Genomic DNA, 57,671 nt, shown 5'->3' with positions numbered 1-57,671 from the left:
GGCATAGTTAAAATTAATTTTGTATGGATTATGGTGGCGCTGGCACTGATCTTTCTTTATGGCGTTGCGCTTTTTAATGGTGGGAAATGGATCCCATTGAATGATTATTTTACTGATTTACAATGGAATTGGGGCGGTAAAATTGCAGCAATCCTACTTTGGGTGCTGGCATTATTCGCATTATGTTTAAGTCAGAAACAATTTAAAATTGCCGAGGCAGGTTTTACGTTTAAGCAACATCGCGGCGCCGTTATTCCCTCCCTTGTTGTGATTATGTTTTTTATCGTGCTGCAATTACTCTTGTCTTACACTCTGGGTAATGGCCCAGATTATGATGCTGAAGAACTTTGGTACCAGGCGACAATGCCAGGGCTTGATGAAGAACCTATGTTTCGAGGCGTACTGCTCTATATCGTCTCGTTAGCCATAGTATCGAGTCGAATAAACCTGTTGGGTGCGCAAATAAATGTCGCTGGATTGCTATTAGTGCTGTTATTCGGTCTTATTCATGGTCTTATGTATAACGCTGGCGAATTTCATTTCTCTCTGATGTCGATGTCATTAACTGGCTTTTATGGCTTGATTTTACTGTGGTTAAGGGAAAGAACGGGGAGCTTAGTTTTCCCCATCTTAGCGCATAATCTGGTGAATTTTGCTGGCCAATTTGTATAAAAGCTCAAGCATTATAAAAAAGGAAGCACACCCATGAACACCCTACTTATTTGCTTATTTATCGCTATGTTATTGCCATATCTTGCGAAAGGTCCAGTGGCTTGGGCTATGGCAAAGGCGGGTGGTTACGATAATAATCATCCCCGTGCTCAGCAAGCACAGCTAACCGGTTTTGGCGCTCGCGCTTTAGCGGGACATCAAAATGCCTTTGAATCATTGCTGGTGTTTGGCCTAGCCGTATTAGTGGTTATCGCCACGGGCAAAGTGAATCCCACTACTGAGTGGCTCGCCATCGTCCATGTCGGCGCCCGCTTTGTGTATCACATCCTCTATCTTGCCAACAAAGGCACCTTAAGATCCCTCACATGGTTTGTTGCCATCTTCAGTGCTTTCGGGATTTTCTTTCAGGCTTTTTAAGCTTGGATATTAAAGGATCTGCGCCAGTTTTTTGATACTTTCCCGCAGCTCATCAGGCGTATGAGCGGCATAGCCCAGTAAGATTGCTTGCCTTGGATAGGGCGCTTGGCAATATCGAGACAAAGGCTGTGCACCTAAACTGAGTTGGCGGCATTTATTGATCACTTTTTCTTCGGTCAAATCGCCCTTTAGCCAACAGACCAGATGAATACCTGAGTCTGAGGTTTGAACGGACAATTTGTCAGGCAGATACTGCTCAATTGCCGCGATTAGCGCCGTTTGGCGCGCTAAGCAGGCTTTTCGCACTCGGCGAACATGCCGCGCATAATGTCCTTCGGCGATAAACAGCGCTAATGTTGCTTGCTCTAGGTGAGCCGTGTGCGTATCGGCGTAGTGCTTTGCTAGCTGGAAAGCCTGTACCAGTTTAGAGGGCACTACTAAAAAGCCGAGTCGCAATTCGGGCAGTAGCATCTTGGAAAAGGTGCCTGCATAAATCACCCTTTGGTATTTATCGAGCCCTTGTAATGCCTGTATTGGGCGGGCGCTGTAACGAAACTCACCGTTATAGTCATCCTCTAAAATCCATTTACTCTGCTCAGCGGCCCAATCGAGTAAGGCCAATCGTCGTGGCAGACTTAGCATGCCACCGAGGGGAAATTGGTGTGAGGGCGCGGTAAAAGCCAGTTTCACTGCAGGATACCGCTGTATCGCATCGGCAATATTTGTACCCTCAACATCAACACTCACAGGACGAACTCGCATATTTTGTGAGAGAAATGCGCCTAAAGCGCCATCATATCCAGGTTCATCAAGCCAGACTTCATCTCCCTGTTGGAGGAGGACTTGCGCCGTGAGGTTAATGGCCTGCTGAGTTCCATTGACTATGATGATCTGCTCAGGTGTGCAATTGAGGCCGCGGGTCGAACGCGCATAGTCACTTATCGCCTCACGCAACGGCAAATACCCCGCGCTATGGTTTGATTTACCTAAGGTTTTACGCGATTGCCGCCAAACTCGGCCTAACAGCCGTCCCCAAAGTTGGTGTGGGAAAAGATCGACACATCCGACGCCAATATTAAGCATGCTATGGCTGTGGTCCGTATTTCCCTTCGCTTTCAGTCGCGCCATTTCTATTAACTGTGGATTAATGTCTACATTGGAATCAAAGGCTTGAGCACTTTCTCGGGAGCTGTTGGGAATATCGATCAGTTCATCGGGGATGGTATCTGACACATAAGTGCCCGATCCCGGTTTAGTCAGCAGATAGCCTTCATCAATCAGGCGCTCAAACCCTTGCAGTACTGAGTTACGTGAAATCTGCATGGTTTCCGACAAGGCTCTGCTGGATGGGAGCTTCATTCTAGGATGTAAACGTCCATCAAGAATGGCCTCTCTAAACGCATGATAAAGCTGATCTTTGAGGATGCCATCTTTGAGTTGCAAGTGAGGGAAATTGGATTGAGGTTTTTTCATTTGCTAACTGGTACTGTAGAAAATACAAAAAGTGTACCTTATGCGGTACCACAATTGAATCTAGAATCTTGCTTCAGTAAAACTGAGACCATTTACTTAATTTCAAGGAGTGCACTAATGTCCAGCCAATCACTAACAGTAACCATTGATATGGTTCAAGAAACGGACTATTCACTCTGGTTACCACACTGGCGTGATTACCAGACTTTTTACAAAGTGGCGTTATCAGAAGCGACCACCCAAGCCACGTGGCGCCGATTCTTTGATGATCAAGAACCCATGCATTGTGCCGTCGCAAGAGAGGGCCAAAACTTACTCGGTTTTGTGCACTATGTTTTTCATCGTTCTACTTGGGCCGAAACGGATTATTGTTATCTTGAAGACTTGTTTGTTGCCCCAACGGCAAGGGGGCAACATGTTGGAAAACAATTGATTGAGTTTGTAAAGCAAGCGGCCATTGAACACAAGTGTGCGCGCTTGTACTGGCATACACAGGAAACCAATTTAACCGCGCAAAAACTCTATAACTGGATTGGTGAAAAGCCGGGAGTGATCGAGTACAGAATGCCGCTGTAACTTTCATAAACGCATTAACTGGTTAGCTTATTAATGCATTTATTATCAGTGGTTTGATAGTCTAAAATCCTTTCAATCCTAATGCTAAAGGGCTTTTAGCATTAGGATTTTTTCACTATTGGGTTTGGCTGTTAGTGTTGATTGTGGTTAATCGCGGCGATAACCATATCAGTCTATGCACGGGTTTTACTGTGCCGGCTATATACCGCCTATATAAAGCTATACCCGATCTTTTTATTGTGGGTTCTTACAGAAATTTAGGGCCGTCTTTTCCTTGTTTACTTTTCAGTAAATGAATAACTACCATCTGTGTTATAGCGGAGGCTAAAGCCCTTTTTTTCACCATCGTGGTAATACTTCAGGGATTGCAACCGACCATTGTTATCGATTTCATATGTCCAGCCACGTTGCTCATTGTCGCTGTAGTTGGACAGTGAATAACCGCCATCCTTCTTATAGCGGATGCTGATTTGACTGTCTTGTCCCTGTTCATTATTTTGTAACTTTTGTACCTGACCTTCTCCATCGAATTCAAATTCTCTGATGAGATTGCCATGATGGTAGTCAGAAAATTTATATAATTTTCCTTTACTATCATAATAATATTGCTCTCCGTGCTTTAGCGATGGCGTATTTCTATAGGAGGAATTCACTATATCCTTACAGTCATTGCTATAGGGGTTTTCTCGCATAATGCACTCGTCCTGAGAGGGTTTGACTGGCAGGGTTTCGTCATACTCATAATGACTTAACTCCATAAGCCTATGATTGTGGTTAGGATCAAAAATAGCCTGCATGCCATGGTACTCACCTTTGCGATAGTGCCTAATGCCGCTAACGACATCCTGTGCTGAGTACCAAATACTCTGACCATCGAGCAGGCCCTGTTTATAATACTTATTGGCAAAGAGCACATTTTCATCGCTGATTAGTTTTTCTTCACCTTCGCGTAACCCATTGAGATAAGTCACTTCGATCCGTGACTTCTTGTCAGTTTTAAATACCCAAGGGCCAGTGCGCTTGCCATCAAGGTAAGCCCCTTGACCCACATAGTTGCGGTATTCGCCAAGCGAGACTTTATCTCCCCAAGGGCCATGTTTAATGCCGTTTTGATAGTGGCCTTTATTGCCATTGCTCTCAAGCCATTCACCGTCTTTGACGCCGTTGCGATAAATGCCTTTTTCAGACAATCGCTTCTCACCTGTGTCTGCGCCATATTCGGGCTCATAGATTTCATAGGGGCCATCGAGCACTCCTTGATTGTAATGGGCAAAACCGTAGTTATCTGCCTCATCGAACATGGACTGTGCAATCCATTTACCTTGCTTTTTACCGTCAAGATATTCACCTTCCCAATAGCTTGCTTGGCCGTCAGCCTCCATCCATTTACCGACTTTTTTGCCTTGTTTGTACTGACCATTCAACATGATATTGGCATTACGGTTATCGTAGGCGATATAGGGGCCATCGAGCACACCTTGGGCATAATGACTTTCAAGTGCAAGTCCAGCCCAAGGACCACCGAGATTCATGTAATCATAAGCTGGGCCCGTTTTTGGGATCTCACCCTCACCGCTGTTTAGCCAGTCTACATCATCGGCTTCAAAGGCAACGCTCACCAACACAAAACTGCCCTGTTGTTCGCGATAATCATTGCGATAAAAGTGAGTTACTAAACTGTATTGATGCTCGCGGCCTTGGGCATCTTTATCTTTGCGGGTGAGGGGATAACGTAACTTATATTCGTCTGCGGTTTTCACATCGGCAGGTAAACCTTTAGCATTGCGATAGCCGATTAAGGTTGGTTTGAGCTTGGTTGAGCCATCGATAATCGCTTTAATGGCAGGATCTTCAATCGCCTCAACATCATAGGTTATGCGGTATTGTTGCGGCGGAATTTGGTTTAACACTTTGCGGGTGTCGCTGACAGTAAAAGACGATAACGTCGGGGCGACTTCATCCAGCACCACTTGTAGGCGAGGCAGCTTAGTGAGCTTTGAATCCTCAAAACCATAACCCCGTAAATGCTGACCATCAGCATCTTTAAGCATGACCACGACTTCTTTGTCGCCACCTTTATCAAAGTCATAGTAAAAAACGGCCACAATTTCAGCCGCACCATAATCATCAAGATGTACGCCGGGCGCATCGCCGTCGGACATTTCACTCCACACTTGATTGTCTTTTTGGTGGAAATTAAGCCATTGGCCATTCGGTAAATCGACAGTGGGATGGACGGCTTTGCCCGCAGCGTTTGCCGCAGGAATAACCGTTAAAGAGGATAACAACACCAAGCCTGCTGCAGTGAATAAACTGCGAATCGAAAGTTCCATTTAACTACACCTTTTTATACCGATAACTTGCGCTTCATGCGCACAGTAAACGGGCCGAATTTTATGCGAAGACAAGCACTTCAGGAAGTAGCTGATACAAAAAAGGCCGCAATAGCGGCCTGTTAAGATCCAACATTTAACAATCAGCGATGCGATATAGCATTTATTTCGCGGGTGTCTTTTAGGGTAATCATTTAGATTTCTTTGACAACGGGTTAAAAAAAATGAGCTAAAAATATTACAATAACAGCTGCTTAAATTTAATGGAGCACTGAAGCAGTGCTTCAATTTTGCTTTGTTTCGCTTGTTCTGAATCTACATTCCCAGTGGTGTAAAACGTTATTTCTGGATCGAGTATCGGGCTACACGTTTGGTGCTCGATTTTCAACAATGAGTGCGTTCGATTAGCAATGGCTAATCCAGAATCAATGACAGTAACCTGGTGGGGAAGGGCATTTTTGATTTCTGCATGGATAAGTGGAAAGTGAGTACAAGCCAGCACTAATACATCGGTATTAAATGCATCGGGTTTGCTAAAAATACGCTGAATTTCCTGAGTTACAATGTCGGGATCAAACCCATTGCCGAGAAGTTTTTGCTCTGAGGCGAGAACCAGCACTTCAGAGTCTTCTACTAAAACCTTACATTCTGTGGCGAAATTCGTGATCAGCATCTTCACATAAGCTGAGTTCACTGTGGTGTGAGTGCCAAGTACCATCACTACCTTTGATTTTGATAACGAAGCGGCAGGTTTTATCGCAGGGACAACGCCGACAATAGGTATATTGAGTTCAGTACGAAGTAAGTCTAGCGCAATGGTACTCGCTGTATTGCAGGCGATAACGATGATATCGGGTTGAGTCAGTGAGCTTGCTTTGGATATAACGTCTAAAATTCGCTTTTTTAGTATATCGTGCGGCTTTTTTCCGTACGGGAAAAAGCCAGCGTCAGAGACGTAACTCAGCCGTATGTTGGGGATTCTCTTTTTTATTTCGGCCGCGACAGTTAGTCCACCTGAACCTGAATCAAAAACTAATATTGAGCTATCCATTGCACCTACCTTCACATAATCAACACATTTAATTTTGCCATAGACACAGGAGTGTTAGTCGAATTGGCATACGGCTTCAAGAGGCGCATTTTGCTCTTTCAGCTTATTTTGATCAATGAGGATATGTTTGGTTAAGACTTTTTCGTAAACAAAAAATCTTTTGGTGAGTTAATGCAATCTACCGCAGCGTGAGATCATGAATACTCAGTTTTATCCGCAGTTTAGTTGGGATGCCAACTTAATCCATCGTGCGTTTGTAAATATTGGTGGAGCTTTAATTCCGCATATCCATTAAGCACTATCATTCCAGTGACACGCCGACTTTGGTTTTAAAATAGTCGTCCATGTATGCTCGAGCATGGAATCGGCTGTATAGGACATACTAATGTCGCGATCACATGGATATGAATAAGCGACCATGCCACGGACGGTCACTTCCATGATAGTGCTTAATTTGGGTTAATCCCTGTGTATGTCTGATAGTTGATTTGATGTATTTCTAAAATAAAAATCAAAGTCGTGGAGCTTCACCCCACACCCGACCAAGGAGGACTGCTCGTCCTATCCTCCTTGGATGCTCCATGACGCCCCTAACGGAGTTGAAAGCCCCTTGTGCTCATTGTCAAATTTGCTATCGCTTCCGAAGGATGCGTCCCTGCACCTGCGAAAGCTAGTCGGTCATCCATGACCGAACTCACGCAATTTGCCTATTCGCCCTGCGGCAACTCCGAGGGGATGGTGTATTCCTTAGGCTCTGGTGTTATTGGTACATTATTAAGGCATAAAAGCTCTATAAGTTCAGTTTCTTAATTTAGAACGTTGTAAAGTGTTATTTAGCTAGAATTACCACCTTTGTTCAAACAGTGAATAGCTTTTAATATGTTTCGTTTGATATTCAAGTTCAGGAAATAAAGTTGCTTCGTATATTCCGCAATATTTAAGTTCATTTAATATATCTTCCTTGAACTTAGCTGGGATAATGAAGGAATGTGAAAATTTATCAAATTCATCGTTAACTTTAACATATTGTTGGTTATACAATATTTTACCTGTATGGCAGGTAAAGCAACCTTGTTGTGTGACTAATCGTTTGTTAAGGCGTTTTGGTGTGTACATGAATCCAGCATGTTTTATTAAACGGCCTGTTCCACTGCCTTCGGTGTTAAAAATTAAATTAACTCCTTTATTCGATAATGGACCGTGATACTTTCTCTCTAATGCTAAAAAATCATCAAAACGTAATTTATTAAATAAAATCTGGTCATTTAGAAAATTAAGATGATCTTCGCGGATGGAAGATGCGGCCTGTTTAAATATATTTTCAAAGTCATCTGCATCATTATATTAATTTAGTAAGGAATATTTTACCAAAATCAAAGTTGTAATAATCGAAATCAAATATATCGTCTACAAAATCGGGTAAAAAAAAAGAGTTTACCATCAAGGTTATTTTCTGTTGAGCACGCAAAATAAAGAGCAACTAATACATTTTCCGTCCAATCGAGAAGTCTTGTCGGTAAGCCATAGTGTTGGGCATAAGTAAGAAGCTCTAAAACATCGGTATGACGTTCTCTTGCTTCTGGATGCATCCTTACAAACTCATCGATGAGCATGTTCTCATCATAGTATTTTCCGTCTATTGGCCTAAATAAACTAGGTACAAGATTGTGGCGGGCGTTAGATTGTCCCCTAAACCACCATTTCTTAGAGTTATTTGAAGTTTCTGTCTTTGCTAATTTAATGGCATCAGCCACACACGATATTACTTGCTGGTTTTCTGTATCCGAGTTCGGCAATTTGCAACTCCATTTGTAGTGGTATATTAAACTTGGCTATTTAATAAGAAAGACTATGAATTTACTCATAGAACTCGACAACCTAGCTTTGCAAAAAGACGGTTCTGGTGCAACTCCTTCTGATTATTAAGATGAGCTGTAATCACCTTGCACTACAGGAATACGCTATTCTCTGCGAAGTTGTTGAAATATATTGATAAAAATTACGTGGCGACATCATGGATGATGGCGTAGGCTTGGGGGCACATTCTGAGTCGTTAGGTGATTTTTATTGGAGTATGAGACTGGTTACTAAGGTGTTTACGGAGATATGAGTCATTTAGCTACAGACTACTCAAGTGTTGACGAAATTAAGCACTTGCATGTAAGTGACCGTTGGCGGCACGGATGCCGTCGTCGAGCCCTCAAGGATGAGTTTATGGCGTGTCACTGGAATGAAAGTGATTAATTCTATGCATATAAAATAAAGAACTAATCACTCTCTTAAAGAGGGGATTGCTGTTAATTCCCTCTTGGTCGATTCTTGATTAACAAATCAGGGTGAAGCTCCACGACGTTGGTCAGCTAGGCTTAATAGTTATAAGTCTATTACCTAGGCAGCCAATACCAAAGCTAACCTAATACAGTTTGGATAATGAAGGCTTAGATTTGAAAATTAAACACCCCGAGAATCAAATATTTTCGGGGTGTTTTTTAGCCATTACTTCTGCGTTGCGCGGTAGTGGTCGAAATTCTCGATATAATCTTCCAGATTGGCGTCGAGCATCTCTTTATAGCGCTCCATATAATAGTCCATCATTTCCTGCTTTTTGGCCTGCATTTGCTCTTTGCTTTCAAAGCTGGTGGAACCAAACCAAGCGTTATAGCGGGCGACGGCCCACATAAAAGAAGCGCTGACCTCACCAGTTTGGATTTCGGTGCTCTGGTTTTGCTTGTTCGCGAGTTTTATCAACTCAGAGGCACGGTCGTAAAAGGCTTTTTCGTTATCAGACATCAGCAATTCCTATTGTTGGGCAAAGTGGCTAAAGAAAGGGCGTGTGGTGTGTTTTCACCCTTTTGGTTATTGCTACTTACCCTAAGATATTTTGCGACAGAGGGACAGTCGCAGATCTCACAGAATGCGTTGATATCACACTAACATAATGTGCCTAAACTCAATTTGGGATAGGCGTAACACTTTTCAGTTAGTTGCAAAACTCCAGATGGCTTGAATAAGCCCATTATTAACCTTAAACACCACTATCACTTCAATCGGTTCATCCTTACTGAAATGAATTAGCTCGAAATGGATTGCTGTGTCGGGAGGGAAAGAGTTCTTGCCGTTGCGCTACTATCATTGTGCAACTCTCATCGCACTCACTATCATCGCCATGACAGCTTGCTTGCCCTCTAATATTTTCTCAGTTAAGTACACTATTCCAATAGCTTAAGTTGTGTTTGTCCCCATTGGGTGGCATAGGGCATGGCTTCTTGCGGACTCAGGACAAACTCTTGTTCGCAGCCATCGCCGCGGGGCGTTTCCCAGAATTTGATACCCTTTGGCTCAAGGGTGAGCTGGTAATATCCCGAGCCGTCTGATGTGGGGCATTCTGCGTCCGGTGCTTTGCCAGCAAACAATTTGTCCCTTAATGCTGGTGATAAAGGATGACTCATACCCTCGAGCATGCTTTGTGGTTGCGTATCGGCGAGAAACCATTGCCACGGGTGGAAAGGTTTGCCGTCGGTAAGGGAGAAACTCACAAATTCTTGGCTGATACCATTGGCGCCATAACCTGCCGCCCAGCGATATAGGCGCACACTGAGCCAATGCTGATTAATAAAAATCGGTTCGGCAAAGGTTTCGTCAGTCACAAAACTGCCCATTTGTGCCAGCATTCTGCGGCGAGTGTCAAAGGTTTGTGCTAGTTGGGCTTCATCGGTGAGCTTATGTTCAAGCCATTGATTAATTGCCAAGATACCCGTTTGTGGGCCTTTAAATTCGATACCTACATCTGTGCCAAAAGTCAGCGGGCGATACTCAATATTTTCGTAGCTTTGCCATTTACCTCGGCTGAGTTTTGGCGTGGTTTCTAGCGGTAGATTGTAAGCATCGGCACCACAATCCTCGACCTTATCTGGGCTGATTTCTCGCTCAAGTTGCACTGGTAACGATTTACTCGCGGTATCTTTAAACCAATGGCCGCTCAGTTTTTGTGGCGTGACACTATCAAACTGCCAATTTCCGGTATTGCCTTCTTCTTTCCACAGTTCATCTTGCTGCTCGAGTCTTATCGGCGTTAAGTAGCGTTGATAGTAATAACTGCCTGTTCCATATTGATTAAAACAAACTCTGACCTTGCTTTTACCTAACTGTCCCTGCCAGATCCCCGTTAATTCATTGGCCGCAAAGGTCGACAAAGAGATCGTGGCGCTCAGCAATAGGCTTGAAGATAAAACGGAGAATAACATCCTTGTGGGCATACTGATTTTCTCTTAAAAGGTGATAAGTAAGGGCCGTATTCTAAAGGCAAAGACACTAGCCGATTGTGAATTAAAAATCAAAATCTGATAAAAAGTCGCCCGTAGGCGACTTGATTTTAAAGACTTAAGGCTTACTCAACTTGCCAATCAATGGCTTCTCCAGCACGAATAGGCACTACGTTAGTATCGCCAAGCGGGTAAGTTGCAGGGACATCCCATGACTTTTTGACCAGCGTGATGGTATCGCTATTGCGTGGAAGATTATAAAAATCTGGGCCGTTAAAGCTGGCGAACGCTTCGAGTTTATCCAGCGCATTGACCGACTCAAACGCTTCGGCATACAGCTCAATGGCGGCGTGAGCCGTGTAAGAGCCCGCGCAGCCACAGGCCGCTTCTTTCTTATCCTTGGCGTGTGGCGCCGAATCTGTACCGAGGAAGAATTTTTTGCTGCCGCTTGCCGCTGCACCTAATAACGCCTGCTGGTGGGTGTTGCGTTTTAAAATGGGTAGGCAGTAAAAATGCGGACGAATACCGCCTGCCAGCATGTGATTACGGTTATACAGCAAATGGTGGGCTGTGATAGTCGCGGCCACATTATCAGAGGCTTGAGTGACAAAATCGACTGCATCTTTGGTGGTGATATGCTCAAGCACGATTTTAAGCGCTGGGAAATCGGCGACAATTTTACTTAAGGTATTTTCGATGAAGACGCGCTCGCGGTCGAAAATATCAATGGCTGAATCTGTGACTTCACCGTGGACTAAAAACAGCATGCCGACTTCTTGCATGGCTTGGAGTACGGGATAGATGTTTTTCACATCGGTCACGCCGGAATCTGAGTTAGTCGTTGCGCCCGCTGGGTAGAGTTTAGCGGCAACAATTTTACCCGAGGCTTTGGCCCTGCGGATTTCATCAGGGCTGGTTTTGTCGGTTAAATACAACACCATCAAAGGTTCGAACTGTGAGCCCGCTGGCACCTGCGCTTTAATGCGATCGTAATAGGCCAGTGCGGTTTCGGTATCGATAGCGGGGGGCACTAAGTTTGGCATGACGATGGCGCGGCCCATATAGCGGCTGATGTCGCGCACTGTATCTTTAAGTTGGGCGCCGTCTCTTAAATGAATATGCCAGTCGTCTGGGCGAGTGATTGTTATTGTAGTCATAGGGTTTTCTTTTGATCGTTTTTGCTGCGAGGGTGGCGGGATCTTATGTGGCAAGGATTTTACTGTAAAGGGAAACTCGGCTGTTTTGGTTAATAAATCTAGATTCTAGACCCTAGATTCTAGGAACCGCTTTCCTCAATCGGACACTTTTCATTTCACTGCTGCGGACACTTTTAAATAAAAGCGCCAGTGTCCGCGGACACTTTTAGCGGTGAGTTTTAATTAACAATATGAAAATAAATGCTTTTACTTGTTTGGCATAGGCTTTGCTATCTCTAGGGTAGAGATTTCCAATAGTGTCCGTTGATGCGTTCCGGCACTGATGATTCCAACAGGGAAGCGAGTAAAGCCATGATTAAAGATACTAGCGGCCAAGATACAGTACTTGTGCCATCCACCACTAAACGTCTTAAATTACCTCTGTTAATTAGCGGCTGCGCCTTATTAGTTAGCGCCTTAGTGTGGGCAAGTTTAGGCTCTGATAGTGTTAGCAAATCCTTAAGCCGTAGCGATATCACCACGGCAACACTTTATGTGGGAACCTTAACTCGCGATGTGGCGACCACAGGTAAAATTGTGGCGGCCAATGCGCCGATTTTGTATAGCACCGAAGAAGGTACAGTGACCCTACTGAGTAATCCTGGCGATACAGTCAATAAGGGCGATGTGGTTGCCAAACTCGATAGTCCAAGACTCACTAATCAGCTAGAGCAAGCCAAATCCGTATTAGCGGGCATGGAAAGTGCGTTAGAGCGCGCTAAGTTGGATGCGAGACGCGATCAATTACAAGCTTATCAAACCTTAGATATGGCTACGGTCGATCTTGAGGCGGCCGAGCGAGAAAGTCGTCGAGGTGAGCTGCTGATTCAAAGCCAACTTATTGGCCAGATTGATTATGAAAAGGGCAAAGATGATTTACACAAAGCCAAGCTGAAGTTTAAACATGCCGAGCAAGAAGTCGCGTTAACGAAAGATACCTTAACTTTTGAGGTAAAAAATAAAGCCCTCGAAGTTGAACGTCAAACCCTCGCGGTGCGTGAACTAGAACGCCAAGTCGAAGCCTTGAATATTGTCGCGCCCGTTAATGGGATTATCGGCAACTGGATCACCGAGCAGAAAACCCGTCTTAGTGCCAACCAACCGATTTTAACCGTCGTGGATTTAAGCGCCTATGAAGCTGAGTTAGCCGTGCCAGAAAGCTATGCCGACGATTTAGGTTTAGGTATGGAAGTCGAGTTGAGTTTTGGCAGTATTAAGTTAATGGGCAAGTTATCGTCGATTTCCCCTGAAGTGCGTAACCGTGAAGTGACCGCAAGGGTGCAATTTGATCAAAATGACAGCCTGAAACTGCGTCAGAATCAACGTATCTCGGCCCGAGTGTTATTAGAGCACAGACCCAATGTACTGATGGTAAAACGCGGCGCCTTTATGACCAGCGGTGGCGGGGAGGAAACTTATCAAGTCGAAGGCGATTTAGCGACCCGCCGTGCGATAAAACTGGGTAGTACGAGCCTGAGCCAAGTGGAAGTTCTGGATGGCGGTAAAGCGGGAGATGAGTGGGTGATCTCAAGCCTCGATCCCTTTAATCGTGCTGAGCAGGTAAGAATGAACTGAATCATGCGAAACAAGGCATCCCTAATCAGTTGAGTCCTTTAGGTGAGCAATAAAAGTACAGCGTCATGCATTAAATAGGAGCCAGATATGCGACATAACCCCTTAAATATTAGCGTGTTGATGTCATCTAAAGTGTTTGGAGTTTTGGCATTAGCATTGTTAGTGATTGCCGTTGAGCTAAGTATCGGTGAGGCCAATAGTTGGTTTTTTCTTGGGCTTAATCTGTTGGAATGGATTGATCCCTTGGAGGATGTACATCAGGTGGGTGAGGTGTCGGTTGCATCTACGGATTTGATGATCCAAGCCTTTGTATGGTTTTTAGATTGTGTTGTTCAGCCCTTTTTCGGCTGACTCTGTGATGCCATAGCTTAATTGAAAAATAAATATACATCGCGTTTTATCGAGTTGTTTACGCGCAGAGAACACTGATTATTAAAGGAAACTAATATGTTATCAATGAAGAATGTGAGCAAGGTTTTTAAAACGGATCTCGTTGAAACCCACGCCCTGCGCGATTTTAACCTCGAGGTGAACGAAGGCGAATTTGTCGCGGTAACGGGTCCTTCAGGCTCAGGTAAAACCACCTTTTTAAATATCGCAGGTTTACTCGAAGGCTTTACCCATGGTGATTATTTTCTCGATGGGATTAACGTGTCTAACTTGAGCGATAACAAGAGCGCTACTGTCCGTAATGAGAAAATTGGCTTTATTTTCCAAGGTTTTAATTTAATTCCCGATCTTAACTTAGCTGAGAATATTGAAGTGCCGCTGCGCTACCGTGGCTTTAATGCCAAGGAGCGTCAACGCCGCGTACAAGAGGCATTAGAGCAAGTGGGCCTAGCTTCACGCCTCAAGCATTTACCTACGCAGTTGTCGGGCGGACAGCAACAAAGGGTGGCGATAGCTCGGGCATTGGCGGGTAAGCCACGCTTCCTGCTCGCCGACGAACCCACAGGAAACCTCGACAGCCTAATGGCCCGTCAAGTGATGGAATTACTTGAAAATATCAACCAAGCGGGCACGACCATCATTATGGTGACGCACGATCCTGAACTCGCTCGTCGCGCCCAACGCAATATTCAAATTGTCGATGGCCAAGTGTGTGATTTTACGATGTATCAGCCCCGTGGCAGCGCACAAATTGCGACGACAGATCCACTAGACAAACTTGTCGCTAACGCAGACTAAGGATACGCATTATGTTTTTTTATTATGTTGATTTAGCGTGGCGCAGCATTAAGAAAACCCCAGTGTTGTCAATGTTGATGGTGTTGGCGATTTCCATTGGTATCGGTATCACTATCACTACCTTAAACGTGTATAAGATGATGTCGTTTAACCCTGCGGGTGAACGTTCTGACGAGTTAAATGCGGTACAGCTTTGGAGCCAAGGTCCCGATTCTTGGGATGAGTTAAACTCATTAGTGACTTACCAAGACGCGATGAATCTGCGCAACAATACCTTACCTAAACGCCAAGCTGCGATGTTTCGCACTGGGATGGCAGTGCAAACGGACGATGTTAATTTTGCGCCTATTTTAGAAAGCATTCGGGTGACGGACAGTGACTTTTTTAAGCTGTTTGACGTGCCATTTTTATACGGTAATGCGTGGGATAAATCGGTGGACACTGAGCCTGCTTATCAAGTGGTGATTAACGATAAACTCAATCAAAAGTTGTTTGCGGGTCAAAACAGTGTTGGCAAAGTGGTTTATCTTAATCGTAAACCTTATCAAGTGGTTGGAGTAATTAAAGCCTGGGATCCTAAGCCTAAATATTATGATCCCACTAACGGCGCCTTTAACGACACGGAACAAATTTTTGTGCCGTTTTCGCTGACGCCTATCGAAGAGTTTGATATATGGGGTAACACTTCGGGTTGGAAGTTTGAGCCGATGAATAGCTACAGCGATCGCCTTCACTCTGAAAAAGTGTGGTTGCTTTATTGGGTTGAGTTGCCCAATAAAGACGCAGTAGCCAGTTACCGTTCTTGGCTCAGCAATTATGTGGCGGAGCAAAAAGCCCTAGGCCGTTTTACGGATAATAAATCTGCCGCTGATTCAGTCAAAGTATCCGATGTGGCAACTTGGCTTGAATACAATCATGTGGTGCCAGAAGACAATAAAATCTTGGTCGGTTTGAGTGTTCTGTTTTTAAGTGTTTGTTTAGTCAATATATTAGGTTTGATGCTGACCAAGTTTCTCAAGCGCGCGCCCGAAGTGGGTGTACGCCGCGCCATTGGCGCTAGCCGAGGTCAAATCTTCGCTCAATATATGGTTGAAGTGGGCATGATTGGTTTATTCGGTGGTTTGCTGGGACTGGCTTGGGCCTATGCTTCGCTTTATGGGTTATCGGCCCAGTTTGAGGTCGCGAAGGGGTTAACCCAGTTATCGGCCCAGTTTGAGGTCGCGAAGGGGTTAACCCAGTTATCGGCAAGTATGTGGATTATCACCCCAAGTATTGCGGTGGGCACAGCGTTATTGGCTGGTTTGTATCCTGCGTGGGTGGTGTGTCGCACTAAGCCTAGCGTTTATCTTAAAAGCCAGTAGGGGACTTATTATGTTGCATATTAAACCTATTCTCAGCAGTTTATTGCGCAGTAAAAGCGGTCCAATCTTACTGCTTATTCAAATTATTTTGTCAGTGGCGATTGTGGCGAACGCGAGCTTTATTATTCAAGAGCGTTTAGCCCTGATGCAGCGTGATTCGGGGATTAAAGAGTCAGAAGTTTTGACCTTTAGCTTGTTCAACTTCGATCCATTGATTGATAAAACCGCACAAAACAAAATCGATCAACAAATTTTACGGGGTTTACCCAATGTGATTGATGCGACCTCAACTAACATGCTGCCCTTGAGTGGCGGTGGTTGGTCAAGTAGCTTAAAGCTCGGGCCAGATCCTGATAGTGTTAAATCAACACCGCAATTTGCGATGTATTTAGGGACGGATCACACCATTAATACCTTAGGGATTAAACTGATTGAGGGACGTAATTTTTATCCCCATGAACTTAAGGATAACCTCGATAGCCCCAGTCGATTAGCGATAATGACCAGCACGTTAGCAAAAGCGATTTGGCCAGATGAATCGGCGCTGGGTAAAGTGTTATACGAAGGTAAAGATGCGCAGATCACAGTGATTGGCGTCGTTGAGAAATTACAAGGCGCATGGATTGACAGTAATAGCCTTGAAAACAGCATTATTCAAAATGTGGATTATGGCAGCAGTTCTTATATGGTGCGGGCAAAACCTGAGCATCACGCAGAGCTTAAAGACGCGATAAAAAAAGCACTGCTGGCGGAGAATCCTAATCGAGTACTCGATGGATTCAAGTCCATTGAGGCCTTAAAAGAGGGCTCATACCGCGACCATCAATTGATGATCACAGTCTTGACTATGATGGTGGTGTTATTGCTACTTATCACTTCTCTCGGGTTAACGGGTATGGTGATGTTTAATATCCAGCGCCGCACTAAGCAAATAGGCACACGCCGAGCACTGGGCGCGAAGAAGCGGGATATTATCAATTACTTCCTTGTTGAGAATTATTTGATTTGCTTAGCAGGAGGCGTGTTGGGTGGTTTGTTAGCGATACAGTTAGGGCAACAGTTAATGAAAATCTATAGCCTACCTATGTTGACGTTAAGTTATCCAATATTTACTGTGGCAGGCTTATTTATGGTCACTACGCTGGCGGTTTATCTACCGGCGCGTAAGGCGGCAAATATTTCGCCAGCAACGGCAACTCGCACTGTATAGCGGCATATTGGAGGAGATTCAAGCTAGGAAAGGTGCGATAACAATAGGATGTTATTGCACTTTTTGTTACTTTACCGTTAATGGGTTTTACTTGGGGCTGAACTGAGAATTATGGATACCATTCTTATCGTCGATGACAATCACGCCATCTGCCAAGCACTAGGTTTAATGCTTGAGTTGAATGGTTATCGAGTCTTATCTTGCCATACTCCAGAAGAAGCCCTTGGAGTGCTGACGACTCAGGAGGTCGATCTTGTCATTCAAGATATGAACTTTACCCGAGATACCACTTCAGGCGAGGAGGGACGACAGCTTTTTTATGCCCTACGTGAACAGCAAGCGGATCTCCCCATTATTTTAATGACAGCGTGGACGCAACTCGAAACGGCGGTTGAATTAGTTAAAGCGGGCGCCGCCGATTATATGGGTAAACCTTGGGATGATGCTAAGGTACTCAATAGCATCACTAATCTGATTGCGCTCTATAAACTCTCCCGTGCTAACCACCGCTTGGAGCGGGTGAATCATCAGCGGCAAGTGGCGATCGCCGATGCTAATCTCTGCGGTATCGTCTTTGGCAGTGGTGCTATGCAGCGTTGTATTGACTTAGCCTTGCAATTGGCGCGCTCCGATGTATCTGTGTTGATCACAGGCCCCAATGGTGCGGGAAAAGACAAACTCGCCGATATTCTCCATGCCAATTCGCCCTTAAAAAACAAACCTTTTATCAAGGTCAATGTCGGTGCGTTGCCGATGGAGTTGTTAGAAGCCGAGCTGTTTGGGGCCGAAGCGGGCGCTTTTACCGGCGCCACCAAAGCGCGTATCGGTCGTTTTGAGGCGGCAGACGGCGGCACGCTGTTTCTAGATGAAATCGGTAATTTGCCGTTATCTGGCCAAGTGAAATTATTGCGGGTGCTACAAACGGGCGAATTTGAACGCTTAGGAAGCCATAAAACACAGAAAGTAAAAGTGCGGGTGATCAGTGCGACCAATGCGGATCTGGCCCAAGATATCGCCGAAGGGCGATTCCGTGAGGATTTGTTTTACCGCTTAAATGTGATTGAACTGGCATTGCCACCGCTGAATCAACGCACCGATGATATTTTACCTTTAGTGCAGCATTTTATCGGTAGCGATTTTAGCTTGAGTAAACCTGCGCTTCAGGCGTTATTGCACCACCGCTGGCCGGGAAATGTCCGAGAGCTTGAAAACGCCTGTAAGCGAGCCGTATTACTAGCACAAGGTCATGTGTTGACGGAAACTGACTTTGGTTTGGCACCTGTTGCGAGAGCCATAAAATCTTCTTCCAGTGTTTTGGCTGTTTCTGAGCAGCGGCAATTTGATCCTCAGCCTGAAATGGGTGAACAGTACTCTAAGCCCGTTTATGCATCCGCTTCTATCCCCGCTAATACTGCATTTTCCAATGAATCGGTTGATGTGAGCCGAGAAGAAATCGAAGCTGCACTGAGCTTGCATAAAGGAGTGATTGCGAGAGTTGCAAAATCCCTTGGACTCAGTCGTCAGGCGCTGTATCGGCGAATGGATAAATTTGGTTTAGATAAGTCATAGGCTAAGCGCAGGCGCTAGGTTATAGATGAAGGCTATCGATTAAGGAATATGAGTGTTAATTCGAACTAAAATTATCATTTATTCAATAGCGTGCTGTGCCTTTGGCGTATTATTGAGCTTTGCCTTGGTGAAATATATTTTATCCGAGGCATCAGTTGTTACCACGCCTCACGCGATTAAAACCCCTGATAATAATGTCACGTTTGACTTTGCTGAGCTTGAAAAAAACCTCGCGTCTATCGAACTCGCCCTTAACAATAGTGAGCCATTGCAGCAGGCCGCAGCAATGCAAGCGCACCAAAGGGCAGAGCAGATTAAGGCTGAACTGCAAAAGCTTGAACAACTTAAACAAGCACAGTTACAGATAAAACTTTTTACCTTAGAACAGCTTAAAGAAGGGGCATTTAATTCTATGCCTCATATTGTTGAGCCTTTACGTGTCGAGCCACTATCCATTTTACCGCCTAAAGCCCCCGTATCCTCTGTTGCGCCCGCCGAGATAGTCGCCAGTGAACCTGCCGCTAGTTTGACCTTAGGTGAGGGGTTGATGGTGTTATTGTTCGCCTGCTGTGTCTGTGGTTTAGGCATTGCTTGGTTGACTCGACATCTTGGCCGCAGTTTAGATTCCCTTGAAGTCGGCTTGCTCAATTTTAGTGATAATGATTTTAGTGTGAGTATTCCTGAACATGGTGAAGGGCAACTCAAAACCTTAGCGCAGTTATTTAATCATAGCGCGGCTAAATTGCGCCAAGAAAGGCAATACATTTATCAACGTGAGTTATTGCTGGATAAGGTGATTCAGAGTTCCCCCAATGTGATGTTATTGCTCGATGACCATCAACGGCTCATTTACGCCAATGATGCCGCGCGTCACCTATTTCATAAAAAGGGCAGAATGGAAGGCTTGAGCTTAGATGAATTACTGGTGGATTTGCCCGAGGCATTGGCCTTAGCACTTAAACATGAAAAGAACGGCCTCTTTGCCATGGGCGAAGATGAGATGGAAACTTGGTATATCAGCCGTGGTCAGTTTTTATTGAATAACCAACAGCATAACTTAATCTTGCTCAAACAGATGACTCGAGAACTCAATCGCCAAGAGGTGGCAGTGTGGAAAAAAGTCATCCGCATTATAAGCCATGAACTCAATAACTCCGTCGCGCCCATTGCTTCTATGGTCAATTCGGGCCGTCTACTCACTCAAGATATAGATGATCCTAGGTTAACCTTAATTTTCGATACGATTGAGAATCGCACTAATCATTTAAGTCAGTTTATCTTCAACTATGCTCGCTTCGCTAAGTTGCCGCTTCCACAGCGGTGTCAGGTGAGTTGGGCGCAATTTACCGCCCAGTTAACCCAGCATTATCCCTTTAAACTTAAGGATGATTTGCCTGAGGTCGATGGCTATTTTGACCAAGGACAGATGGAGCAAGTGCTCCTTAATTTACTGAAAAATGCCCATGAATCTGGTTCAAACCCCGAGGACGTCACCTTATCGATTCGATATCAAACCTTAGTGGATGGCACGGGTTTCAGTATTGCGATTGAGGATCGCGGCGCAGGTATGTCTGGCGAAGTATTAGAGCAGGCGCTATTACCATTTTACTCAACAAAACAATCGGGCACAGGCTTAGGTTTACCTTTGTGTCGTGAAATTATCGAAGCCCACGATGGCTGTATTAGCATGCATAATCGCAGTGACGGTGGCCTGTTGGTTCGACTATGGTTGCCACAATAATGCCAGTGTTTTAAATAACACCGCCATACACGTTTAAGGCACATTTTTATTGCCTATTTTCTTCGCTTGTTTAAACACAACTCCTATCCTCCGTGGCCGCTTGGCACATTACCCAAATGGGCTATTTTTGCATTTTTACCTTAGCTCTTTGGGCTAATTTGTCCCCCAGCGTAATGACGGGAGATCTTTAACCCTGTTAACCTGTTTTACCGAAAATTTGCGCTACAACTCATCTTGTTTTAACCGTGGTGAGTGCAATGTTTAAGGTTCGATTAACAGCTTAAAGGAGGAATATGTGAAACCGTTAAAACAGCGTCTGCTTGCTTGTGTTTTATGTCCATTCCTGCTGTTAACTTCCCCTATCACTTTTGCCGATAACGACATTGAAATTAGTGGCTTAGTAATAGATAGAACCTTGACTCGGTTTGGTAAAGACTTTGGTTTTTACTACTCAAGCTATTGGCGTGAACTGCCCTTTACCCAAGGCGTTAACGTCACTCTGTATGAGACAGTGTTTCCACAGGCTGGCACTGTTTTAACCCTAGAGGTAAACGGGACTCGGATTTACACCACCCATTTTGGCCGTCGTGCAAATCCAGTTAAAGAGAGTGCAGAGCAGGCGATTTTGCTCACGATTGATTATTTAGCGCAAATCAGAGCCAATGCCATAACAGGTGATTTTTCAGGAACATCGGACGATTTTTAGGATAAAAATAATGACATACAGGACGTTACTTGCCCTTGTCACGTTATATGTGGCGAGCAGTGGTCAAGCCACTGAATTGATTTACACCCCCATTAATCCCAGTTTTGGCGGTAATCCACAAAATGGGACTTTTCTATTAAATAAAGCCCAAGCCCAGAATGACAATAAATCTAGCTCGACCGAGAAGGACTTTGTCACCCGCTTTAAAGAATCCCTAGAGCGTAACATTATTAACTCCATCACCCGCGGTGTGGCCGATGGTGAGATCAAAGATGGCGTTTATGATACTGGGGATTTTCGTATTGAGGTGGCTTCTACGGGTAATGGCGTGATGTTAACTATCACTAACACTCAAACTGGTGAAATTACAGTGATAGAAATGCCGACGTTTGGAGGTCTTAGCTAATGGCTCGTTTAGTGTTAGTGAGTTTATGGTTATTAAGCCTGTCGGCCTGCAGTTTGATCCCTAAACCTGATTTGAATATCACGGCTGCCGAGGTTAACCCTTTAAGTGAAGTGATGCGTGGATTACAAGCTCAGCCTGGGCCTAAGTTCCCCATTCCTGTCGCTGTATATTCCTTTCGCGATCAAACGGGACAATATAAACCACAGGCTAACGTGAGTTCGTTTTCGACCGCGGTGACTCAGGGCGCAACGTCGATGTTGATGCAGACTTTGCTCGACTCTAAATGGTTTACACCTGTGGAGCGTGAAGGGCTGCAAAATTTGCTTACCGAGCGCAAGATCAGCAATAAACAAACGGGAACTAAGGGTGATGACGTACCTGTATTGTCTACTGCCAGATTGTTGCTTGAAGGTGGGATCATCAGCTATGAGACTAACACCAGTACGGGAGGTGCGGGCGTTGAGTATTACGGCATTGGTGCCTCTGAAATGTACCGTGAAGATCTGGTGACGATTTATCTGCGTGCGGTCGATGTGCACACGGGTAAAGTGATGATGTCAGTCTCAACCAGTAAGCGTGTTTTATCCCAAGAAATGCGTGCGGGGTTATTCCGTTACACGAGTTTAAATCGCCTTGCCGAGGCAGAAGTCGGTTTTACTACCAATGAACCAGTGCAATTTTGTGTGTTGCAGGCCATTGAATTGGCGGTCGCTGAGATGATTGATAAGGGCATCAAACAAGGTTACTGGAGCCCAACTCAAGTCACCCAGCCAGCCGAAAAAGCGCAGGAGTTGAGTCAGAGTTAAGTACGTGCGCCGAAATTAGGATAAGCGCTGGAGTTTAGCTGTAGACCCCAGCGTTTACCTAAGGCAGCAATTGAGAGTCAATAGCTTGATATTGGGCTATGTTAGTCCGCTTGCATGGCCTTCCAAAACAATTCAAAACTGGCATCTCGGTATGTTTTATTTGTCCCTAAATGTGGGTTATCGATAAAGAAGCGTGTGGCCGCCAGATATTGTCCATGACAGTTTTCTACCATCAGTTCAATGGGATAGTGGGCGATTAATCCCATCATTTGTCCCTGTTTAATCAGTTCGCTAATAAAACCTAAGATACCGTTCATCGCTTGATCGCGCACCTGAGCCGCTATCATAGGAGACATAGAATATTGCTGAAAAAACAGTTGCTTGACAGGATTTTCTAGCGACCAATCAATCGCACTTTGCCAAAGCTGCAATGCATTGTGTTTAAGATCATTACTTTTAGGGCTGTTTAACAGTAAAGCATCGGCAAACTCTTGTTTTATCGTAAGAAACAAAGATTCCATCAAGGCTTCCTTGGAAGGGAAGTGATGGAACAAGGTGCCCGTAGCGACGCCTGCATGTTTTGCAATTGAGGCGGTGGACGTGCCATGAAATCCTTGGCTGACAAAGAGTACTAAGGCGGTATCGAGAATGGCTTGGCGTTTATCTGTCATCATTTTTATTGGTTGCGTGGTGGCTGGCTTATTCAAGATTTATCCCCCAATGACTAGCGCAAAAATAGCTTCATTAAGATGCGTTGGATAAAAGTGCCATAGGGTGGGTGCACAAACTTACCCGTGTTAAATCGGCCACGGCTGAGTACGGTTTTAGCATGGCTGAAGGTCAAAAAGCCTTCTTTACCATGGTAATGCCCCATGCCCGACGGGCCTATACCGCCAAAGGGCGCGTCATCTGCCGCGACATGAAACACGGTTTCATTGATACAAACACCGCCAGAATGGGTCTGCTGGAGGATTTTTTGCTGCGTAGGCTTATCAAAACTCATTACATAAAGTGCTAGGGGTCTGGCTTTATGGTTGATGTATTGAATCGCTTCATCTAGCGAGTCATAACCAATAATTGGCAGCAATGGACCAAATATTTCCTCTTGCATCAATAGCATGTCTTCAGTGGTGTTCGTTATCAACTGAGTCGCAATTTTGCGGTTTTGGCTATCTATGGCTTCGTCAGTCGCAGAAATAACACGGGCGCCTTTTGCTTTGGCGTCTTCGAGCACTGTCATCAAGCGGTCAAACTGGCGTGTATTAATGATGCTGCCATAGTCTTTGTTGTGGTTAATCGTACCGTACATGGATTGAAACTTAGCTTGGTAGGCCGTGATAAAGCCATCCACTTTGGCTTTAGGGCAGAGTACATAATCTGGGGCGACACAGATTTGCCCTGCATTTAGGCACTTACCGTAAATCATTCGTTCTACTGCTGTCTCAAGCGGCATATCAGGGGCGATAATCACAGGCGATTTACCGCCTAGCTCGAGTGTTACAGGGGTAAGGTTATTGGCAGCGGCGCGCATCACATGGCGACCCACAGTAGTTGAGCCAGTAAAGAGCAAGTGATCGAAGGGCAGGGCAGAAAATTGGGCGGCAATATCCGCTTCACCTTCGATGACCGCGACATAGGATTCATCGAAAACCTGTGCCAATAACTGTTTGATCACTTGATTGGTCGCTGGGGTAAATTCAGACATTTTGAGCATGGCATGATTACCCGCGGCAATGATGGCGGCAAGTGGGCCAAGCGACAGCATCACGGGGAAATTCCATGGCACGATAATGCCGATAACCCCCAAAGGTTGATAATGCACAGTGACGTTGGCAGGAGCGAGTAAGATCCCTGCATGACGAACACTAGGTTTGAGCCATTTTTTTAAGTTTTTCAAACAGTAATTGATGTTGTTAATGACTGGCATAATGTCAGATATTAGGCTGTCATCAATCGATCTATGGCCATAATCTTGGCTTAAGGCATCGACCAAGGGTGTTTGAAATTGCAGTATGGCCGCTTTAAGTCGAGTTAATTGCTCCACTCGCGTAGCGTAATCGGGGTTCGGATTGGCGAAGTAACTGCTGCGTTGACGTTGGAGCAACTGAGTCAGCGGTGAGGTATTAAGGTGGTCAGTAGCCATATTCATAGTGGTTGCTCCTTGCGAAGTGGTAAGCAAGTCTTATTGGGTACTTATTTAAGATTCAACCCTTACAATTGAATCTTAAATAAGTACCGACTGATTAGTCGGTTTATCCTAGCTTGCTTGTTGAGGCAGCGCAAGATATCTGGTGTATTTTTGAGCAAGATCACGGCTTGTTATAGCGTTAGCTTCTACACTGAACCAAAGGTTCTCACATAAGGAGTATGTATGACTTTGTTAAAGCACGGAATTTCGATCGGTATTGAGCGTTATGGTGATGATGATTTTTTCGTTGCCTTTAAAGCTATTGGTACCTTAACTCACCAAGACTACGAAAGGATGGTGCCCGTGTTGGAATCGGCACTGGCAGGCGTAAAAGATCCCGATATCTTCGCCTTGGTTGATGTCACTGAGTTGGATGGCTTGGAACTACAAGCCGCTTGGGACGATATTAAACTTGGGGTGAAGCATATTCGCCATTTCGAGAAAATTGCCATTGTCGGTAAGACAACATTGCAGGAAGTGTTGGCTAAGTTGGCAAACTGGTTTACACCTGCTGAGGTAAGGTTTTTTGTCGATAATGGTGATGCGGTAGCTTGGTTACGAGATTAGTTCTATTACCTAAGTTTTACCTTCACTTAGTAATTCAGTTGCGCCATAGAAGGAGTACAGATTATGCGTAAAGGTCAAATACTCTGGCCCACAGATTTCTCGGAAACTGCGGCCCATGCACTAAGTTATGCTATTGAAATGGCTAATTTGTATAATGTTGGTCTAAAAATTCTACACGTGGTTGAGCAGCCGATTGGTGATGAAAACTTTATGATTTTATCCATCACACCTGAAGAGCTGGCTAAGAGTATGGAAGATGCGGCGGCCAATAAAATGCAAGCATTGCTAGATAAACTAAAAACGGATCTTCCAATTAGTACTTTGATCCGCCGTGGTGATCCTGTCGATCAAATTTTAGAGGAAGCGAACGGTAAAGATATTGGCATGGTGGTGATTGCCAGTCATGGACGGAGTGGGTTATCACACTTTTTACATACTAATGTCGCTGAAGCTGTGGCAAATGGCGCGGTATGTCCTGTGCTTGTCGTTAAGTAATTTTTCTATTGGCGGCGGTTAGAGCGCATCATTTCCGATGGGGTTACGTTCTATTATTTTGGTTGATGCCTCCGCTTCATGTTCTAGGGACATGAGGCGGCGGTATTTTTCCTGTAATGCTTGCAAGCTACCGTCTTGGGTAATGTGCTTAAGACCCGCATTAAAATCATCCCGAATTTGTGCGCTCAGAAATGCAAAACGATATTCAGTCGGGGGGAATACTTTGTGGCAAATGGCTTGTTGTTGTAATTCCTTGCTGTTCAATCGCCCATCCAGATAAGCCTGCTTTAAATAGTATTTAAAAATATTTTTATCCATCACCACCACATCGGCTCTATGCTTCATCAACATATAAACCTGTTGTAGTTGTCGAGCTTGTTCTTTATAGCCAGTATTGGCTTTAGCCATTTGGCCAAACTCTTCTCCTAACATGCTTGATGCACGCTGAAAAGCGACGACTTGTTTGTCACTTAAATCACTTATGCTATTGATATTAAATCGATTTGATTCGAGGCTAATGGCACAGTTTTGATAGCTAATGACCACATCAGAATAAAAGACATTATCTAACATGCCTTCTTTTATATTGATAATACCATCGAGTTTGCCTTCTTTTAGCTCATGAAATGTACGCGCCAAAGGAAGGTAGTGGATGATGGCATTATGTCCCTTAACCGCGAGTGCTTGGTAGAGTAATTCGAGTTCGAGTCCACTGTTAGTTTCTTGAATAACATAAGGAGGAATAGAGAGGCTAACACCAATACTCAGTTCGGCTGTATTGCCGGTTTGGTAACTGCAAAGCGCCATTAACCCCATCAATTTATAGTGGTTATATCGAATGCCTGAGTGATGAGGTTTGTCTTTATCAAGTGTCATTATCACCTATGCCTCCACGGACTCTCGCAGCTGGGATTGAGACTCGCTAAGCCAATCGATGACTCACATGAGTAAGTGTAGTTTATCTATACTCAAACAACCTCAACCTCAACCTCAAACTCAAAGTATTCGTATTTTTAGGTTGTTTGGGTATCAACGTCTGAGACTAGAAATAACAGCTATCAGGGGGAAAATACAAGTTGTTTTATTCAAATTAATCCGCAGTATTGCACTGTGTGATCTGGCTATATTTAATGCCAACTATTTAGGACTGGCTATTGCGTTATTAACTGAATATAAAGTAGTTTTGATGATAATTACTTTTACATCTCGACAGGTCATCCTATGCCAGTGTCAGCATCCGTATCGCCAGCGGTTTCAAAGCAAAATAAAGCCTTTCTACGTAAGTTATATCTCGCACATTTAATGGATGACGAGCGTCATAATTTATTATCTCTCAACAAGTTAACTGGAATGCCGCGCCGTACATTGCAGGATGCTATTGCTGCCTTTGAGGATATTGGTATCCGCGTTGAATTTATACAGGAAGGGAGTCGCAACAACGCGGGTTATTATCGCATCCTCACTTGGGGACCGATCAGCAGTGCATGGGTCGATACCCATTTAGCGGAGATCGCCGAGATTATTGGCGTCGCCACTATCGATAATCAGGCGTTGTGAGCCATTACTTCATACTTATGTATTATTTCTCCGCTATTGATGGAGTTAACTATTCCTCGCCAATCTTGTGGCCTGACCAGCCTAAACTCCTTATAATCTGCCGCAAATGTAATCGCGCTACATATTCCTTACATTTAAATACCCTACCTACTTAAAATAAAAGGAACCCAGTTCCATGTTAGAAAAGCTGTTCAAACTAAAACAAAATCAAACGAGCCTCAAGCAGGAAGCTATTGCAGGTTTAACCACATTTATGACGATGGCCTACATCATTTTTGTCAATCCAATGATGTTAGCCGATGCAGGCATGGACCACGGGGCAGTATTTGTTGCCACCTGCCTTGCAGCAGCAATTGGTTGTTTAGTCATGGGATTAATGGCTAATTATCCGATTGCATTAGCACCGGGAATGGGGCTTAACGCCTTTTTCACTTACACGGTTGTGGGTGAAATGGGTTATAGCTGGGAGACAGCCTTAGGTGCCGTGTTCCTATCGGGAATTTGCTTTTTAATCTTGTCCTTAGTGCGTATTCGTGAATGGATTGTTAACAGCATTCCCGTGTCGTTACGCCTAGGTATTGCCGCTGGTATTGGTTTATTTCTTGCGCTGATTGGTCTTAAAAGTGCGGGCATTGTTGTTGCTAATCCTGCGACCTTAGTCACTATGGGTGATATTACTGCTTTTCCGGCCGTAATGGCGGTATTGGGCTTTTTCCTGATTATTGCCATGGTGCAAAGGGGAATGAAGTCGGCGGTAATTTTAAGTATCTTAATTATCACCGGACTTGGATTGATCTTTGGTGATGTGCATTACAACGGCATAGTGTCTATGCCGCCTTCAATTGCCCCAACCTTTATGAAGATGGATTTATCCCAAGTTTTTGAAGTCACGATGCTATCAGTCGTGTTTGCCTTCTTGTTTGTGGATTTATTTGATACATCAGGCACCTTAGTGGCGGTTGCCCAACGCGGTGGTTTTCTCGATGAGAAAGGTCGTTTACCACGTTTAAATCGTGCTTTGACCGCAGACAGTTTAGCTACCATTGCAGGGGCTGCTTGTGGTACTTCCACCACGACAAGCTATATCGAAAGTACCGCGGGAGTGAGTGCGGGAGGGCGTACAGGATTAACCGCTGTGGTGGTAGGGTTATTGTTTATTGCTGCATTGTTCCTATCGCCATTGGCGGGGATGATCCCGGCCTATGCAACAGCGGGTACCCTGTTTTATGTGGCTATTTTAATGATGTCTGGCCTTGTGCATGTTGAGTGGGAAGATTTAACCGAAGCCGCGCCTGTGGTGGTTGTGTGTATCTTAATGCCGCTGACCTTCTCTATTGCATCGGGGATTGCGCTGGGGATTATCTCCTATGCGGCGATTAAAATACTCACGGGTCGCTTTAGCGATCTCAATGTGGGTATCATCGTGTTAGCGGCATTATTTGTGGCTAAGTTTGTCTATGCTTGATGCTGTTTAATAGTGAGCTACTAGCCTAGTGGGTTAGATTGTCTACAAATAGGCAATATTTTTTGAGGGTCATCTAATCGATGGCCCTTTTTACTGCGTGATTATGAGCAAAATCGAAAATTTATCTCGAGTTAATCACTCCTCGCTACCAATTATCTAGCGGATTAGGTATAAGGATTGTTCGGTTATTTTTTACAAATGAATAATGAACTTAAGTGAGATTGCGTATCGCCGCGTGGTAGTGAAATTGGGAACGAGTGTGCTGACCTCTGGCAGTAAACAGCTAGATAAAGCCCATATGGTTGAGCTGGCTCGTCAAATGGCTGCACTGATGAAGTCAGGGGTCGAAGTCGTTTTATGCACCTCAGGGGCGATTGCCGCTGGGCGTGAACATCTCCAATACCCGACACTGCCCGACACTATGGCCAATAAGCAGTTGTTAGCCGCTGTCGGGCAAAGTCAGTTGATCCTCGCTTGGGCACAACTCTTTAGTATTTATGGGCTGCATGTGGGCCAACTCTTGCTAACCCGCGCCGACTTGCAGGATAGAGAACGTTATCTCAATGCTAGAGATACACTCAATGCATTGTTGGCAAACAATATTATCCCCATCATTAATGAAAATGATGCCGTGGCTACCAACGAGATTAAAGTCGGTGATAATGATAATTTATCGGCCCGCGCGGCGCTGCTGTGTGATGCTGATTTATTGATTTTATTGACGGATCAAAAGGGGTTGTTCGATGCCGATCCGCGCACTAATCCGAATGCTAAATTGATTTCGCAGGTGGTGAAGATTGATGACAGTCTGCGGATGTTAGCGGGTGGTTCTGTATCGGGTTTAGGTACGGGCGGTATGTCGACTAAACTGGAAGCCGCTGATATTGCTCGCCGTGCCGGGATTGAGGTGGTGATTGCCTCAGGTCATCACCCCGATGTGATTAAAAAAGTGGTTGGTAAAGAGTCCGTTGGTACTCACTTTAGTGCCATTGAAAACCCGCTCGAAAGCCGTAAACAGTGGATATTGGCGGGCCCTGCGACTCAAGGTTCTTTAGTGCTCGATGCTGGCGCGGTAAAAGCCGTTACCGATAAGGGCCGTAGCTTATTATCTAAAGGCATTATTGGGGTTAAGGGCGAATTTGAGCGCGGCGCAACACTGAAATTAGTTGACCAACAAGGTAAAGTAATTGCTAAGGGGATAACGAGGTATTGTGGTCAAGCCTTGAATTTGATTGCGGGTAAACATTCCGACGAGATCGAGTCAGTACTCGGTTACGATTATGGTGACGCAATAGTGCACCGAAACGACATGGTGGTCCTATAAGCGAGGTCTGTTTTGAGTGAAATGAATCAAGCGCAGTATTTACAGCAACTTGGCGCTAATGCCAAACAGGCAAGTTATGCCTTAGCCAACTTAACGGCGAGTCAAAAGGCCGATTTGCTCGAGGCAATCGCCGATGCGCTGACGGAAAACTCTCCGGCCATTTTAGCCGCCAATGCAAAGGATGTTGCCGCTGCTAAGGTCGATGGATTAACGGAGGCGATGATCGACAGATTATTGCTCGATGATGCGCGCCTTGCGGGCATTATCGGTGACATCAGCGATGTCATTCGCCTTGCCGATCCCGTCGGTGAAGAATTTGGCAGCAAATTGTTAGATAACGGTTTAAGGCTGACTCGCCGCCGCGTACCGCTTGGGGTGATTGGGGTGATTTATGAAGCACGGCCTAATGTGACAGTGGATATCGCGGTGCTTGCCCTTAAAACTGGTAATGCGGTGATCCTCCGTGGCGGTAAAGAAACCCTTGAATCGAATAAACTTATTAGTGATGTGATCCGTGGCGCCATTGTCGCCCAAGGTTTGCCCATAGATGCGGTGCAATTTATTGATTCGCCTGATAGAGCCTTAGTGACAGGTTTGCTTAAGCTCGATCAATATGTTGACATGATAGTGCCGCGCGGCGGTCAAGCTCTGCAGCGCCTATGTGCTGAGCAAGCGACCATTCCGGTGATCTTAGGCGGCATTGGCATTTGCCATTTATATGTCGATAAAAATGCTGACTTACAACGTGCCCTCGATGTTATTGCTAACGCCAAAGTGCAGCGTCCGACCGTGTGTAATGCGCTCGATACCTTGCTGGTGGATGAGCGCGTGGCGAGCACTTTTGTACCGCAAGTTGCCGAGTATTTGCATCGTTTAGGTGTGCGTTTTTCAGTCTGTGAGACAAGTTTTGCCCTTCTCGATGGTTTAGGGTTTGATGTGATGCTTGCTCAGTCTGAGGATTTTGGCATTGAATGGTTGTCACTCACCTTAGGCATCAAAGTCGTGGCTGATATCGATACTGCCGTTGACCATATTCGTACTTATTCTAGTGGGCATTCGGAAGCGATTCTGACTGATGATATTCATGCTGCGGCGCACTTTATGAACCAAGTGAATTCAGCCGCTGTGTATGTCAATGCCAGCACGCGTTTTACTGATGGTGGCCAGTTTGGTTTAGGTGCCGAAGTTGCGGTAAGCACGCAAAAGTTGCACGCCCGCGGCCCAATGGGGCTTGAGGCATTAACCACCTATAAATGGTTAGCTTGGGGCGATTACACCAGCCGTATTTAAAAGACGGTAAACAAAAGCCATTGATGGATAACATCAATGGCTTTTTATTGTGAATATGCGCGATTAAATCTTTTGTGGATAGGTTTAGCGAATAAGAGGGGTATAAGTGGCGAGTAGCCACACACAGAGAAAGATTACCGTCATCATTATGGTGAACTTACGAAAGGCACTGATATATTCCAAGGTATAAATAAAGTACCTTTCTTGCACTCTGCGGGTAAGTAATACCGAGGGGAGCAAAAAACTGCAGTAGAGCATAACTACCATAGTCGTAAAACCATTTCCCCAAAAATGCTCATAGATAAAAAGCGCGATACAAAGCAGCATGGCAACCCAGCCAACGGGGCCTATGCCTTTTTCTGGATTCCATTGTGTTGATTTTTCCATCTGACTGTCCTTAGTCCAACTGTCGATCAGTACAATTTATAGACGGATATCACGGCTTTTTCAAACACTTTAATGTGCTTGGTTAGATTATTGTTAATTTTGTGATATTCAACCCATTAGGCTTACATTAAAGTGTTTTTATATCGGCAAATGAACCATTACAGAGTTGAGCCAACTCGTTGGCGGATAAACTAATCTCAAGCCCTCTACGTCCTGCACTGACATAAATGTGATCAAAGGATTGTGCACTTTGGTCAATCAAGGTTGGCAGGCGCTTCTTTTGTGCTAACGGGCTGATACCACCCACAAGATAACCTGATGATTTTTGCGCGAGTTCAGCATCAGCCATTTGCAATTTCTTCTGCCCTAAACATTTTGCAACGGCTTTAAGATTCAGTTGATGATCGACGGGTACGAGCGCGACGGCGATTGGCGCATGGGCTTTGTCGATGGCGACCAGTAAGGTCTTAAATACCTGTGCAGGATTAAGCCCAAGTGTGTTGGCGGCTTCTTCGCCATAGGCGGCGCAGTGTGGATCGTGGCTATATTCTAAAATTTCAAAGGCAATTTTGGCTTTTTTCACCAGTCGAACAGCAGGTGTCATTCTATACTCCTTCACAAAACGGGGATATTAGCCTTTAACGTAAGATAAAAATGTTAGCCAACGCATTGTTATATCGGAGTGATATAAAAATTGGCGTCATCATGCGCCCATCATCGATTTAGATAATGGCGCTAGATTACTCCATTATCTTTGGCGTGACCTCTTCAGGTTTTCCACTACGTTTACGCTCGGTATAACGGGGGAAAAGTTGCTGCAACATCATCCCTGACAAAATAAAAGCAAGGCCAAGATAGGTCGTCATTGCAATGGTTTCTTGTAAAATCCAGGCAATAAATCCAATCGACATCACCGGGGATAAAAACACCATAGTGCTGATGTTCGCGGTGCGAGTGGCGGTTTTCAGCGCCATTAACCAGAGCACGAAAGTAATGCCCATCTCGAACAATCCCACATACATACCAGCAAATATCGCCTTAAGACTAAAACTGGGTAGCGCATCTGTTAACACTAAGGTCATGGCAATAAAAGGTAAGCCGATGAGAAAACTGAGTAATAAACTCACCACGGGATCACCTTGATCTTTAGTGTTGACGATCCAATATAGGCACCAGAGTAGCGTGCTGGTCAGCGCAAGGCCGATCCCCAGCGGGCTATCAAAGCTAAAGCCGCTGATATCGCCGCCGGTGGCAATAATAAACACACCAGTGTAGGCAATCAGCGCTGCCGCAATATCGCTTTTACGCAAATGTTGCTTTAGCAAAGGCGCGGCAAGTAACGGCAGTAATACCGCCCAAGTGTAGTTAAGTGATAAAGCTTGCTGCGCGGGCAGTAAAGAATACGCCTTAAATAGCACAACATAGTAGAGGAAGGGATTGATTAGCCCTGTTACCAGATAAAACATGGGTCTGCGTAAAAATTGTTGCTTAAGTAAAGAGAGCTTTTTTTGCCAAGCCAAGATACTGGTAAGGGCAATAATCGAAGTGAGTACGGCAACAAACACCAGTTGCAGCGGACTGTAATAGCTTAAGGCTATTTTAAAAGCCGTGGCCACTGTGGACCAGAGGAAGACTGCGGCCATGCCATACACATACGCTAAATTCGAAGACTTCACTCTACTACCTTATTTAGATAAACATCTGCCAAATGTGGGCAGATTGAATAACAGCTATGGTGGATAAGCAAGCGTATTTTTGTGGGTGAAATATTTTATCCATCTCCGTATATGGAAAAGATAAAGTAAGAAAATTTTTTTATCGGCCCTTGTAATTAAATTCCCTGTCCCAATATAGGTGTTAAGGCAGAGAAGGCGGCCAACAATGGACTTGATAAACAATGCGTCCGGCCCCATATCAAAACCAACTAAACAAATTTAGATTGAATGAAATTTTTCGGAGGACCTCATGGGTAAAATTATTGGTATCGACTTAGGCACAACAAACTCTTGTGTAGCTGTCCTCGATGGTGGCAAAGCGCGTGTGTTAGAAAATGCTGAAGGCGATCGCACAACCCCGTCAATCATCGCTTATACAGACGATGAAACCATTGTCGGTTCGCCTGCAAAACGTCAAGCAGTGACTAACCCGACTAACACATTCTTCGCAATTAAGCGTTTGATTGGTCGTCGTTTTAAAGATGACGAAGTTCAACGTGATGTGAACATTATGCCATTCAAAATCATCCAAGCCGACAACGGTGATGCTTGGGTTGAATCGCGTGGCAACAAAATGGCACCACCACAAGTTTCTGCTGAAATCTTGAAAAAGATGAAGAAAACCGCAGAAGACTTTTTAGGTGAAGAAGTGACAGAAGCGGTTATTACCGTACCTGCTTACTTTAACGATTCACAACGTCAAGCGACTAAAGATGCAGGTCGTATCGCAGGTCTTGATGTTAAACGTATTATCAACGAACCCACTGCAGCGGCATTAGCTTACGGTATTGATAAGAAACAAGGCGACAACATTGTTGCGGTATACGATTTAGGTGGTGGTACATTCGATATCTCTATCATCGAGATCGACAGCAACGATGGTGACCAAACATTTGAAGTGTTGGCAACTAACGGTGATACCCACTTAGGTGGTGAAGACTTTGACAACCGTTTGATCAACTACTTAGCTGACGAATTCAAGAAAGAGCAAGGCTTAGATCTGCGTAAAGATCCATTAGCAATGCAACGTCTGAAAGAAGCGGCTGAAAAAGCAAAAATTGAACTTTCAAGCACCAACCACACTGAAGTGAACCTGCCATACATCACGGCAGACGCAACAGGTCCTAAGCATTTAGTGATTAAAATCACTCGTGCTAAGTTGGAATCACTGGTTGAAGACTTGATTCTCCGCACATTAGAGCCATTAAAAGTTGCTCTGGCGGATGCAGATTTATCCGTATCAGACGTTAACGAAGTGATTCTGGTGGGTGGTCAAACCCGTATGCCTAAGGTTCAAGAAGCGGTGACAAACTTCTTCGGCAAAGAACCTCGTAAAGACGTTAACCCAGACGAAGCGGTAGCTGTAGGTGCTGCGATTCAAGCGGGTGTATTGTCAGGCGACGTGAAAGACGTATTACTGTTAGACGTGACGCCACTGTCTCTGGGTATCGAAACCATGGGCAGCGTGATGACTAAGTTGATTGAGAAAAACACGACTATTCCGACTAAGGCACAGCAAGTGTTCTCAACTGCTGATGACAACCAAAGTGCAGTGACCATTCACGTACTGCAAGGTGAGCGTAAGCAAGCGAGCGCGAACAAGTCATTAGGTCAGTTCAACTTAGACGGTATTGAGCCAGCACCACGTGGCCAGCCACAAATTGAAGTGATGTTCGACATCGACGCCGACGGTATTCTGCATGTGTCTGCGACAGACAAGAAAACCGGCAAGAAACAAAACATCACCATCAAAGCCTCTTCTGGTTTAAGTGAAGAAGAAGTAGCGCAAATGGTACGTGATGCTGAAGCGCACGCAGATGAAGACAAGAAGTTCGAAGAGCTAGTGCAAGCACGCAACCAAGCTGACGGCTTAGTCCACGCGACTAAGAAACAAGTAGAAGAAGCGGGCGATGCATTGCCAAGCGAAGATAAAGAGAAAATCCAAGCTGCAATGGCCGCTGTAGACACTGCTACTAAAGGCAATGACAAAGAAGCCATTGAAAAGGCAAGCCAAGAATTAATCGAAGCGTCTGCTAAGCTGATGGAAATTGCTCAAGCTAAGTCTCAAGCCCAAGGTGGTGCAGAGGCCAATGCAGGCAAACAGGCTAACGCTGCTGCCGATGATGTTGTCGATGCTGAATTTGAAGAAGTGAAAGACGACAAGAAGTAATTGTTTGAATCAAGGTTTGACTTCAAATAACTGATTTCAAATGTTTGATTTTAAATAGTTAATTCTAGGCGGGCGTTACGGGGAAACCCTAACGCCCGTTCGTTCAACTTAAGCCCAGAAGCATGAGATTATGTCAAAGCGAGATTATTACGAAGTATTAGGCGTTGGTCGTGACGCCAGCGAACGTGAAATTAAAAAGGCCTATAAACGTCTGGCCATGAAGTTTCACCCCGATCGTAACCCAGGCGATAAAGCCGCAGAGGCTAGCTTCAAAGAAGCGAAAGAAGCCTATGAAATCCTGACCGATACCGATAAAAAAGCGGCGTATGATCAATTTGGTCATGCGGGTGTGGATCCCAATCGTGGCGGTGGTTACGGTGGTGGACAGGGCGATTTCGGTGATATCTTCGGTGATGTCTTTGGCGATATTTTCGGCGGTGGACGTCGTGGCGGTCAACGCCAAGCGGCCCGCGGCTCAGATTTACGTTACAACCTAGAGTTATCACTGGAAGAAGCGGTTAAAGGCCTGACGAAAGAACTGCGTATTCCAACACTGGCAACCTGCGATCTGTGTGATGGCAGCGGGGCGAAAAAAGGCACATCGGCAAGTACCTGTACGACATGCCATGGTCAAGGCCAAGTCCAAATGCGCCAAGGCTTTTTCACGGTGCAGCAACCTTGCCCAACCTGTCATGGCCGCGGCAAGATCATCAAAGATCCTTGCACTAAGTGTCATGGCGATGGCCGTGTTGAAAAGAGCAAAACCTTATCGGTTAAGATCCCTGCCGGCGTCGATACGGGCGACCGTATTCGTTTAGCGGGTGAAGGCGAAGCGGGTGAATTTGGCGCGCCTCCAGGGGATTTATATGTTCAGGTGAGTGTGCGTGAACATGCGATTTTTGTCCGTGATGGTAACAACCTTTACTGCGAAGTGCCGATATCCTTCAGTAAAGCCGCCCTTGGCGGTGAAATTGAAGTACCCACACTGGATGGTAAAGTGAGCCTTAAGATCCCTGCCGAAACACAAACGGGCCGTATGTTCCGTTTACGCGGTAAAGGGGTTAAATCGGTGCGTAGCCATGCCGTAGGCGATTTGCTCTGCAAAGTGGTGATGGAAACGCCTGTTAACTTAAACGATCGTCAAAAAGAACTGTTACGCGAATTTGAAGCCACCTTAACGGGTGAGTCAAAGAAGCACAGCCCAAAGGCTGAGGGCTTTTTCGATGGCGTGAAAAAGTTCTTCCAAGATCTAAATAGCTAACTTAACCCGTTGAGTGACGTGTCGCTATGAGCCGCGGCACTCGATGAAAAAAGCCCCGCAGTGTTTAACACTGCGGGGCTTTTTATATTCGGATATCAGCTTTTTAAACTGTATTTTCTACTATCAATTGGTTAATTGATTCGTAAATTGGCCTACAGCATTGACCACCTTTTGAGCACCGTCTTGGATTTCTGACATTACTTCACCGGATTGCGTCGAAAGTGCTAAGCCGTGTTGTGCTTGTTTTTTACCTTCTTCAATCATGTTAACTGCATTTTCGGTTAACTTTTTATTTTGCGAAACCACCTCGACGATTTCCTCCGTTGCCTTACTGGTACGGGAGGCGAGCTGCCGTACTTCATCGGCAACCACAGCAAATCCTCGTCCTTGTTCACCTGCTCGTGCAGCTTCAATCGCGGCATTAAGGGCGAGTAAATTTGTTTGATCCGCAATGCCGCTAATACTTTTTACCAGTTCACCAATCATTTGCGATTGTTTATCTAGGGCTGCAATTCCTTGGGCTGCGGTGTCCATTTGCGCTGTCAGTTTGTGCATGGCTTCGACAGTCTCTTGTAGCACTTTACTGCCCATTTGTGCCATATCATCCGTTTGTTTTGAGGTGTCATAGGCAATATCGGCCGCTTCGGATATGGCTTGCTCTCGATTGACTTGCTCAGTGATTACCGTTGCAAATTTAACGACTTTATACAGTTTTTTGTAACTATCAAAAATCGGATTATAGGATGCCTCTAGCCAAACCTCTCGACCATAACTATCAAGACGTTTAAAGCGGCTCGCAACGTATTTACCTTGACGAAGCTGTTCCCAAAACTGTTTATATTCTAGAGAATTATATTCTTCAGGCTCACAGAACATTCTGTGATGTTTGCCAATAATTTGATTTTGGCTATAGCCCATGGCCTGTAAAAAATTATCATTTGCCGCGAGAACTATACCCTCCAAATTAAATTCGATGACAGCCGTAGAGCGTTGTAAGGCTTGGGTTAAATCTTGGTGTTCCTGTGAGTTTTTGATGGTACGGGTGAGGTCATTTGCATATACAGATATATGTTTAACTTGACCTTTACTGTTTTTCACTGGCTGTATAATTGCCCGTAACCAGGCTTCTTCGCCATCGCCTTTGGTAATTTGTAGGGCGCCAGCCCAATGTACACAGCGTTTTAATGCATCACACATTAACTTAAAGTGATTAGTACTTCTGGCTCGTTGAGGCACAAGATCGATTAATTCTCGCCCGACGGGTGAGGTATTTTGGAATAACATGTCATGGGTAAAGTTTGCGTTGATTACGGTAATTTTTCCATTTGAATCAAGTGTTAATGCTAACATCTCGCTATCAAGGCTTTCCCTTACCTGTTGCATTGAAAGTAATTCTTCTTTCAACTGCTCATTTTCTTCCTTCAAGCGCTTATTAAATATGATCATATTGATTTCCAAAGCGAAGTACTAAAATCACTTTTTGGTGGCATGCTGCTTAGTATAGTGTGTATTGCGGTCTTTAACTGTACGTAGGTACGTAAAAATAGACAAAATAGATCAGCGTGTTACAGATGGGGCAATATAATCGCAATATACCAAATAGCAACTTGTCTCTGTAATAGGCTGATGATACTGGGATGAGCTAGTCAAGCGCAGCCCTTATTGAGATCTCTTTGTTTAGGTGTAAATCGTTAACGGTTGGTACCAGCCATTTCTGCGTTTACTTCTGTGTTTTTGCACTACTTATCCTGAATACGCTTTGATATTGGTCTGTAAAGGGATGATGAAAATTAGTTATCACTTAACTATCTAATTTGTAATGTGAAAGTGGTAGACATGGCCTAATCAGAACGCTATCTTAAGTTTTAACAAGGATGAAACTTAATCGTGACCGTGGTTAAGTTCACTTGCATCAGGAAGATGTATCTTTATTTCGCAAGAAACGCCTCCTGAACAATATGCGATGAGTTTCTAACACTAGGTGCTAGGTACTAGAGCCTAGAATCTATAAAAGAGCAGTGCAATCCCTTGGCTAACGGCTGTTGGCTAAGTGCGGTAGCTATGGCGGGGCTTGTTGTCGAACGACAAAGCTGAAACGTTTTGATAGTGCTGGTTTGTATGTCAGCGCTGAATGTGGATTAATTTTTGACGTTAGTATTGGCTTTGAGGATCTAATGATTGTCGAGTTTACCCGTTGGAATTGATGATTTTTACGTGAGTATGTTGATTAACTGATAATTATACTGATGTTAGGAGAAGTATCTGTATGTATAGATGTTTATTAGTGATTTTATCCATAGTTTCATCATCGCTAATGGCGGTTGAAAATCCTTATACAATTGATAAAACGTATGATAGCAACTTGCCTAAATCATTCCTGCAGGTAGCTTTCTCTAAGGCTAAAGGCGACATTTTAATATCTGGTACTGTTAGTGATGATTTTTCTTCCGATACAAGAATTTACTTATGGAAGTATAATGCCGTAGATAATGGGATGAATTATATTAACTCAACAAGTTTTGGTATAGCATCAGATCTTGTTAGTTATATTAATGTTGAACCATTAGGTGAATATAATCAAAACTATTATGCCTTATCTCAGTCAAATTATGATGGAACTACAAAATTAGTTAGATTTACTCTTGCAGGTAATGAGTTGTCATTGTCTCAAGAGGTCGAGTTTCTACCTAGTTTAGGACGTTATGGTTCATTTATTGAACAGATTCAATTTGTAAATAATGATACCATTGTTGCTTTACACCCTAATTATGATGATACTCATACAGGAAAAACCAGTTACGATTACAGTGTTTGTAAGTTAAGTGTAAATGGTGAGATAGATTCTTGCGAACGAAAAAAAATCTTAGCTGATAAATCGCTCATATCAAATAGTACCTACAAGCTATATCGATTAGAGGGCCGTGATGAAGTCATCTTCTCTCCAGAAAGGGTAGGGGTTAATGAAACAAAAGTAGAGCCTAAGTTATATGTTTTGAAATGGCAATCTGATATTAATGACTTTGTAGTTTTTCAAGAAATTGTTATCCCTGAAAGAGTCGATTCATCTAGATTTAGTGGTGTTGAAGCTATATATACAATTAATGATGGGAAAGAACTTATTGTGGGTAGTGATATGTTGTTGAATTATAGATACTCATCAGAAGATAATAAGTTTTTTCTATCTAAAATGAAGAATAGTGTTAGTTATCCAAAAGAAGCTATTTATTTAAAGAGTGAAAATTATTTTATTGAACGTTCTGGAAGACATTCTTATGTGTTTGATGATGAAGATAAGTATTTTTATAAGTCTTCCCAGGTGTATGCTATTGCAGATGGTTGGTTTCAGCTCACTGATGACAAGAAAGGTTTTTTCGTTAACTTAATGTCACCTAATATTACAACGTTTACCCTCTCTAACCCTAACCCTCTTATATATAAAGGTGGTTTACCTAAAGGCTCTGTTCCTGCTGTTCAAGATGTTCCTTTGGCGATAAATATTAAGAAGCATTTTCTAAATGGAAATAATCTTGTGGTTACCGGTTTTTATACTGAAAATATAGATGAAAGATTGATTTGGGATGGTGAATATATTCGTGGGACTTTTACTAACGAAGATATGTTCGCCTCTGGAAATTTAAATGATCCAACACCAGCCAGTCCCATTCAAGTGAGAGTGAATATTCCTCCATTATCTACAGAGTTGTTTTATATTACACCGACTAACGTTAACGATGCTCCTATTTTAACTGCGGAGATTGGTATTCAGTATCTTGAGAAAGATCAAGAATATTACGGTGGACTTCCTGGAATTGTCATTGATCCTGATAGAGAGGCTGTGACTTATACATATAAGAATGTACCGAGTGGATTAATGGCAAGAGAGGATGGAATATTCCAAGGTGCTGTTAAGACTAAAGGCCAATATCTAATGACTGTCACCGCAACTGATCCGTTGGGCGCACAATTGACATTTGATGTGACATTTATCGTTAATGATACTGGTGAACCTGAGAAATCATCCGAAGGCGGTGGTGGGACTATGGATTTCACATTGTTGATGCTATTGATTACGTTGTTTTTTAGGCGTTTAAAGCATAATTAAATACTTAACAATTGAAGTTGATGCTTTTGACTTGATGAATTATGGGTTGATTACGGCCTGGCGACCTAGCTGGGGCAAGGATGTGGGACTTCCCCTGATTTTTAATCAAAAGTCGATCAAGGAGGACGTCTCGTTCTATCCTCCTTTTGGAAATCCCTTGCCGAACAACGTCCATGTCTAACTGCCAGTTCGCCATCTTTGGCTCTCGTTCGAAAAGAACAAAATCTCGAACAAAATCTTGAATAAAATCTAGCTGAATAAAATCTAGGAATAAAATCTAGCCACCCATTACAAATCGCGTTATTTAGGCTCCTCTACTAGACTCAATAAAAGTGTTTATGTGGAGGAGTTGCTATGCCGAGGCCTAGAAGAACTCAGATTAGTGTTGAAGACACGCCCTTCTATCACTGTTGTAGTCGCGTTGTTCGGCGTGCATTTTTATGCGGCGATGATAGTTACTCGGGTAAAAACTATGACCATCGCCGCGCTTGGGTAGAATCGCTACTGTTTGAACTTGAGGCGGTTTTTGCTATTGATGTAGCGGCCTTTGCGGTGATGTCGAATCATTTGCATGTGGTGTTACGGGTGGATATCGACTGTGCTAATCGTTGGACTGATCGCGAAGTGCTTGAGCAGTGGCATAAGCTATTTAAAGGTGATGAATTAACGCAAAAATTCGCTAAAGGTGAGTTGGTTGAACCTCACCAAGTCCTCAGGCTAAAGCATGCCATAGCAATTTACCGTAGCCGTTTATGTGATATCAGTTGGTTCATGCGTTGCTTAAACGAACCGATAGCAAGACAAGCAAATCAAGAAGATAACTGTAGTGGTCGTTTCTGGGAAGGTCGCTTTAAGTCACAGGCTCTACTTGATGAAGCTGCTGTTTTAGCCTGTATGACCTATGTTGATTTGAATCCCATCAGAGTCAAAATGGCTGACACGCTAGAACAATCAGATCATACCAGCATTCAGCTACGCATTCGGGCAGCATTGAAAGGTGAACAGCCTAACAATCTACTGCCTTTCATTGGTAATGAACGCGATAATCAACCTAATGGAATCGCGTTTACACTCAAGGATTATCTTGAGTTAGTTGAGGATACAGGGCGGATCATCCGCAACGACAAGCGTGGTGCAATAAGTGAGAATAGCGCCAACTTACTGACAAGATTAAATATATCCCATGAAAATTGGTTAAAACTGACCACTGAGTTTGGCAAGCTCTTTCGTGGTCCAGTGGGGACGCTGCAAGAACTGACCGATTACTGCGAGCATTTAGAGAAGCGACGGCGGCACTTTGCTAAATGCTGTCGGTACCTTAACGCTGGCTGATTTCAAGCCTGTTTCATTGCTCGTTCCTTCAAGACCTCCAACGAGGCAATGGGTTGGGCTTTTTTTACTAAAATATCGTTTTTTCAGCCAAATAGGTCAATTTAGTTAGTCATCATCTTTTGGAACCCTACCTCGCTAGTCTTTTAACGGCTAAGTGACTTTTCGTCACTTGAATGCTAACAGAAAGTGCATTATGTTCTTGTTTTATCTTGGGTGGCCCGATTTATTCGTGGCCTAATCAGAACGCTATCTTAAGTTTTAACAAGGATGAAACTTAATCGTGACCATGGTTAAGTTCACTTGCATCAGGAAGATGTATCTTTATTTCGCGAGAACGCCTCCTGAACAATATGCGATGAGTTTCTAACACTAGGTGCTAGGTGCTAGGTGCTAGGTGCTAGGTGCTAGGTGCTAGAGCCTAGAATCTAGAATCTAGAATCTAGAAAAGAGCAGTGTAATCCCTTGGCTAATGGGTGTTGGCCAAGTGCGGTAGCCATGGCAGGCCTTCTTGTCGAACGACAAAGCTGAAGCGTTTTGATAGTGCTGGTTTGCTTGGCGCTGCGAATTGGCAATGTTATCGCGGTTATTTGTTTATTGCGGCCTAACGGCCGAGGTGAATCAAGGTCGTGGGTCTTCAACCCCTGATTTTCAATCAAGAGTCGACCAAGGAGGACTGCTCGTCCTATCCTCCTTGGATGCTCCATGACGCCCCTAACGAAGTTACATGCATTAGTTACTGGCCTAGCGTTTATTCGAAAATCACTAAGGCTTTCGATGGTACATCCTGTACCCCGAAAGCTAGCGAGGCATCCATGCCTCGCTCACGTGATTTTCTTCAACGCCCGTCGGCAACTTCGCAGGGTATTGGTGAATTCTTTGCATTTGAGTCGCAGATTGTTTGATATGAAATATGCATGTTCGGTAGATAAACAGTTTTTTCACTTAATTATTATCAAGGAAATGATATGGCAGAGCTAGGAGTTGCAGAGTTTTCAATGATCGCCGTAACAACGGGGAATCCTAAAAAAACAAAAATTCGTAAGGTTGTTAATCGTGAACCATATGCTTTTTATAAGGACTATTATCTAAACCTACGAACAGCAATTAAGTCTCTTTTTACTCAAAAGAGGCATATTTCATATTTATATGATGTTTCAAGAAAACAATCAAATCCAACAAAAAAAGCAAAGTTTGAGCGGATTTCTAGTGTTTTTAAAGATTGGCAGTCAGGAAAAAATATTACTGCAGATACTCCAATTAAAGCATCGTACTCTTACTCTAACACGGAGATTACTTGTAACCCTGAGCTTAATGTTGTTTTAAATGGGCAGCCGCGACTTGTTAAATTACATTTCAATGAAGCTGAAAAAATGACGCGAGAAAGAGCCAATATAATTTGTGTTCTTATGCAGGAAGCAATTAATGACCCCAACTACCAGTATAGCGTTCTTGATTTAACAACTGGGAACGAGTTTATGTTTGATGGAAATTACGATAAGACTATTTCTTATATATATAATGAAATAAATAATTTTGAAGTTGTTTCAGATGGATTGGTTTGATTGTTTTTTATATTTTTAAATATTATTTAAGTTGATGTGTGTTTTATGAAGCAAGGTCGACAGTTTATAACTGTCGGTCTATGCATTTTTTTAATTTTCATCTTAAATAGTAACTCTGTTTTAGTGTGGTTTTTATTTTTAGTTTTTCATATGTAAAAGGTTTTTATTTGATGATGAATAATGAGAATTTAATTTCAAACTTGTTGAGCGAACGAAGTAACTTTATCTTGATAGGCTTAACCGGTAGAACAGGTTCAGGCTGCACTACAACAGCGAATTTACTTAGTGAGAAATTACACTTTCCATTAGTAGATGAAGTTAACTATAAAGACGAGAAATATTTTTTAGGAATGGACTCAAAACGTTATGGTGTTGTGAGAAAATATGCTGTCGAACATAACGACCCCTTTAAAGTTATTAAAGTGAGTGAGTTAATTACAGCTAGAATTCTTGATCTTGATTTGGATGTATTAAAAAAGTACATAGAGTCAGTTACAGATAGTGATTTACATGAAAAGATCGATGGTGCTTTAGAAAAGTCAGGTTTTTCTGAAAGCCAGAAAGAATTTAGAGCACTTTCAAAAGAGTTAAGTTATTTTTTATATGGAACAAGTACTTTAAACCATAATTTGAAGGAGCTAAATATAAATAAATGGTTTAAAATAATAAATACATTTACTAGTAGTTTGAAATCTGTTTTGAAGTCAGACTTGGGTAATAGTTATGTACAAATATATCAAGGGGCAGGCGATTCTATTAGGAGAACTAAAAATATAGTGCCTGATTACAGGAATAATGAATTTGAACCTCAAGGTTTATTTGTTTTACCAAGAATGATAAATAGGCTAGTAAAGTTCTACCGCTATATTGATAAAGTTTCCAATAATAAAACATATATTGCAATTGATACTATTCGTAATCCATATGAAGCTAAATACTTTAAAGATCGTTATGCTGCATTCTATTTGGTATCAATTAATGCACCAACACATGATAGGAAAAAGTATTTACAAGATAAATATAAGTTCACAGTTGACCAAATTAAAGATATCGATCGGAGAGAGTCAGGTAAATTTATCGGAAAAAATGAGTTGAATAAGTGTGTGGAGTGCGCTCAAGTTTTGAGGGATGATATATCACATGATAAGTATGATGAATTAATCATTTCAAATGTAAAGAGATGTATTGAAATATCCGATATACATATATTTAATCCTAGAAATGAGCCGCGAAATCATAATGTATTGAAATCACAATTAGGCTGGTATTTAAGCTTGATAAAACATCCTGGTCTTGTGACTCCAACTTCATTGGAGCGTGTGATGCAAATTGCATTTACTGCGAAAATGAATTCAGGTTGTATATCAAGACAAGTCGGCGCAGTTGTAACTGATGTTAATTATTCTATCAAATCAGTAGGGTGGAATGATGTTGCAAAAGGTCAAGTTCCATGTAATTTACGGTCATTGGAAGACTTAGAGAACTTCTCTAGTGACACTACTTATAGTGAGTATGAGCGGAATAATGAAAAGTTTAGGAATCAAGCTGCACTAGAATTGATAAAGATTAAGCGCTTAGGAGCTGGCGGTCGTAATTTGTCATATTGTTTTAAATCAATCCAAAACACTATTGATGATGAAAGAAATCAAGTACATACGAGATCTCTTCACGCTGAAGAGAATGCTTTTTTACAACTTGCTAAATATGGAAGTGTAGGTATAGAAGGTGGGAAATTATTTACTACTGCTAGTCCATGTGAACTGTGTGCAAAAAAAGCTTATCAACTTGGAATAAAGGAAATTGTTTATATAGATCCATATCCGGGATTAGCTATTCAGCATATTATTTCCATTGGCACGAACCCTCCAAAGCTGATTCAATTTAGAGGTGCAGTTGGTAAAGCTTATCATCAGCTTTATGAACCATTGATGTCTTATAAGGATGAGTTGAGTTATTTGGCATTATAGTTTTTTAATTTAGTTTTTTTCTAAAATAGATAGGTCATATATAATTTTTTTCAATTTTAAATTTTATTCTAATGCCACAGAAGTTCACCGATCCCCTGCGAAGTTGCTGAAGAGCGTTGAAGAAAATAGCGTGACGCAGACAGGACGTCAGCGTAGCTTTCGGGGGGAAGGGACGCCCCATCGGAAGCGTTAGCTATTTTCGAATAAGCACGAAGCCAGTCACTAATGCATGTAACTTCGCTAGGGGCGTCTTGGAGAATCCAAGGAGGATAGGACGAGCAGTCCTCCTTGGTCGGGTGTGGGGTGAAGCCCCACGACTTTAACGCTTAATTCAAACGAAGTTTGAAAGTTTAAGCCCTGCGGGTGATTGCAGATCCCAATCAGTCAGGATCATAATCAAGCACTGGCGCCAGCCATTTCTCTGTCTCAGCTACAGTCATCCCTTTACGCTTGGCATAATCTTCCACTTGATCGCGGCCGATATTACTTACACCAAAATAGCGGGATTTCGGGTGGGCGAAATACCAGCCCGATACTGCCGCTGTGGGGAACATGGCGTAGCTTTCGGTGATATTCAAGTCGATGGTTTCATCGGGCTTGAGCAAGTCCCATAACAAGCCTTTTTCGGTGTGGTCTGGGCATGCTGGGTAACCCGGTGCGGGGCGTATACCTTTGTATTTCTCGCGGATTAAGGCTTCGTTGCTTAACTGCTCGTCGGCCGCATAACCCCAAAACTCTTTACGTACCCGTTCGTGCATCCGCTCGGCAAAGGCTTCGGCCAAACGGTCGGCTAAGCATTTGAGCATAATGGCGTTATAGTCGTCGTGGTTGGCTTCAAAACGTGCCACATGTTCATCAATCCCATGGCCCGCAGTGACCGCAAAACCACCCATATAGTCGGCGACGCCGCTATCTTTTGGCGCTACAAAGTCGGCAAGGCAGAAGTTATCGTTACCGACCCGCTCAAGCTGCATCCTCAGGTGATGGGTGGTCATTTCAACTGTAGTGCGCGACTCATCGGTATAGAGTTCAATATCGTCGTAATTCACGGTATTGGCGGGGAATAAGCCGATAACCGCTTTCGCCGTGAGCCACTTTTCTTCGATGATTTTTTTAAGCATGGCCTGACCATCGGCGAACAGCTTTTGCGCTTCAACGCCGACCACTTTATCGCTGAGGATTTCAGGGTAATGGCCGTGCAGCTCCCACGAGCGGAAAAACGGTGTCCAGTCGATACGCTCAACTAAATCTTCTAATGGATAATCATCAAACACTTGGCGACCGAGCACATTGGGTTTGAATGGGGTGTAACTGGCCCAATCGTGTTGGCAGCGGTTTTCACGGGCGGCCTCCAGTGAAACAATCTCTTTACGCTTGGCTTGGGATAAACGCTTGGTGCGCATATCGTCGTATTCGGCATAGGTTTCATCAATGGTGGCTTGGCGTGTCTCGTTATTCACCAGTTTGCTGACCATTGGCACAGCGCGGGACGCATCGGCAATATAGATAGCGCCATGGGGATAATGGGGCGCGATTTTTACCGCTGTATGGATTTTTGAGCAAGTCGCGCCGCCGATAATTGCTGGAATAGTTAAGCCTTCGCGGTGGAAGGTTTTCACGTTATGCACCATCTCATCAAGGCTTGGGGTGATAAGGCCCGACATGCCGATGATATCGATATTGTGTTCTTTCACGGCGTCGAGAATTCGCTCCACCGACACCATCACGCCTAAATCGAATACCTCAAAGCCGTTACAGGCGAGCACTACGCCGACGATATTCTTGCCGATATCGTGCACGTCACCTTTTACGGTCACCATCAATATCTTGCCATTAGACTGACCTGCGACTTTTTCCTTTTCAATAAAGGGATTGAGGTAAGCCACGGCCTTTTTCATCACCCGCGCAGACTTAACGACTTGTGGCAGGAACATCTTGCCCGAGCCAAATAAGTCGCCGACCACATTCATGCCGTCCATCAGTGGGCCTTCAATCACATCGAGTGGACGTTTCGCTTCTTGGCGAGCGGCTTCGGTATCTTCATCAATAAATTCGGTGATGCCTTTAACGAGCGCATGGGCTAAACGCTGATTAACTGGCCAAGAGCGCCATTCTAAATCTTCTTTCTTACCCACCTGCGCGCCATCACCGCGGAATTTCTCTGCGATTTCAAGTAACTGCTCTGTATTGCTCGAGCCTTCAACTGGGCAGGGCAAGTTAAGCACCACGTTTTCGACGCGCACTTTAAGCTCGGGGTCGATATCATCGTAAATGGCTAACTGACCCGCGTTCACAATCCCCATATCCATGCCGACTTTAATCGCGTGGTACAGGAATACCGCGTGGATCGCCTCGCGCACTGGGTTGTTACCACGGAACGAGAACGACACGTTCGACACGCCGCCCGAAATCATCGCATGGGGCAGGGTGGCTTTAATTGCTTTAATGGCATCAATAAAATCGACAGCATAATTGTCGTGTTCATCAATACCCGTGGCAATCGCAAAGATATTGGGGTCGAAGATAATGTCTTCTGGCGGAAAGCCGACCTTATCGACCAGCACGCGGTAGGCACGGGTACAGATCTCAATTTTGCGCGCTTTAGTATCGGCTTGGCCTTGCTCGTCGAATGCCATGATAATGGCCGCCGCGCCGTAGCGTTTCACTAAGGTAGCTTGCTCGATAAATTTGGCTTCGCCTTCCTTAAGGGAAATCGAGTTAACAATCCCCTTGCCTTGGATACATTTGAGGCCAGCTTCAATCACCTCCCACTTAGAGGAGTCGATCATAATCGGTACGCGGCTGATGTCCGGCTCAGAGGCAATCAAGTTTAAAAACTTGTGCATGATCTCCACGCCATCGAGCATGCCTTCGTCCATATTGATGTCGATGATCTGCGCGCCGCTTTCAACCTGTTCACGGGCGACATCGAGCGCCTGCTCGAACTTGCCTTCTTTAATCAGTTTTAAAAACTTGGCAGAACCTGTGACGTTGGTGCGCTCGCCCACGTTCACAAACAGGGTTTGGGCGTCGATAGTGAGTGGTTCCAAACCCGCAAGACGGCAGGCAACCGGAATGTCGGGTAAGACGCGAGGGTCATATTTTTCAACCGCTTGACGAATAACGCGAATATGTTCAGGCGTACTACCACAGCAACCGCCGATAATGTTGAGCATGCCTTCGCGCGCCCAATCTTCGATCACGTTCGCCATATCTTCTGGGGTTTCATCGTAACCGCCAAACTCGTTCGGCAGGCCTGCATTCGGATGCGCCGACACATAACACTCACTAATGCGGGATAATTCTTCCACATAGGGGCGCAATTCTTTTGGCCCAAGGGCGCAGTTTAGACCGATAGATAAGGGCTTGATATGGCGAAGGGAATTGTAAAAGGCTTCGGTCGTTTGGCCAGTCAGTGTGCGACCAGAGGCATCGGTAATGGTGCCCGAAATCATGATCGGCAATCTGTCGTTAGAATGCTGTCCAAATAAGTCATCAAATACGGATTCAATCGCAAACAGTGCAGCCTTGGCGTTTAAGGTATCGAATATGGTCTCGACCATAATGATATCCGCGCCGCCCTCAATCAGTGCCTTAGTGGATTCTTTGTAAGCGGTCACTAACTCATCGAAGCTGACGTTGCGATAGCCAGGGTCGTTCACATCAGGGCTAATCGAACACGTACGGTTAGTGGGGCCTAACACACCGGCGACGTAGCGTGGAATGCCTGTGGCAGCAAAGGCTTCATCACAGGCTTCACGGGCGAGGCGCGCGCCTTCGCGGTTAATTTCGGCTGACAGCGACTGCATGTCGTAGTCGGCCATGGCGATAGTCGTGGCGTTAAAGGTGTTGGTCTCAATAATATCGGCACCGGCGTTTAAGTAGTCGGTGTGAATTTGTTTGATAATGTGAGGCTGCGTGAGCACTAACAGGTCGTTATTGCCCTTAACATCCGTATGCCAATCCTTAAAGCGTTCGCCGCGATAGTCCTCTTCCTCCAGTTTGTAGCCTTGGATCATAGTGCCCATGGCACCGTCTAAGATCAGAATGCGCTCTGCAAGCTGTTTGCGAATGTCTGCTAATATCTGGCCGGCTTTGGTTGAGGGTATCGTCATAAATAATTACCTTAAATACAGCTAAGTTAAGTCCAAGCATCGACCCTTGTTATGCAAAATGCATTTTATTCTGGTCTATCGACATTTGTTTTTGGATACTTGTTTTTATAAAATGTTTTTGGACATTTAAACGTATAGACGTCCATAATACGCGACTTATGATCGTCAGGGCAAGATGAAAGTCAAAGGCATTAGGCTCTAGGCATTGGTGCCTAGCACCTAGGCGCTAGGTCCTAGGCTTTATTTAAAGGCATATATGAAACAAGTGCAGCTTTTATTGTTACGCCACGGAGAGTGTGAAGGCGGCGCCATCTTGCGGGGGCGTGTGGATGTGCCTTTGAGCGAAAAGGGTTGGCAACAAATGTCGGCAGCGGTTGAGGCGCAGGCCAGCGTGTGTAGCGCGATTTATAGCTCGACTTCATGCCGCTGCGCCGATTTTGCCCACGCTTTCGCCGCCGAGCTGCATTCGACAGCGGCGTTGGTATCAGTCACTAGGCCATTGCAGGCGCAGTGTTTGTCGGGTTTACAGGAAATTGATTTTGGTGATTGGGACGGTTGTCGGCTCGATGAACTGTATCAACAAGAGGGCGAACGCTTAGTGGCGTATTGGCAAAATCCTTGGCAAACGCCGCCGCCCAATGGTGAAACTATGGCAAGTTTTGAGTCGCGGGTGAATGGGGCGGTTGATCAGATACTCGCCGCCGAGTTTGAACGATTGACCCTCGACTCACATAAAATGGGTAATGAAAACAGTGCCGTTAATGAGCGCGGTGACAATATGCCTGCTACCAAAGTGTGGGTTGTGACCCACGGCGGGGTGATCCGTCACTTAATGGCTCGCGCCCTTGGGGTTGAACGGGCGGTGGGGTTTTATAGTCAACTTGATTTACCCGTGGCGGCCGTGGTGACTATTAATGTGCTACAAGATGAACAGGGTGCCTGCTATTGGCGTTTAGATTGGCCAAGTGGGCGCAGGTGTTGAGGCCTTATTTCACGACCTAGGAGTTATGGTGTAGGCGTGATCGTTTGGCGAGAATAAGCTGACATGAAAATATTCTGATTTAAACAGCATTGCCTAATGGGATAGATGTAGGATAATGCTTTTCCCTGACGTTTGAACGAGATAGCGTATTACATGCGCAATGAGTGATAACGTCGCAGAAATAGGTGTTGGGAATAGACTCTCTTGTTCGAATCGCTCCGTTGTTTTCATTCTCAATGGCGTTGTGAACAAAGTGCATATCAACCCAAACATAATAGGGAATCGGGGCGCTGCTTGTCAGTCAGCCCGAACTGTACCCGCAACTGTGAGTAGTAAAAGAAGAACCTAGAACCTAGAACCTAGAACCTAGAACCTAGAACCTAGAACCTTCTTTCCCTACAAGTCAGGAGACCTGCCTATTTCTGTTATCGCTGCGTGCAGCCTTAGTTCTCGAGCGGGTGACTCGAGGGAGCAGATAACAATGTACATAGCCTTTTTTAATCTAGGTTTGGACTCGCTAGGAGCGCCGCGTTGGTGAAACTCTCTGCAATCCAAATGAGCCATAGTTTGAGTGACAGTAACACTCGTCCGTCAACGAACCAGAGTGTCGCACTCGATGTCAGCCAGTTAAGCTGGTGTATCGGTGGCAAAACCATTCTATCCAATATTAACTTTTCGTTGCCAACGGGGCAGATGCTGGGGCTGATTGGGCCTAACGGTGCGGGCAAGTCTAGCTTGCTGCGCTGTTTGTATCGATTTGTGCGCCCGACTCAGGGCAAAATTACCCTTTTTGATCAAGATATTGAGCTCTTATCGCCCAAGACGTTTGCTTGCCGTGTCGCCGTCGTGCAGCAAGATACACCGCATTATTTTGACCTAACCACAGAGCAATTGGTTAGCATGGGCTTAACGCCCCACAAGGGCATGTTCGATACCAATTCCAGTGGGGATGCTGAGCGCATTGCTCAGGCCTTAGATAAAGTGGGCTTGAGCCATAAGAGGTATCAACAATATGAGCACTTATCTGGTGGTGAAAAGCAACGCGCCTTGATTGCCCGCGCCATAGTGCAGCAGCCGCAGCTTTTAATCCTAGATGAGCCAACTAACCACCTCGATGTGCGCTATCAAATTCAGATCCTCGAATTAGTGCGTAGTCTTGGGATCAGCGTGATTGCTTCTATTCATGATCTTAATCTAGCCAGTGCCCTGTGCGACAGTTTGTTGTTGATCCATAACGGTGAAGTCAGCGCTATGGGGACGCCAACCGAAGTATTAACAGAGGCGCGCATTGGTGATGTGTTCGGCGTGTGTGCTCAGGTATCGCCCCATCCACAACATAAAAAGCCCTTAATCAGTTATTTTTATGGTTACCACCATGTGGCTCATGGCCTGAACGAGCGAGGCGAGGGCGGATGATGTCGAGGAATAAACAACATTTCCTCTCATATTTGGGGCGTATTGTGACACCGTTGACGAGACAACAACTGATGCTGCTTGTATTGGGCATCATCACTTTGGTCACCCCTATTGCTGCGGCGAGCTTTGGTGCGGCAAATATCCGCTTTATAGAAGTTATTCAAGTGTTTACAAATAATGTGGTGAATCCTGTTCAAGCCAATGGTATGACTGAGCGCATTGTGATGGAACTAAGACTGCCGCGCATTTTACTGGCTTTTGTGGCGGGGGCAGGCTTGTCAATGGCGGGGAGTGTGTTGCAAACCGTGACCCGTAATCCGCTCGCCGATCCCTATTTGTTTGGCATTAGCTCAGGCGCATCTTTTGGCGCTGTGGTGATGTTGACGATTTTTACCGGTTCTGGTTTATTTGAACATTCAGCATTAATTGCAAGCTCAGGTATTTTTAGCGGCTCGGGTGCTTTTGCTGGGCTGCTCTGGTTTAGCTTACCCTTTGGCGCTTTTATCGGTGCGAGCTTATCTGTGTTAATTGTGCTTGCCTTGTCTGGGCTTGGGCTTAATAGCCAAGTGGAGCGCATGTTGCTTTCTGGTGTGGCAACCTCCTTTATGTTTGGCGCATTAACGAGTCTGCTGCTGTATTTCGCCAGTCCACAGGCCACGGCATCAGTGCTCTTTTGGAGTTTAGGCAGTTTCGCTAAGGCCAGTTGGTCGTTGCTAGTGCTGCCGAGTTTAGTGATAGGCGTGAGTCTGGTGATTATTTTAGGGATGAAGCGTCAGATCATGGCGTTGCAAGCAGGGGACGAAACCGCCCATACCTTAGGGGTGAATGTGCCTAAGCTGCGGCTCAATATGTTGCTGCTTTGCTCCTTGATTACCGCCGTATTGGTTGCCACCTGCGGCGGCATTGGTTTTGTCGGTTTAATGATCCCCCACACAGTGCGGTTATTATTTCCTAGTCGTCAATCAATATTATTAACCGCGTTGGTGGGAGGATTATTTTTGGTGTGGATTGATGTCTTAGCACGTTGTTTGTTGGGCAATCAAGAGTTACCCGTGGGTATTATTACTGCCGCCATAGGGAGTTTTTTCTTTTTGATTATCCTGCGGCGGCGAAAAGTAACCCGTTAATTTAATGCTTACGACCTATGGAAAAGAGTCATGGAATGCATCGTAGTGATTAAATTTGGATTAGCAAGTGGAGTGTGAATGTCTCAATCAGCCGTGTCGTTTCAAATTAACCCTGTGAGCAAAGTACAAGAACAGTCGATTCAACAGAAAATAAATCTTAAGACTAAGCCGCTTGGCGCCCTCGGGCAGCTCGAATCCTTAGCATTACAAATAGCTCGCATACAGGGTGCTGATCAGCCATATATAGCGAATCCCACCATGCTGGTGTTTGCGGGTGACCATGGCATTGCAGCAGAAGGCGTTTCCATTGCCCCTAGTGAAGTGACGCGCCAAATGGTGCAAAACTTTGCCCATGGCGGTGCGGCAATTAATGTTTTTTGTCGGCAAGTTGGCTTTAAGCTCGAAGTGATCGATTGCGGTATTTTAACGCCTATCGAAGGGGGTAAAGGCATTATTGATCAACGTCTTGGCGCAGGAACGGGCGCTATTCATTTAGAGCCTGCCATGGCGCTGGAAACCGTCGATAAAGGCTTTGCGATGGCGCGTGATTTGATTGAACGCCACCACCAAGCGGGCTGTAATCTGGTGGCCTTTGGCGAGATGGGCATAGGCAATACCTCTGCTGCATCTGCGATTATGGCGGCGATAATGCAGCTCGATGTGATTGATTGTGTTGGCCGTGGTACTGGCATTAATCAAGAAACCTTAGCGCGAAAATTGATGCTGATTGAGCTAGCGTTATTGCTACATCAAAGTGCGTTAACTGGACCAAAAGAAGTGTTGGCGTGTTTAGGTGGTTTTGAAATTGTGCAGATGACAGGCGCTATGTTAGCCGCCGCCGAGCGTAACATGCTGGTGGTTGTGGATGGTTTTATCGCGACTGCCGCTGCATTAGTCGCAGTAACAATAGCGCCTAATGTGCGCGACTATTTGATTTTTGCCCATCAATCAGAAGAGCAAGGCCATCTGCGAATGTTAGAATTTTTGCAGGCTAAACCTTTGCTATCGCTTGGCCTAAGATTAGGCGAAGGCACTGGTGCAGCCTTGGCTCTACCGCTTATCCAAGCAGCAGTAAATTTTTACAATCAAATGGCGAGTTTTAGTGATGCGGGGATTGAGGCTGTTGTATGATATGCATTAGCTAAGCTGTTTATTTTACTTATTTAAAATAATAACTTTTTAGCCAACCGTTTTAATTTTAAACCTTGCAGCAAGTGTGGATTCACTAAGGATGCTTTATGTCAGAACGCGAAAGCTGGCACAAAGAAATAGATTTATTTTTAGTTGCTATGGGCTACTTTACCCGCATCCCAATGCCTAAATGGGTTGAGGTTGATAGCGATAAACTCAATAAGGCGAGCCGTTATTTTGGCTTAGTGGGCCTGTTAATTGGGCTATTAAGTGCGATTGTCTTTTGGTTAACACAGAATTGGCTTCCTGCAGGGGTATCAGTGCTGTTAGCCATGTTAGTTGGCGTTTTACTGACAGGTGGATTCCACGAGGATGGCCTAGCCGATACCTTCGACGGTTTTGGCGGTGGTTGGACGGCAGAAGATAAACTGCGGATCATGAAGGATTCGCGGCTTGGTAGTTATGGCGCTATCGCCTTGATATTAGCGTTATTGCTGAAATGGCAGTTGTTGGTTGAATTGGCACTTTATGATCCCGTGGTTGCAGGCTCGGCGCTTATCGTGGCGCATACAGTGAGTCGCGTGGTTGCTGCGAGCATTATTTTTACCGAAAAATATGTGCGCGATGATGAAACCAGCAAATCTAAACCACTATCTCAGCATCAAGGCATTAATGAGCTATTTATCTTGGTTGCCAGCGGTGTATTGGTGTTGTTATTCCTTAAGGGATTAGCAGCCCTCTCATTGTTGTTGGTGATGATCGGGTTACGCCGTTTGATTGTCGTTATTTTTAGACGTCAGATTGGGGGATACACGGGCGATACTTTAGGCGCGGCACAACAAATATGCGAGATTGTTTGTTATCTTGTGCTGCTGATTGTTGGAAGTATTCTGTGATCCATTTAGTCGTAGGAGGGGCCCGTAGCGGCAAGAGCCGTTACGGCGAATCCTTAGTGCGCCAATATACGGCGCTGGGATTTGATGCGTGCTTTGTTGCTACAGCGCAAGCACGGGATGCCGAAATGACTGAACGTATAGTGAAACACCAACAAGACCGTGCAGATGATGGTATTGCATGGCAATTAATTGAAGAACCCCTCGCGCTGACAACGCAATTGAAGCACTTAGCAAAACCTGGGCGTGTGATCCTTGTGGATTGTTTAACGCTTTGGTTAACTAACCAGTTACTCGCTTGTTACCCCGAATTAGATGAACCGATTCCTACGGAAGGGTATTTCGCCGCGGACATTGCGACTAAAAACACGAGCCTTGATCCGCTGATATCTTGGCAAAACGAGAAGAATGCGTTTGTCGATTCCCTTGCCGAGCTTGAAGGTGTAGTGATTTTAATCAGTAACGAAGTTGGCTCCGGCATAGTACCCTTAGGTGCGTTAAGCCGACAATTTGTGGATGAAGCTGGCTGGTTAAACCAAGCCGTGGCGACCTTAGCGGACAATGTTACCTTAGTGGTTGCAGGATTACCCTTAACGCTAAAACCACTTTAGCTTTAATCGATGCGTTTATAACGGCTTTGCATGAGTATTGGGGCTTAGCTTGGATGTTACCGCAAACTTAAGTAAGTCATTAATCTATGCCTTCTGTAAATACAACGTCTTCTTTCACTATAGACAATACCGCCAATATTAATTCACCTCGGCGCGCGGCAGTCTTGATGGTGCAGGGCACAACATCGGATGCGGGCAAGAGCACCTTAGTCGCAGGCATTTGTCGTTTGCTCGCTCGTCAGGGGATTAAGGTTGCGCCCTTTAAGCCGCAAAATATGGCGCTCAATAGTGCGGTTACTATTGATGGCAGCGAGATTGGCCGCGCACAGGCCTTGCAAGCCGTGGCCTGTTATCTTGAGCCCCATACCGATTTTAATCCCATTCTGCTTAAACCTAGCTCGGACACGGGCGCGCAAATTATTGTTCATGGCAAAGCCCTGACGACGCTGGAAGCCTCGGCCTTTTTTGGGCCTAAATCTAAGGATTACAAGGCAATGGCGCTTGGCGCTGTGCTGGAGTCCTTCGAGCGATTGACGGCCCAGTATCAAACCATAGTGGTGGAAGGCGCGGGCAGCCCGGCGGAGATCAATCTGCGTGAAGGTGATATTGCCAACATGGGATTTGCCGAAGCTGTGGATTGTCCAGTGATTATCATTGCCGATATCGATAAAGGCGGCGTATTTGCCCATTTGGTCGGGACCTTGGCTTTATTATCAGAATCCGAACAGGCGCGGGTAAAGGGCTTTGTGATCAATCGTTTCCGTGGCGATATTAGCCTGTTGCAATCTGGCCTCGATTGGCTTGAAGCTTATACAAAAAAGCCTGTTTTAGGTGTGTTGCCTTATCTGCATGATTTACATCTCGATGCCGAAGATGCGCTGGTTGATTCGCCCACTAAGCCGGCGAAGAGTCGTTTTAAGGTGCGGGTACTCGTATATCCGCGAACCAGTAATCATACGGATTTTGATCCGCTGCGGCTGCATCCCGATATCGATTTTGACTATGTGTCATTGCAAACCCAAGCCGCAAATCACGCCACTCATTTGCCCGCCGCCGATGTATTGATCTTGCCCGGCAGTAAGAATGTGCGCGCGGACTTGGCCTTTTTACGCCAGCAGGGCTGGGATAAAGATATCGCCACACACCTGCGTTACGGCGGCAAAGTGCTCGGTATTTGTGGCGGCTATCAAATGTTAGGCCAAAGCATTGCCGATCCCTTAGGCATTGAAGACAGTGCGGGTGATACCGCTGGACTTGGTTATTTACCGCTAAGCACAGAACTCAAAGCCGAAAAACAGTTACGGCGAGTGAGCGGTGAGCTAACGTTACTTGGGCAAAGAGTTACAGTGAAGGGCTATGAAATCCACTGCGGTGAATCAAGCTATCTTATCCCTAGGCTTGAACAAACGAATGCGCCCTTGCAGTTAATCCCTGAATCCACATCTGTGAGCTTTGCCGATGGCCTGCAAAGC

At 44.7% G+C, this 57,671-nt stretch carries 47 protein-coding genes and 1 riboswitch (2 of these 48 running past the window's edge); of the genes, 32 read left to right on the top strand and 15 right to left on the bottom strand.

What is annotated here, in order from left to right; all coding sequences use genetic code 11:
- On the top strand, positions 1–672 hold the 3' portion of the coding sequence (locus tag MZ182_RS16045; protein WP_227498142.1) for a type II CAAX prenyl endopeptidase Rce1 family protein. The gene continues 72 nt to the left of window position 1, outside the view; the window shows 672 of its 744 coding nt (coding positions 73–744); its start codon lies beyond the left edge, outside the window; its stop codon occupies positions 670–672.
- Positions 673–705: 33 nt separating this feature from the next.
- On the top strand, positions 706–1,089 hold the full coding sequence (locus tag MZ182_RS16040; RefSeq protein ID WP_011788321.1) for an MAPEG family protein: 384 nt from the start codon (positions 706–708) through the stop codon (positions 1,087–1,089).
- Between the two features lie 9 nt (positions 1,090–1,098).
- Here the strand turns inward: MZ182_RS16040 and MZ182_RS16035 are convergent, their stop codons facing one another.
- Positions 1,099–2,562: a PLP-dependent aminotransferase family protein gene (locus tag MZ182_RS16035; protein WP_115017349.1), complete on the bottom strand. Its 1,464-nt coding sequence runs from the start codon at positions 2,560–2,562 to the stop codon at positions 1,099–1,101.
- 117 nt (positions 2,563–2,679) lie between these two features.
- Here MZ182_RS16035 and MZ182_RS16030 point away from each other — a divergent pair, with 117 nt between their 5' ends.
- A complete protein-coding gene (locus MZ182_RS16030; RefSeq protein WP_248068163.1) occupies positions 2,680–3,138 on the top strand; it encodes a GNAT family N-acetyltransferase in 459 nt (152 codons plus the stop codon).
- 278 nt (positions 3,139–3,416) lie between these two features.
- Here the strand turns inward: MZ182_RS16030 and MZ182_RS16025 are convergent, their stop codons facing one another.
- The 6 genes from MZ182_RS16025 to pyrC form a co-directional block, all read right to left on the bottom strand.
- Positions 3,417–5,471, bottom strand: coding sequence for a toxin-antitoxin system YwqK family antitoxin (locus MZ182_RS16025; RefSeq protein WP_248068166.1), 2,055 nt, complete (start codon positions 5,469–5,471; stop codon positions 3,417–3,419).
- A 238-nt stretch (positions 5,472–5,709) separates the two neighbouring features.
- Positions 5,710–6,522, bottom strand: coding sequence for a glutamate racemase (gene murI, locus MZ182_RS16020; protein ID WP_248068169.1), 813 nt, complete (start codon positions 6,520–6,522; stop codon positions 5,710–5,712).
- Between the two features lie 1,394 nt (positions 6,523–7,916).
- Positions 7,917–8,318 carry an FRG domain-containing protein gene (locus MZ182_RS16015; RefSeq protein WP_248068172.1) on the bottom strand — a complete coding sequence of 134 codons (402 nt, stop codon included), beginning with the start codon at positions 8,316–8,318 and terminating at the stop codon, positions 7,917–7,919.
- Positions 8,319–9,018: 700 nt separating this feature from the next.
- Entirely contained in the window at positions 9,019–9,312 is a 294-nt protein-coding gene (locus MZ182_RS16010) for a DUF3144 domain-containing protein (RefSeq protein ID WP_011919856.1), read from the bottom strand.
- A 419-nt stretch (positions 9,313–9,731) separates the two neighbouring features.
- The gene (locus MZ182_RS16005; protein WP_248068175.1) at positions 9,732–10,778 is read right to left on the bottom strand and encodes a hypothetical protein; all 1,047 of its coding nucleotides are present in this window, start codon (positions 10,776–10,778) and stop codon (positions 9,732–9,734) included.
- A 131-nt stretch (positions 10,779–10,909) separates the two neighbouring features.
- Positions 10,910–11,941 (bottom strand): dihydroorotase, encoded by a 1,032-nt coding sequence (gene pyrC, locus MZ182_RS16000; RefSeq protein ID WP_115017368.1) that lies wholly within the window; start codon positions 11,939–11,941, stop codon positions 10,910–10,912.
- Positions 11,942–12,292: 351 nt separating this feature from the next.
- Here pyrC and MZ182_RS15995 point away from each other — a divergent pair, with 351 nt between their 5' ends.
- The 10 genes from MZ182_RS15995 to MZ182_RS15950 all read left to right on the top strand — a co-directional run bounded on the left by MZ182_RS15995 (position 12,293) and on the right by MZ182_RS15950 (position 22,542).
- Complete coding sequence (locus MZ182_RS15995) at positions 12,293–13,555, top strand: efflux RND transporter periplasmic adaptor subunit (RefSeq protein WP_014611178.1); 1,263 nt, start codon at positions 12,293–12,295, stop codon at positions 13,553–13,555.
- An 87-nt stretch (positions 13,556–13,642) separates the two neighbouring features.
- Positions 13,643–13,906 carry a hypothetical protein gene (locus MZ182_RS15990; protein ID WP_011788331.1) on the top strand — a complete coding sequence of 88 codons (264 nt, stop codon included), beginning with the start codon at positions 13,643–13,645 and terminating at the stop codon, positions 13,904–13,906.
- A 96-nt stretch (positions 13,907–14,002) separates the two neighbouring features.
- On the top strand, positions 14,003–14,743 hold the full coding sequence (locus tag MZ182_RS15985; protein WP_011788332.1) for an ABC transporter ATP-binding protein: 741 nt from the start codon (positions 14,003–14,005) through the stop codon (positions 14,741–14,743).
- Positions 14,744–14,754: 11 nt separating this feature from the next.
- Positions 14,755–16,104 (top strand): ABC transporter permease, encoded by a 1,350-nt coding sequence (locus MZ182_RS15980; protein ID WP_248068177.1) that lies wholly within the window; start codon positions 14,755–14,757, stop codon positions 16,102–16,104.
- 10 nt (positions 16,105–16,114) lie between these two features.
- On the top strand, positions 16,115–17,314 hold the full coding sequence (locus MZ182_RS15975; protein WP_011788334.1) for an FtsX-like permease family protein: 1,200 nt from the start codon (positions 16,115–16,117) through the stop codon (positions 17,312–17,314).
- A 111-nt stretch (positions 17,315–17,425) separates the two neighbouring features.
- Entirely contained in the window at positions 17,426–18,883 is a 1,458-nt protein-coding gene (locus MZ182_RS15970; RefSeq protein ID WP_025007618.1) for a sigma-54-dependent transcriptional regulator, read from the top strand.
- A gap of 52 nt (positions 18,884–18,935) precedes the next feature.
- Positions 18,936–20,624 carry a sensor histidine kinase gene (locus tag MZ182_RS15965; protein ID WP_248068179.1) on the top strand — a complete coding sequence of 563 codons (1,689 nt, stop codon included), beginning with the start codon at positions 18,936–18,938 and terminating at the stop codon, positions 20,622–20,624.
- A gap of 295 nt (positions 20,625–20,919) precedes the next feature.
- Positions 20,920–21,330 (top strand): curli production assembly/transport protein CsgE, encoded by a 411-nt coding sequence (locus tag MZ182_RS15960; protein ID WP_011788337.1) that lies wholly within the window; start codon positions 20,920–20,922, stop codon positions 21,328–21,330.
- A gap of 10 nt (positions 21,331–21,340) precedes the next feature.
- Positions 21,341–21,736 carry a curli assembly protein CsgF gene (locus tag MZ182_RS15955; RefSeq protein ID WP_011788338.1) on the top strand — a complete coding sequence of 132 codons (396 nt, stop codon included), beginning with the start codon at positions 21,341–21,343 and terminating at the stop codon, positions 21,734–21,736.
- Positions 21,736–22,542 carry a CsgG/HfaB family protein gene (locus MZ182_RS15950; RefSeq protein ID WP_011788339.1) on the top strand — a complete coding sequence of 269 codons (807 nt, stop codon included), beginning with the start codon at positions 21,736–21,738 and terminating at the stop codon, positions 22,540–22,542. Before MZ182_RS15955 ends, MZ182_RS15950 begins: the two co-directional genes overlap by 1 nt.
- Positions 22,543–22,643: 101 nt before the next feature.
- Here the strand turns inward: MZ182_RS15950 and MZ182_RS15945 are convergent, their stop codons facing one another.
- Together MZ182_RS15945 and MZ182_RS15940 are read right to left on the bottom strand one after the other, a co-directional pair.
- The gene (locus MZ182_RS15945; RefSeq protein ID WP_014611174.1) at positions 22,644–23,249 is read right to left on the bottom strand and encodes a TetR/AcrR family transcriptional regulator; all 606 of its coding nucleotides are present in this window, start codon (positions 23,247–23,249) and stop codon (positions 22,644–22,646) included.
- Between the two features lie 17 nt (positions 23,250–23,266).
- Complete coding sequence (locus tag MZ182_RS15940) at positions 23,267–24,691, bottom strand: coniferyl aldehyde dehydrogenase (RefSeq protein ID WP_248068181.1); 1,425 nt, start codon at positions 24,689–24,691, stop codon at positions 23,267–23,269.
- Positions 24,692–24,913: 222 nt separating this feature from the next.
- Here MZ182_RS15940 and MZ182_RS15935 point away from each other — a divergent pair, with 222 nt between their 5' ends.
- Complete coding sequence (locus tag MZ182_RS15935) at positions 24,914–25,297, top strand: STAS/SEC14 domain-containing protein (protein ID WP_011788342.1); 384 nt, start codon at positions 24,914–24,916, stop codon at positions 25,295–25,297.
- A 63-nt stretch (positions 25,298–25,360) separates the two neighbouring features.
- Entirely contained in the window at positions 25,361–25,792 is a 432-nt protein-coding gene (locus MZ182_RS15930) for a universal stress protein (RefSeq protein WP_011788343.1), read from the top strand.
- A gap of 18 nt (positions 25,793–25,810) precedes the next feature.
- On the opposite strand, the gene MZ182_RS15925 is transcribed toward MZ182_RS15930, so the two are convergent.
- Complete coding sequence (locus MZ182_RS15925; RefSeq protein ID WP_011788344.1) at positions 25,811–26,668, bottom strand: substrate-binding periplasmic protein; 858 nt, start codon at positions 26,666–26,668, stop codon at positions 25,811–25,813.
- 345 nt (positions 26,669–27,013) lie between these two features.
- Here MZ182_RS15925 and MZ182_RS15920 point away from each other — a divergent pair, with 345 nt between their 5' ends.
- The 4 genes from MZ182_RS15920 (at position 27,014) to MZ182_RS15905 (ending at position 31,428) form a co-directional block, all read left to right on the top strand.
- On the top strand, positions 27,014–27,349 hold the full coding sequence (locus MZ182_RS15920; RefSeq protein WP_011919847.1) for a winged helix-turn-helix domain-containing protein: 336 nt from the start codon (positions 27,014–27,016) through the stop codon (positions 27,347–27,349).
- Positions 27,350–27,524: 175 nt separating this feature from the next.
- On the top strand, positions 27,525–28,814 hold the full coding sequence (locus MZ182_RS15915) for an NCS2 family permease (RefSeq protein WP_014611172.1): 1,290 nt from the start codon (positions 27,525–27,527) through the stop codon (positions 28,812–28,814).
- A 205-nt stretch (positions 28,815–29,019) separates the two neighbouring features.
- A complete protein-coding gene (gene proB, locus MZ182_RS15910) occupies positions 29,020–30,138 on the top strand; it encodes a glutamate 5-kinase (RefSeq protein WP_011788347.1) in 1,119 nt (372 codons plus the stop codon).
- A 12-nt stretch (positions 30,139–30,150) separates the two neighbouring features.
- Positions 30,151–31,428 (top strand): glutamate-5-semialdehyde dehydrogenase, encoded by a 1,278-nt coding sequence (locus tag MZ182_RS15905; RefSeq protein WP_248068183.1) that lies wholly within the window; start codon positions 30,151–30,153, stop codon positions 31,426–31,428.
- Positions 31,429–31,512: 84 nt separating this feature from the next.
- Here the strand turns inward: MZ182_RS15905 and MZ182_RS15900 are convergent, their stop codons facing one another.
- The 3 genes from MZ182_RS15900 to MZ182_RS15890 form a co-directional block, all read right to left on the bottom strand.
- Positions 31,513–31,815, bottom strand: coding sequence for a hypothetical protein (locus MZ182_RS15900; RefSeq protein ID WP_011919845.1), 303 nt, complete (start codon positions 31,813–31,815; stop codon positions 31,513–31,515).
- A 127-nt stretch (positions 31,816–31,942) separates the two neighbouring features.
- Positions 31,943–32,419, bottom strand: a complete 477-nt coding sequence (ybaK, locus tag MZ182_RS15895; protein WP_011788350.1) for a Cys-tRNA(Pro) deacylase — start codon at positions 32,417–32,419, stop codon at positions 31,943–31,945.
- A 136-nt stretch (positions 32,420–32,555) separates the two neighbouring features.
- Complete coding sequence (locus MZ182_RS15890) at positions 32,556–33,491, bottom strand: DMT family transporter (RefSeq protein WP_248068184.1); 936 nt, start codon at positions 33,489–33,491, stop codon at positions 32,556–32,558.
- 289 nt (positions 33,492–33,780) lie between these two features.
- Between MZ182_RS15890 and dnaK the strand changes: the two genes are divergently transcribed.
- A complete protein-coding gene (gene dnaK / locus MZ182_RS15885; protein ID WP_115017389.1) occupies positions 33,781–35,700 on the top strand; it encodes a molecular chaperone DnaK in 1,920 nt (639 codons plus the stop codon).
- A 130-nt stretch (positions 35,701–35,830) separates the two neighbouring features.
- Complete coding sequence (gene dnaJ, locus MZ182_RS15880) at positions 35,831–36,961, top strand: molecular chaperone DnaJ (RefSeq protein ID WP_011919843.1); 1,131 nt, start codon at positions 35,831–35,833, stop codon at positions 36,959–36,961.
- A gap of 123 nt (positions 36,962–37,084) precedes the next feature.
- Here the strand turns inward: dnaJ and MZ182_RS21470 are convergent, their stop codons facing one another.
- Positions 37,085–38,407 (bottom strand): methyl-accepting chemotaxis protein, encoded by a 1,323-nt coding sequence (locus MZ182_RS21470; protein WP_262917332.1) that lies wholly within the window; start codon positions 38,405–38,407, stop codon positions 37,085–37,087.
- A gap of 820 nt (positions 38,408–39,227) precedes the next feature.
- Between MZ182_RS21470 and MZ182_RS15865 the strand changes: the two genes are divergently transcribed.
- The 4 genes from MZ182_RS15865 to MZ182_RS15850 all read left to right on the top strand — a co-directional run bounded on the left by MZ182_RS15865 (position 39,228) and on the right by MZ182_RS15850 (position 45,924).
- Positions 39,228–41,063: a putative Ig domain-containing protein gene (locus MZ182_RS15865; protein WP_248068186.1), complete on the top strand. Its 1,836-nt coding sequence runs from the start codon at positions 39,228–39,230 to the stop codon at positions 41,061–41,063.
- A gap of 354 nt (positions 41,064–41,417) precedes the next feature.
- Entirely contained in the window at positions 41,418–42,395 is a 978-nt protein-coding gene (locus tag MZ182_RS15860) for a transposase (RefSeq protein ID WP_248068188.1), read from the top strand.
- A gap of 965 nt (positions 42,396–43,360) precedes the next feature.
- The gene (locus tag MZ182_RS15855) at positions 43,361–43,957 is read left to right on the top strand and encodes a hypothetical protein (protein WP_248068190.1); all 597 of its coding nucleotides are present in this window, start codon (positions 43,361–43,363) and stop codon (positions 43,955–43,957) included.
- A 170-nt stretch (positions 43,958–44,127) separates the two neighbouring features.
- Positions 44,128–45,924: an anti-phage dCTP deaminase gene (locus tag MZ182_RS15850; RefSeq protein ID WP_248068191.1), complete on the top strand. Its 1,797-nt coding sequence runs from the start codon at positions 44,128–44,130 to the stop codon at positions 45,922–45,924.
- 380 nt (positions 45,925–46,304) lie between these two features.
- Here the strand turns inward: MZ182_RS15850 and metH are convergent, their stop codons facing one another.
- On the bottom strand, positions 46,305–50,039 hold the full coding sequence (gene metH, locus MZ182_RS15845; RefSeq protein WP_248068194.1) for a methionine synthase: 3,735 nt from the start codon (positions 50,037–50,039) through the stop codon (positions 46,305–46,307).
- A gap of 256 nt (positions 50,040–50,295) precedes the next feature.
- Here metH and MZ182_RS15840 point away from each other — a divergent pair, with 256 nt between their 5' ends.
- The 7 genes from MZ182_RS15840 to MZ182_RS15810 form a co-directional block, all read left to right on the top strand.
- Complete coding sequence (locus MZ182_RS15840; protein WP_248068196.1) at positions 50,296–51,021, top strand: histidine phosphatase family protein; 726 nt, start codon at positions 50,296–50,298, stop codon at positions 51,019–51,021.
- Between the two features lie 220 nt (positions 51,022–51,241).
- Positions 51,242–51,456, top strand: a riboswitch (cobalamin riboswitch).
- Positions 51,457–51,555: 99 nt separating this feature from the next.
- On the top strand, positions 51,556–52,437 hold the full coding sequence (locus tag MZ182_RS15835) for an ABC transporter ATP-binding protein (RefSeq protein WP_248068198.1): 882 nt from the start codon (positions 51,556–51,558) through the stop codon (positions 52,435–52,437).
- On the top strand, positions 52,437–53,564 hold the full coding sequence (locus MZ182_RS15830; RefSeq protein ID WP_248068219.1) for a FecCD family ABC transporter permease: 1,128 nt from the start codon (positions 52,437–52,439) through the stop codon (positions 53,562–53,564). The genes MZ182_RS15835 and MZ182_RS15830 overlap by 1 nt, the downstream gene beginning before the upstream one ends.
- A 78-nt stretch (positions 53,565–53,642) precedes the next feature.
- A complete protein-coding gene (gene cobT / locus MZ182_RS15825) occupies positions 53,643–54,695 on the top strand; it encodes a nicotinate-nucleotide--dimethylbenzimidazole phosphoribosyltransferase (RefSeq protein ID WP_248068199.1) in 1,053 nt (350 codons plus the stop codon).
- A 107-nt stretch (positions 54,696–54,802) separates the two neighbouring features.
- On the top strand, positions 54,803–55,591 hold the full coding sequence (locus MZ182_RS15820; RefSeq protein WP_011788363.1) for an adenosylcobinamide-GDP ribazoletransferase: 789 nt from the start codon (positions 54,803–54,805) through the stop codon (positions 55,589–55,591).
- The gene (gene cobU / locus MZ182_RS15815; protein ID WP_011788364.1) at positions 55,588–56,199 is read left to right on the top strand and encodes a bifunctional adenosylcobinamide kinase/adenosylcobinamide-phosphate guanylyltransferase; all 612 of its coding nucleotides are present in this window, start codon (positions 55,588–55,590) and stop codon (positions 56,197–56,199) included. The genes MZ182_RS15820 and cobU overlap by 4 nt, the downstream gene beginning before the upstream one ends.
- An 86-nt stretch (positions 56,200–56,285) precedes the next feature.
- Positions 56,286–57,671, top strand: the 5' portion of a protein-coding gene (locus tag MZ182_RS15810) for a cobyric acid synthase (RefSeq protein WP_248068201.1). Its footprint extends 204 nt past the window's final position; 1,386 of the gene's 1,590 nt are visible here — the first part of the coding sequence; its start codon is at positions 56,286–56,288; the stop codon falls past the right edge of the window.

This window comes from Shewanella sp. JNE2, from assembly GCF_023159115.1.
Classification (GTDB): Bacteria; Pseudomonadota; Gammaproteobacteria; order Enterobacterales; family Shewanellaceae; genus Shewanella; species Shewanella putrefaciens.
This window is presented reverse-complemented; position numbering and strand designations above follow the sequence as displayed.

Bases quoted from the DNA above. Each gene is read 5' to 3' on its own strand.
- MZ182_RS16040 (WP_011788321.1), top strand. From the start codon at position 706: ATGAACACCCTACTTATTTGCTTATTTATCGCTATGTTATTGCCATAT.
- MZ182_RS16035 (WP_115017349.1), bottom strand. From the start codon at position 2,562: ATGAAAAAACCTCAATCCAATTTCCCTCACTTGCAACTCAAAGATGGC.
- MZ182_RS16030 (WP_248068163.1), top strand. From the start codon at position 2,680: ATGTCCAGCCAATCACTAACAGTAACCATTGATATGGTTCAAGAAACG.
- MZ182_RS16025 (WP_248068166.1), bottom strand. From the start codon at position 5,471: ATGGAACTTTCGATTCGCAGTTTATTCACTGCAGCAGGCTTGGTGTTG.
- murI (WP_248068169.1), bottom strand. From the start codon at position 6,522: ATGGATAGCTCAATATTAGTTTTTGATTCAGGTTCAGGTGGACTAACT.
- MZ182_RS16010 (WP_011919856.1), bottom strand. From the start codon at position 9,312: ATGTCTGATAACGAAAAAGCCTTTTACGACCGTGCCTCTGAGTTGATA.
- MZ182_RS16005 (WP_248068175.1), bottom strand. From the start codon at position 10,778: ATGCCCACAAGGATGTTATTCTCCGTTTTATCTTCAAGCCTATTGCTG.
- pyrC (WP_115017368.1), bottom strand. From the start codon at position 11,941: ATGACTACAATAACAATCACTCGCCCAGACGACTGGCATATTCATTTA.
- MZ182_RS15995 (WP_014611178.1), top strand. From the start codon at position 12,293: ATGATTAAAGATACTAGCGGCCAAGATACAGTACTTGTGCCATCCACC.
- MZ182_RS15990 (WP_011788331.1), top strand. From the start codon at position 13,643: ATGCGACATAACCCCTTAAATATTAGCGTGTTGATGTCATCTAAAGTG.
- MZ182_RS15985 (WP_011788332.1), top strand. From the start codon at position 14,003: ATGTTATCAATGAAGAATGTGAGCAAGGTTTTTAAAACGGATCTCGTT.
- MZ182_RS15980 (WP_248068177.1), top strand. From the start codon at position 14,755: ATGTTTTTTTATTATGTTGATTTAGCGTGGCGCAGCATTAAGAAAACC.
- MZ182_RS15975 (WP_011788334.1), top strand. From the start codon at position 16,115: ATGTTGCATATTAAACCTATTCTCAGCAGTTTATTGCGCAGTAAAAGC.
- MZ182_RS15970 (WP_025007618.1), top strand. From the start codon at position 17,426: ATGGATACCATTCTTATCGTCGATGACAATCACGCCATCTGCCAAGCA.
- MZ182_RS15955 (WP_011788338.1), top strand. From the start codon at position 21,341: ATGACATACAGGACGTTACTTGCCCTTGTCACGTTATATGTGGCGAGC.
- MZ182_RS15950 (WP_011788339.1), top strand. From the start codon at position 21,736: ATGGCTCGTTTAGTGTTAGTGAGTTTATGGTTATTAAGCCTGTCGGCC.
- MZ182_RS15940 (WP_248068181.1), bottom strand. From the start codon at position 24,691: ATGAATATGGCTACTGACCACCTTAATACCTCACCGCTGACTCAGTTG.
- MZ182_RS15935 (WP_011788342.1), top strand. From the start codon at position 24,914: ATGACTTTGTTAAAGCACGGAATTTCGATCGGTATTGAGCGTTATGGT.
- MZ182_RS15930 (WP_011788343.1), top strand. From the start codon at position 25,361: ATGCGTAAAGGTCAAATACTCTGGCCCACAGATTTCTCGGAAACTGCG.
- MZ182_RS15925 (WP_011788344.1), bottom strand. From the start codon at position 26,668: ATGACACTTGATAAAGACAAACCTCATCACTCAGGCATTCGATATAAC.
- MZ182_RS15920 (WP_011919847.1), top strand. From the start codon at position 27,014: ATGCCAGTGTCAGCATCCGTATCGCCAGCGGTTTCAAAGCAAAATAAA.
- MZ182_RS15915 (WP_014611172.1), top strand. From the start codon at position 27,525: ATGTTAGAAAAGCTGTTCAAACTAAAACAAAATCAAACGAGCCTCAAG.
- proB (WP_011788347.1), top strand. From the start codon at position 29,020: ATGAACTTAAGTGAGATTGCGTATCGCCGCGTGGTAGTGAAATTGGGA.
- MZ182_RS15900 (WP_011919845.1), bottom strand. From the start codon at position 31,815: ATGGAAAAATCAACACAATGGAATCCAGAAAAAGGCATAGGCCCCGTT.
- ybaK (WP_011788350.1), bottom strand. From the start codon at position 32,419: ATGACACCTGCTGTTCGACTGGTGAAAAAAGCCAAAATTGCCTTTGAA.
- dnaK (WP_115017389.1), top strand. From the start codon at position 33,781: ATGGGTAAAATTATTGGTATCGACTTAGGCACAACAAACTCTTGTGTA.
- dnaJ (WP_011919843.1), top strand. From the start codon at position 35,831: ATGTCAAAGCGAGATTATTACGAAGTATTAGGCGTTGGTCGTGACGCC.
- MZ182_RS21470 (WP_262917332.1), bottom strand. From the start codon at position 38,407: ATGATCATATTTAATAAGCGCTTGAAGGAAGAAAATGAGCAGTTGAAA.
- MZ182_RS15865 (WP_248068186.1), top strand. From the start codon at position 39,228: ATGTATAGATGTTTATTAGTGATTTTATCCATAGTTTCATCATCGCTA.
- MZ182_RS15860 (WP_248068188.1), top strand. From the start codon at position 41,418: ATGCCGAGGCCTAGAAGAACTCAGATTAGTGTTGAAGACACGCCCTTC.
- MZ182_RS15855 (WP_248068190.1), top strand. From the start codon at position 43,361: ATGGCAGAGCTAGGAGTTGCAGAGTTTTCAATGATCGCCGTAACAACG.
- MZ182_RS15850 (WP_248068191.1), top strand. From the start codon at position 44,128: ATGATGAATAATGAGAATTTAATTTCAAACTTGTTGAGCGAACGAAGT.
- metH (WP_248068194.1), bottom strand. From the start codon at position 50,039: ATGACGATACCCTCAACCAAAGCCGGCCAGATATTAGCAGACATTCGC.
- MZ182_RS15840 (WP_248068196.1), top strand. From the start codon at position 50,296: ATGAAACAAGTGCAGCTTTTATTGTTACGCCACGGAGAGTGTGAAGGC.
- MZ182_RS15830 (WP_248068219.1), top strand. From the start codon at position 52,437: ATGTCGAGGAATAAACAACATTTCCTCTCATATTTGGGGCGTATTGTG.
- cobT (WP_248068199.1), top strand. From the start codon at position 53,643: ATGTCTCAATCAGCCGTGTCGTTTCAAATTAACCCTGTGAGCAAAGTA.
- MZ182_RS15820 (WP_011788363.1), top strand. From the start codon at position 54,803: ATGTCAGAACGCGAAAGCTGGCACAAAGAAATAGATTTATTTTTAGTT.